Annotated in this window: 65 protein-coding genes, 1 tRNA gene and 1 pseudogene (2 of these 67 cut by a window edge); 14 read left to right on the top strand and 53 right to left on the bottom strand. The window is 56.8% G+C overall.

The window, feature by feature from the left end:
* From QQG91_RS01460 to QQG91_RS01440, 5 genes are all read left to right on the top strand, one after another.
* On the top strand, positions 1-624 hold the end of the coding sequence (locus tag QQG91_RS01460) for an FAD-linked oxidase C-terminal domain-containing protein (protein WP_285771211.1). Its footprint begins 816 nt before the window's first position; only the last 624 of its 1,440 coding nucleotides appear in the window; its start codon lies off the left edge, out of view; the stop codon is at positions 622-624.
* A gap of 7 nt (positions 625-631) precedes the next feature.
* Positions 632-1,759: an FAD-binding protein gene (locus tag QQG91_RS01455; RefSeq protein ID WP_285771210.1), complete on the top strand. Its 1,128-nt coding sequence runs from the start codon at positions 632-634 to the stop codon at positions 1,757-1,759.
* 3 nt (positions 1,760-1,762) lie between these two features.
* Positions 1,763-3,085 carry a glycolate oxidase subunit GlcF gene (glcF, locus tag QQG91_RS01450; RefSeq protein WP_285771209.1) on the top strand — a complete coding sequence of 441 codons (1,323 nt, stop codon included), beginning with the start codon at positions 1,763-1,765 and terminating at the stop codon, positions 3,083-3,085.
* A gap of 55 nt (positions 3,086-3,140) precedes the next feature.
* A complete protein-coding gene (locus tag QQG91_RS01445; protein ID WP_285771208.1) occupies positions 3,141-3,920 on the top strand; it encodes a trypsin-like serine peptidase in 780 nt (259 codons plus the stop codon).
* Between the two features lie 121 nt (positions 3,921-4,041).
* Entirely contained in the window at positions 4,042-4,503 is a 462-nt protein-coding gene (locus tag QQG91_RS01440) for an Hsp20 family protein (protein WP_285771207.1), read from the top strand.
* A 210-nt stretch (positions 4,504-4,713) separates the two neighbouring features.
* Here the strand turns inward: QQG91_RS01440 and polA are convergent, their stop codons facing one another.
* Both polA and QQG91_RS01430 read right to left on the bottom strand, forming a co-directional pair.
* On the bottom strand, positions 4,714-7,518 hold the full coding sequence (gene polA, locus QQG91_RS01435; protein ID WP_285771206.1) for a DNA polymerase I: 2,805 nt from the start codon (positions 7,516-7,518) through the stop codon (positions 4,714-4,716).
* Positions 7,519-7,661: 143 nt separating this feature from the next.
* Positions 7,662-7,841, bottom strand: a complete 180-nt coding sequence (locus QQG91_RS01430) for a zinc-finger domain-containing protein (RefSeq protein WP_285771205.1) — start codon at positions 7,839-7,841, stop codon at positions 7,662-7,664.
* A 97-nt stretch (positions 7,842-7,938) separates the two neighbouring features.
* Here QQG91_RS01430 and QQG91_RS01425 point away from each other — a divergent pair, with 97 nt between their 5' ends.
* On the top strand, positions 7,939-8,871 hold the full coding sequence (locus QQG91_RS01425; RefSeq protein ID WP_285771204.1) for an ABC transporter ATP-binding protein: 933 nt from the start codon (positions 7,939-7,941) through the stop codon (positions 8,869-8,871).
* Here the strand turns inward: QQG91_RS01425 and QQG91_RS01420 are convergent.
* The 3 genes from QQG91_RS01420 to QQG91_RS01410 are packed head-to-tail and all read right to left on the bottom strand — an operon-like array spanning position 8,868 to position 10,766.
* The gene (locus QQG91_RS01420; RefSeq protein ID WP_285771203.1) at positions 8,868-9,347 is read right to left on the bottom strand and encodes a DUF2948 family protein; all 480 of its coding nucleotides are present in this window, start codon (positions 9,345-9,347) and stop codon (positions 8,868-8,870) included. The two genes, QQG91_RS01425 and QQG91_RS01420, sit on opposite strands and share 4 nt — an antisense overlap.
* Positions 9,344-10,612, bottom strand: coding sequence for a UDP-N-acetylglucosamine 1-carboxyvinyltransferase (murA, locus tag QQG91_RS01415; RefSeq protein WP_285771202.1), 1,269 nt, complete (start codon positions 10,610-10,612; stop codon positions 9,344-9,346). Before murA ends, QQG91_RS01420 begins: the two co-directional genes overlap by 4 nt.
* Positions 10,613-10,622: 10 nt before the next feature.
* Entirely contained in the window at positions 10,623-10,766 is a 144-nt protein-coding gene (locus tag QQG91_RS01410; protein ID WP_285771201.1) for a hypothetical protein, read from the bottom strand.
* 85 nt (positions 10,767-10,851) lie between these two features.
* Here QQG91_RS01410 and QQG91_RS01405 point away from each other — a divergent pair.
* The 5 genes from QQG91_RS01405 (at position 10,852) to QQG91_RS01385 (ending at position 15,468) form a co-directional block, all read left to right on the top strand.
* A tRNA-Thr gene (locus QQG91_RS01405) sits at positions 10,852-10,926 on the top strand.
* 142 nt (positions 10,927-11,068) lie between these two features.
* Positions 11,069-13,096, top strand: a complete 2,028-nt coding sequence (locus QQG91_RS01400; RefSeq protein ID WP_285771200.1) for a methyl-accepting chemotaxis protein — start codon at positions 11,069-11,071, stop codon at positions 13,094-13,096.
* Positions 13,097-13,166: 70 nt separating this feature from the next.
* Positions 13,167-13,634, top strand: coding sequence for an NUDIX hydrolase (locus QQG91_RS01395; RefSeq protein ID WP_285771199.1), 468 nt, complete (start codon positions 13,167-13,169; stop codon positions 13,632-13,634).
* Between the two features lie 65 nt (positions 13,635-13,699).
* A complete protein-coding gene (locus tag QQG91_RS01390) occupies positions 13,700-14,113 on the top strand; it encodes a DUF1178 family protein (protein WP_285771198.1) in 414 nt (137 codons plus the stop codon).
* 98 nt (positions 14,114-14,211) lie between these two features.
* Complete coding sequence (locus tag QQG91_RS01385) at positions 14,212-15,468, top strand: aspartate kinase (protein WP_285771197.1); 1,257 nt, start codon at positions 14,212-14,214, stop codon at positions 15,466-15,468.
* Positions 15,469-15,516: 48 nt separating this feature from the next.
* Here the strand turns inward: QQG91_RS01385 and QQG91_RS01380 are convergent, their stop codons facing one another.
* Positions 15,517-15,894, bottom strand: coding sequence for a DUF4260 domain-containing protein (locus QQG91_RS01380; protein WP_285771196.1), 378 nt, complete (start codon positions 15,892-15,894; stop codon positions 15,517-15,519).
* Between the two features lie 163 nt (positions 15,895-16,057).
* Here QQG91_RS01380 and ptsP point away from each other — a divergent pair, with 163 nt between their 5' ends.
* On the top strand, positions 16,058-18,298 hold the full coding sequence (gene ptsP, locus QQG91_RS01375; protein WP_285771195.1) for a phosphoenolpyruvate--protein phosphotransferase: 2,241 nt from the start codon (positions 16,058-16,060) through the stop codon (positions 18,296-18,298).
* 1 nt (position 18,299) lies between these two features.
* On the opposite strand, the gene QQG91_RS01370 is transcribed toward ptsP, so the two are convergent.
* Entirely contained in the window at positions 18,300-19,079 is a 780-nt protein-coding gene (locus QQG91_RS01370; protein WP_285771194.1) for an EcsC family protein, read from the bottom strand.
* Positions 19,080-19,102: 23 nt separating this feature from the next.
* A complete protein-coding gene (locus tag QQG91_RS01365; protein WP_285771193.1) occupies positions 19,103-19,618 on the bottom strand; it encodes a GNAT family N-acetyltransferase in 516 nt (171 codons plus the stop codon).
* Between the two features lie 81 nt (positions 19,619-19,699).
* Here QQG91_RS01365 and QQG91_RS01360 point away from each other — a divergent pair, with 81 nt between their 5' ends.
* Positions 19,700-20,308 carry a flavin reductase family protein gene (locus tag QQG91_RS01360; RefSeq protein ID WP_285771192.1) on the top strand — a complete coding sequence of 203 codons (609 nt, stop codon included), beginning with the start codon at positions 19,700-19,702 and terminating at the stop codon, positions 20,306-20,308.
* Here the strand turns inward: QQG91_RS01360 and QQG91_RS01355 are convergent.
* The 30 genes and pseudogenes from QQG91_RS01355 to rpmC all read right to left on the bottom strand — a co-directional run bounded on the left by QQG91_RS01355 (position 20,286) and on the right by rpmC (position 43,052).
* Positions 20,286-21,440, bottom strand: coding sequence for a CaiB/BaiF CoA transferase family protein (locus QQG91_RS01355; protein ID WP_285771191.1), 1,155 nt, complete (start codon positions 21,438-21,440; stop codon positions 20,286-20,288). The genes QQG91_RS01360 and QQG91_RS01355 overlap by 23 nt on opposite strands.
* Positions 21,441-21,443: 3 nt before the next feature.
* On the bottom strand, positions 21,444-22,643 hold the full coding sequence (locus QQG91_RS01350) for an acyl-CoA dehydrogenase (protein WP_285771190.1): 1,200 nt from the start codon (positions 22,641-22,643) through the stop codon (positions 21,444-21,446).
* 140 nt (positions 22,644-22,783) lie between these two features.
* Complete coding sequence (locus QQG91_RS01345; protein ID WP_285771189.1) at positions 22,784-23,575, bottom strand: amino acid ABC transporter ATP-binding protein; 792 nt, start codon at positions 23,573-23,575, stop codon at positions 22,784-22,786.
* A gap of 11 nt (positions 23,576-23,586) precedes the next feature.
* Positions 23,587-24,243: pseudogene (locus QQG91_RS15595) on the bottom strand (amino acid ABC transporter permease); the annotation flags it as partial.
* Between the two features lie 1,186 nt (positions 24,244-25,429).
* Positions 25,430-26,674 (bottom strand): amino acid ABC transporter permease, encoded by a 1,245-nt coding sequence (locus QQG91_RS01335; protein ID WP_285771187.1) that lies wholly within the window; start codon positions 26,672-26,674, stop codon positions 25,430-25,432.
* A 142-nt stretch (positions 26,675-26,816) separates the two neighbouring features.
* The gene (locus tag QQG91_RS01330; RefSeq protein ID WP_285771186.1) at positions 26,817-27,836 is read right to left on the bottom strand and encodes an amino acid ABC transporter substrate-binding protein; all 1,020 of its coding nucleotides are present in this window, start codon (positions 27,834-27,836) and stop codon (positions 26,817-26,819) included.
* Positions 27,837-28,076: 240 nt separating this feature from the next.
* The gene (locus QQG91_RS01325) at positions 28,077-28,793 is read right to left on the bottom strand and encodes an ATP12 family chaperone protein (protein ID WP_285771185.1); all 717 of its coding nucleotides are present in this window, start codon (positions 28,791-28,793) and stop codon (positions 28,077-28,079) included.
* Positions 28,794-28,796: 3 nt separating this feature from the next.
* Positions 28,797-29,402, bottom strand: coding sequence for an HAD-IA family hydrolase (locus tag QQG91_RS01320; protein WP_502881583.1), 606 nt, complete (start codon positions 29,400-29,402; stop codon positions 28,797-28,799).
* A 52-nt stretch (positions 29,403-29,454) separates the two neighbouring features.
* Positions 29,455-30,507 carry an RluA family pseudouridine synthase gene (locus tag QQG91_RS01315; protein WP_285771183.1) on the bottom strand — a complete coding sequence of 351 codons (1,053 nt, stop codon included), beginning with the start codon at positions 30,505-30,507 and terminating at the stop codon, positions 29,455-29,457.
* Positions 30,504-30,881 carry a fluoride efflux transporter CrcB gene (gene crcB / locus QQG91_RS01310; protein ID WP_285771182.1) on the bottom strand — a complete coding sequence of 126 codons (378 nt, stop codon included), beginning with the start codon at positions 30,879-30,881 and terminating at the stop codon, positions 30,504-30,506. The genes QQG91_RS01315 and crcB overlap by 4 nt, the downstream gene beginning before the upstream one ends.
* A 31-nt stretch (positions 30,882-30,912) precedes the next feature.
* Positions 30,913-32,232 (bottom strand): replication-associated recombination protein A, encoded by a 1,320-nt coding sequence (locus tag QQG91_RS01305; RefSeq protein WP_285771181.1) that lies wholly within the window; start codon positions 32,230-32,232, stop codon positions 30,913-30,915.
* Positions 32,233-32,270: 38 nt separating this feature from the next.
* On the bottom strand, positions 32,271-32,861 hold the full coding sequence (locus tag QQG91_RS01300; protein WP_285771180.1) for an acyl-homoserine-lactone synthase: 591 nt from the start codon (positions 32,859-32,861) through the stop codon (positions 32,271-32,273).
* A gap of 554 nt (positions 32,862-33,415) precedes the next feature.
* Entirely contained in the window at positions 33,416-33,838 is a 423-nt protein-coding gene (gene rplQ / locus QQG91_RS01295) for a 50S ribosomal protein L17 (protein ID WP_285771179.1), read from the bottom strand.
* Between the two features lie 123 nt (positions 33,839-33,961).
* Entirely contained in the window at positions 33,962-34,978 is a 1,017-nt protein-coding gene (locus QQG91_RS01290) for a DNA-directed RNA polymerase subunit alpha (protein ID WP_285771178.1), read from the bottom strand.
* A 112-nt stretch (positions 34,979-35,090) separates the two neighbouring features.
* Positions 35,091-35,483, bottom strand: a complete 393-nt coding sequence (gene rpsK, locus QQG91_RS01285; RefSeq protein ID WP_085786913.1) for a 30S ribosomal protein S11 — start codon at positions 35,481-35,483, stop codon at positions 35,091-35,093.
* Between the two features lie 15 nt (positions 35,484-35,498).
* Positions 35,499-35,867, bottom strand: coding sequence for a 30S ribosomal protein S13 (gene rpsM, locus QQG91_RS01280; protein WP_285771177.1), 369 nt, complete (start codon positions 35,865-35,867; stop codon positions 35,499-35,501).
* A gap of 306 nt (positions 35,868-36,173) precedes the next feature.
* A complete protein-coding gene (locus QQG91_RS01275) occupies positions 36,174-36,749 on the bottom strand; it encodes an adenylate kinase (protein WP_285771176.1) in 576 nt (191 codons plus the stop codon).
* A complete protein-coding gene (gene secY, locus QQG91_RS01270; protein WP_285771175.1) occupies positions 36,746-38,107 on the bottom strand; it encodes a preprotein translocase subunit SecY in 1,362 nt (453 codons plus the stop codon). The genes QQG91_RS01275 and secY overlap by 4 nt, the downstream gene beginning before the upstream one ends.
* 102 nt (positions 38,108-38,209) lie before the next feature.
* The gene (gene rplO, locus QQG91_RS01265) at positions 38,210-38,686 is read right to left on the bottom strand and encodes a 50S ribosomal protein L15 (protein ID WP_285771174.1); all 477 of its coding nucleotides are present in this window, start codon (positions 38,684-38,686) and stop codon (positions 38,210-38,212) included.
* Between the two features lie 196 nt (positions 38,687-38,882).
* Positions 38,883-39,071 carry a 50S ribosomal protein L30 gene (rpmD, locus tag QQG91_RS01260; protein WP_285771173.1) on the bottom strand — a complete coding sequence of 63 codons (189 nt, stop codon included), beginning with the start codon at positions 39,069-39,071 and terminating at the stop codon, positions 38,883-38,885.
* 12 nt (positions 39,072-39,083) lie between these two features.
* Entirely contained in the window at positions 39,084-39,647 is a 564-nt protein-coding gene (gene rpsE / locus QQG91_RS01255) for a 30S ribosomal protein S5 (RefSeq protein ID WP_285771172.1), read from the bottom strand.
* Positions 39,648-39,659: 12 nt separating this feature from the next.
* Positions 39,660-40,019: a 50S ribosomal protein L18 gene (rplR, locus tag QQG91_RS01250; RefSeq protein ID WP_285771171.1), complete on the bottom strand. Its 360-nt coding sequence runs from the start codon at positions 40,017-40,019 to the stop codon at positions 39,660-39,662.
* Between the two features lie 11 nt (positions 40,020-40,030).
* Positions 40,031-40,564 (bottom strand): 50S ribosomal protein L6, encoded by a 534-nt coding sequence (gene rplF / locus QQG91_RS01245; RefSeq protein ID WP_285771170.1) that lies wholly within the window; start codon positions 40,562-40,564, stop codon positions 40,031-40,033.
* 10 nt (positions 40,565-40,574) lie between these two features.
* Positions 40,575-40,967, bottom strand: coding sequence for a 30S ribosomal protein S8 (rpsH, locus tag QQG91_RS01240; RefSeq protein WP_285771169.1), 393 nt, complete (start codon positions 40,965-40,967; stop codon positions 40,575-40,577).
* A gap of 13 nt (positions 40,968-40,980) precedes the next feature.
* A complete protein-coding gene (rpsN, locus tag QQG91_RS01235; RefSeq protein WP_285771168.1) occupies positions 40,981-41,286 on the bottom strand; it encodes a 30S ribosomal protein S14 in 306 nt (101 codons plus the stop codon).
* A gap of 19 nt (positions 41,287-41,305) precedes the next feature.
* Positions 41,306-41,869 (bottom strand): 50S ribosomal protein L5, encoded by a 564-nt coding sequence (rplE, locus tag QQG91_RS01230; protein ID WP_285771167.1) that lies wholly within the window; start codon positions 41,867-41,869, stop codon positions 41,306-41,308.
* The gene (gene rplX, locus QQG91_RS01225; protein WP_285771166.1) at positions 41,869-42,174 is read right to left on the bottom strand and encodes a 50S ribosomal protein L24; all 306 of its coding nucleotides are present in this window, start codon (positions 42,172-42,174) and stop codon (positions 41,869-41,871) included. The genes rplE and rplX overlap by 1 nt, the downstream gene beginning before the upstream one ends.
* Entirely contained in the window at positions 42,174-42,542 is a 369-nt protein-coding gene (gene rplN / locus QQG91_RS01220; RefSeq protein WP_067550492.1) for a 50S ribosomal protein L14, read from the bottom strand. Before rplN ends, rplX begins: the two co-directional genes overlap by 1 nt.
* Positions 42,543-42,620: 78 nt before the next feature.
* Positions 42,621-42,851: a 30S ribosomal protein S17 gene (gene rpsQ, locus QQG91_RS01215; protein WP_285771165.1), complete on the bottom strand. Its 231-nt coding sequence runs from the start codon at positions 42,849-42,851 to the stop codon at positions 42,621-42,623.
* 3 nt (positions 42,852-42,854) lie between these two features.
* Entirely contained in the window at positions 42,855-43,052 is a 198-nt protein-coding gene (gene rpmC / locus QQG91_RS01210; protein WP_285771164.1) for a 50S ribosomal protein L29, read from the bottom strand.
* Between the two features lie 260 nt (positions 43,053-43,312).
* Between rpmC and QQG91_RS01205 the strand changes: the two genes are divergently transcribed.
* Positions 43,313-43,933, top strand: a complete 621-nt coding sequence (locus tag QQG91_RS01205) for a TIGR02466 family protein (protein WP_285771163.1) — start codon at positions 43,313-43,315, stop codon at positions 43,931-43,933.
* Positions 43,934-44,030: 97 nt separating this feature from the next.
* Here QQG91_RS01205 and rplP read toward each other — a convergent pair whose 3' ends face one another.
* The 15 genes from rplP to QQG91_RS01130 form a co-directional block, all read right to left on the bottom strand.
* Complete coding sequence (rplP, locus tag QQG91_RS01200) at positions 44,031-44,444, bottom strand: 50S ribosomal protein L16 (RefSeq protein ID WP_285771162.1); 414 nt, start codon at positions 44,442-44,444, stop codon at positions 44,031-44,033.
* A gap of 11 nt (positions 44,445-44,455) precedes the next feature.
* Complete coding sequence (gene rpsC / locus QQG91_RS01195) at positions 44,456-45,157, bottom strand: 30S ribosomal protein S3 (protein ID WP_285771161.1); 702 nt, start codon at positions 45,155-45,157, stop codon at positions 44,456-44,458.
* Positions 45,157-45,537: a 50S ribosomal protein L22 gene (gene rplV, locus QQG91_RS01190; protein WP_285771160.1), complete on the bottom strand. Its 381-nt coding sequence runs from the start codon at positions 45,535-45,537 to the stop codon at positions 45,157-45,159. The genes rpsC and rplV overlap by 1 nt, the downstream gene beginning before the upstream one ends.
* Positions 45,538-45,540: 3 nt before the next feature.
* Positions 45,541-45,819, bottom strand: a complete 279-nt coding sequence (gene rpsS / locus QQG91_RS01185; RefSeq protein WP_285771159.1) for a 30S ribosomal protein S19 — start codon at positions 45,817-45,819, stop codon at positions 45,541-45,543.
* A gap of 3 nt (positions 45,820-45,822) precedes the next feature.
* A complete protein-coding gene (gene rplB / locus QQG91_RS01180; protein WP_285771158.1) occupies positions 45,823-46,662 on the bottom strand; it encodes a 50S ribosomal protein L2 in 840 nt (279 codons plus the stop codon).
* A 213-nt stretch (positions 46,663-46,875) separates the two neighbouring features.
* Positions 46,876-47,226 (bottom strand): DUF2200 domain-containing protein, encoded by a 351-nt coding sequence (locus tag QQG91_RS01175; RefSeq protein WP_285771157.1) that lies wholly within the window; start codon positions 47,224-47,226, stop codon positions 46,876-46,878.
* Positions 47,227-47,330: 104 nt separating this feature from the next.
* Entirely contained in the window at positions 47,331-47,627 is a 297-nt protein-coding gene (locus tag QQG91_RS01170; RefSeq protein WP_285771156.1) for a 50S ribosomal protein L23, read from the bottom strand.
* The gene (gene rplD / locus QQG91_RS01165; protein WP_285771155.1) at positions 47,624-48,244 is read right to left on the bottom strand and encodes a 50S ribosomal protein L4; all 621 of its coding nucleotides are present in this window, start codon (positions 48,242-48,244) and stop codon (positions 47,624-47,626) included. Before rplD ends, QQG91_RS01170 begins: the two co-directional genes overlap by 4 nt.
* Positions 48,234-48,968 (bottom strand): 50S ribosomal protein L3, encoded by a 735-nt coding sequence (gene rplC / locus QQG91_RS01160; protein ID WP_285771154.1) that lies wholly within the window; start codon positions 48,966-48,968, stop codon positions 48,234-48,236. Before rplC ends, rplD begins: the two co-directional genes overlap by 11 nt.
* Before the next feature lie 11 nt (positions 48,969-48,979).
* Positions 48,980-49,291, bottom strand: coding sequence for a 30S ribosomal protein S10 (gene rpsJ, locus QQG91_RS01155; protein WP_285771153.1), 312 nt, complete (start codon positions 49,289-49,291; stop codon positions 48,980-48,982).
* Positions 49,292-49,598: 307 nt separating this feature from the next.
* Positions 49,599-50,774, bottom strand: coding sequence for an elongation factor Tu (tuf, locus tag QQG91_RS01150; RefSeq protein ID WP_285771142.1), 1,176 nt, complete (start codon positions 50,772-50,774; stop codon positions 49,599-49,601).
* Between the two features lie 92 nt (positions 50,775-50,866).
* Positions 50,867-52,990 carry an elongation factor G gene (fusA, locus tag QQG91_RS01145; RefSeq protein WP_285771152.1) on the bottom strand — a complete coding sequence of 708 codons (2,124 nt, stop codon included), beginning with the start codon at positions 52,988-52,990 and terminating at the stop codon, positions 50,867-50,869.
* 12 nt (positions 52,991-53,002) lie between these two features.
* Positions 53,003-53,473, bottom strand: a complete 471-nt coding sequence (gene rpsG / locus QQG91_RS01140; RefSeq protein ID WP_285771151.1) for a 30S ribosomal protein S7 — start codon at positions 53,471-53,473, stop codon at positions 53,003-53,005.
* Positions 53,474-53,485: 12 nt separating this feature from the next.
* Positions 53,486-53,857 (bottom strand): 30S ribosomal protein S12, encoded by a 372-nt coding sequence (gene rpsL / locus QQG91_RS01135; RefSeq protein WP_285771150.1) that lies wholly within the window; start codon positions 53,855-53,857, stop codon positions 53,486-53,488.
* A gap of 268 nt (positions 53,858-54,125) precedes the next feature.
* Positions 54,126-54,513 carry the 3' end of a DMT family transporter gene (locus QQG91_RS01130; RefSeq protein ID WP_285772298.1) on the bottom strand. 491 nt of this gene lie beyond the right edge of the window, so the window shows 388 of its 879 coding nt (coding positions 492-879); its start codon lies beyond the right edge, outside the window; it ends in the stop codon at positions 54,126-54,128.

Genomic DNA, 54,513 nt, shown 5'->3' with positions numbered 1-54,513 from the left:
GCCTTTGCCAAAGCAGGCTATCCGATGTGCGAAGCGCTTCTTATCATCGAGGTCGAGGGCAGCCCTGCAGAAATCCGCGAGCAACTCGACAAGATCAAAGCGATTGCGCTGCGCCACAACCCAGTGGAATTCCGCGAGGCACGCGATGCCGATCAGGCCGCGCGGATCTGGCTGGGACGCAAATCGGCCTTTGGCGCGATGGGGCAGATCAACGACTATATGTGTCTCGATGGGACAATTCCGGTTTCCGAGCTTCCTTACGTGCTCCGCAGGATCGGCGAGATGAGCAAGGAATACGGGCTTGGCGTCGGCAATGTGTTCCACGCAGGCGACGGGAACATGCATCCGCTCATTCTGTATAATGCAAACAAACCCGGCGATCTCGAGAAATGCGAGGCCTTCGGTGCCGATATCCTTCGGCTTTGCGTCGAAGTCGGGGGCTGTCTGACGGGCGAACATGGGGTCGGCATCGAAAAGCGTGACCTCATGACAGCACAGTTCGCCGAGGCCGATCTCGAAGCACAAATGGCCGTAAAGGATGTCTTTGATCCGCGCTGGCTGTTGAACCCTGCCAAAGTCTTTCCTTTGGCATCGTCAGAACAGCACCGCATCGCGGCAGAATAGGATCACCATGACCCCCTTAACCGAACAAGACCTCGCCGAGGCGATTGCGACTTCCTCTGGCCCTCTTTCGATCCAGGGTGGAGGCACACGGCCAATCGGCAAACCCGTGACAGGCACGCTTCTCGAGACCAAGGGGCTCGACGGGATCACGCTTTATGAACCGGGTTCGCTGACACTGGTGGTGCAATCGGGCACGCCCGTAACAAAGGTCGAAGAAGTTCTTGCCGCAGAAGGACAACGCCTTGCCTTCGAACCGATGGATCACCGCGTTCTTCTGGGCACCACAGGCGAGCCAACGATGGGCGGAATTGCCGCCGCCAACGTATCGGGACCCCGCCGCATTCAGGTCGGCGCGGCGCGGGATTTCATGCTCGGCGTCCGCTTCGTGGATGGCATGGGTAACATCGTCAAGAACGGTGGGCGTGTCATGAAGAATGTCACCGGCTACGATCTCGTCAAACTCATGGCGGGAAGCTATGGCACACTCGGCGTTCTGAGCGAAATTTCGTTCAAGGTCCTTCCCGTCGCCGAACGCCAGCTTACGCTGACCCTTCACGGCCAGACCACAAAAGAAGCCGTCGCGAGCATTTCGAAAGCAATGGGCTCGCCGTTCGAGGTCACAGGTGCAGCCCATCTTGGTGGCACAACACACTTGCGTATCGAAGGCACCGAGGCCTCGACCACTTATCGCTGCGAACGTCTCGTTGCACTCTTGGGCGGCGAGATCGTGGTCAATCAGGACCAGAGCGCTCAGACCGAACTTTGGCGCGGGATCAGAAACGTCCATCCTCTTGCGGGTTTCGACACGGTTTGGCGCGTTTCGATGACCCCGAGCAAAGCACCTGATTTTCTGGAAATGCTACAGCGTGAACATGAGATCGAGGTCCTGATGGACTGGGCGGGCGGTCTTTTGTGGATCGGCTCAAAGGCTGACCCGCAGTCGCTCCATGAAAAGCTTCAGCGCGAGATTTATAACTATGGCGGCGGGCATGCGACACTTGTCAAAGCGGCGCTGAACGATCGGACACGGCTTTCGGTATTCCAACCGGAACCGCGCGCCATCGCCGCGCTTACAAATGGGCTTCGCGCACGTTTCGACCCCAAAGGCATTCTTAACCCCGGACTTATGAGCTGACCTATGCAGACATTCTTTACCCCAGAACAGCTCCAGGATCCCGGGATTGAACGCGCGAACCAGATCCTGCGCTCTTGTGTGCATTGCGGGTTCTGCACCGCGACCTGCCCGACCTATCAAGTGCTCGGCGACGAGCTCGATAGCCCGCGAGGCAGGATTTACCTCATCAAGGATATGCTCGAAAACGAACGCGTCCCCGATGCGCAAATGGTCAAACATATCGACCGCTGTCTGTCGTGCCTTGCTTGTATGACCACCTGTCCTTCGGGTGTGCATTATATGCACCTCATCGATCATGCTCGTGCCTACATCGAAAAGAACTATGATCGACCTTGGTCCGACCGTGCGCTGCGCTGGATACTTGCGCAAATTCTGCCTTATCCGACGCGCTTCAGACTTGCCTTGCTCGCTGCCAAAATCGGCCGTCCTTTCCGCAAGCTGATCCCCGATGCGCGTCTGAGGGCAATGCTTGAAATGGCACCGAAGCAGATCCCGCCCGTCAGCCGAAACGACGACCCACAGACCTTTGCCCCCAAAGGCACCAAGAAAAAGCGCGTGGCGTTGATGACCGGCTGCGCCCAAAAAGCGCTGAATACCGATATCAACGACGCCACCATCAGACTTCTGACCCGTTTGGGCTGTGAAGTTGTAGTCGCGGACGGTGCGGGCTGCTGCGGGGCGCTGACGCATCACATGGGCAAAGAAGACGACAGTCACCGCGCCGCCAAGGCCAATATCCAAGCATGGAGCCGCGAGATCGAGAGCGACAAAGGGCTCGATGCCATCGTGATCAACACCTCGGGCTGTGGGACAACGATCAAAGATTATGGGCATATGTTCCGCAATGATCCGCTTGCCCAAGAGGCCGCCCGTGTCTCGGGGCTTGCGATGGATATCACCGAGTTTTTGCAGACGCTCGATCTTCCGGACCTCCCCCAGCGCGGCGAACGTGTCGCCTATCACGCAGCGTGTTCGCTCCAACACGGGCAAAAGATCAAAGCGGCCCCGAAAGATCTCCTTCGCAAGGCGGGATTCACCGTGCTTGAACCTGCCGATCCGCATCTGTGCTGCGGCTCCGCAGGGACATACAACCTGATGCAACCCGAAATCTCGGGACAACTCAAAACACGCAAAGTCCGCAGTTTGGAGGCGCTCAAACCCGATATCATCTCGGCGGGCAATATCGGCTGTATGATGCAAATCGGTTCAGGCACCGAAGTGCCGATCGTTCACACGGTCGAGTTGCTGGATTGGGCAACGGGTGGCCCCGAGCCACGCGCCCTATCCCAAAGCATCATAACGCAAGCGGTTCCCAAGTTACGATAACCGCCTTAATCTTGCCCGAAGCATCGCCTAGGAAAAAGCGATGAGGGCAGGATTTATGAAGACAACAGCTATCGCAGCCGCACTCTGGCTTTTGGCAACTGGTGCGAACGCTCAGGATGCATCGCTTCAAGCGATGCAATCCTTGAACGACAGCCGTGGCTGGGATGCCGTCGGTCGGCTCGACATCGGGGGCGAGGGCTTTTGCACGGCGGCCCTTATCCGCGATGATCTCGTTCTGACCGCAGCACATTGCGTCTATGGTGATGACGGAGTGCTTCTTTCTCCGAATACTTTCGAGTTCAATGCCGGTTTGCGAAACGGCCGCGCCGAGGCCTATCGGTCGGTCCGCCGTATCCTAGCCCATCCCGAATATCACCATCGCGCCAGTGCCGATCTGGCCGAAGTGCCATATGATCTTGCGGTTCTCGAATTGGCCCAACCGATCCGCACATCGCGGATCGTGCCGTTCGAGATTGCCGCAACACCGCGGTCGGGACAGGAAATCGGGGTGGTAAGCTATGCGCAAGACCGCGCCGAAGCACCGTCACTTCAAGAGGTTTGCAGTGTCATCGGAACACAAGACGGGTTTCTGGTGATGAGCTGCGACATCAATTTCGGCTCGTCGGGTGCGCCTGTCTTCACTCTGGAAAACGGGGCGCCAAGGATCGTTTCGGTCATATCGGTCATGGCACATGTCGGCGAGAGAAAGGTCTCTCTCGGGACGGCGCTCGGAAGCGAATTGGCCGAGCTGGTTTCCTCTTTCGACACCCCCAAAATCGAAACGAATAGACTGGGAAACCGGAATTCCACGGGCGCGAAATTCGTTCGCCCCTAGGGTCTTGAAAGCGCCGAACACTCTCCCCAAATCAACATCGTGGGACGCCGCAACGGGTCCCGTCACCGCCTGTCCAATCGGAAGGCATTGATATTGTTGTCGCTCAAAGGAGGATAACCCTATGCGCAATTTTGACTTTGCACCGCTGTACCGCGCCACCGTCGGTTTCGACCAAATCGCAGACCTGATGGATCGTGTTCTGACCAACGACACGAGCGCCCAGAATTACCCCCCCTACAACATCGAGAAAACCGCTGAAGATGCATGGCGCATCTCGATCGCCGTTGCGGGCTTTACCGAGGATGATCTTTCGGTTGAAGTGCGCGAAAATTCAGTGCTCATTTCGGGCGCGCGGCCCGAAGAAAAAGAGGACAAGGTGTTCCTCCACCGTGGGATCGCCCAACGCGCCTTCGAGCGCCGCTTCCATCTCGCCGATCACGTGAGGGTCACGGGCGCGGTCCATGAAAACGGGATGCTGCACGTCGATCTTGCGCGGGAAGTGCCTGAAGCGCTCAAGCCGCGGCTGATCCAGATCACCACAAACGCGCGCGGCTCGGTCATCGAGAACAAAGCCGTGAATTGAGGGAAGCGAGGGGGCTTTCCGCCCCCTCTTTGCCCTTTCGGGCAAATTCACCCCCGAGGATATTTAGGGCACAAAGGCAAAACCGTATTTTGTTAACCCCAAGGGGGTATTTTGCTCGATACGGAACAGGCGGGGACGCCGATGGCCGTGCACGAAGGCGAGAGCCGGCCCGGTGGTGATCCACCGGGCTTTTCTTTGTTTCCAAAGGCGTCAGTGCGCCTCTGCCCAATTCGCGCCAATCCCTGCCTCGACCTCGAGGGTGACATCGAGTTTTACAGCCGGATCGGAGGCATTCTCCATCACATCTTTGGCGATTTCGATAAGCTCTTTTTCCGCGCCCTTCTCCACTTCGAACAAAAGTTCGTCGTGCACCTGTAGCAGCATCCGAGCGGGAACATCGGCGATGGCGCTTTCCATGCGGATCATGGCGCGGCGAATGATATCTGCTGCGGTGCCCTGAATCGGTGCGTTGATTGCCGCGCGGCGGGCAAAACCTGCGGTCGGTCCTTTTGCGTTGATCTCGGGCGTATGGATTTTGCGCCCGAAGAGAGTCTCGACGAACTCGTTCTTTTTCGCAAATTCGATCGTGTCGTCCATATAGCTTCGAATACCCGGGAAACGTTCGAAGTAGCGATCAATGAAGCCCTGCGCTTCGGCGCGGGGGATGCGTAGATTGCGCGCCAGTCCGAAGCCCGAGATGCCATAGATCACGCCGAAGTTGATCGCTTTAGCCTGCCGACGGATGTCGGACGTCATTTGGTCGAGCGGGACATCGAACATTTCCGAGGCGGTCATCGCATGGATGTCGTGCCCGTCGCGGAAGGCTTGCTTGAGTGCGTCGATGCCTGCCACATGCGCCAGAATCCGCAATTCGATCTGGCTGTAGTCCAAGCTGACCAGCACTTTGCCTTCTTGTGCGACGAAGGCTTCGCGGATGCGGCGGCCGTCTTCGGTGCGCACGGGGATGTTCTGGAGGTTCGGATCGGTCGATGCCAATCGTCCTGTGTTCGCACCTGCGATGGAATAGCTTGTGTGGACGCGCCCCGTTTCGGGATTGATATGATCCTGAAGCGCATCGGTGTAGGTCGATTTGAGTTTAGAAAGTTGACGCCAATCGAGCACGAGTCCCGGAAGTTTGTGCTCGGTGGCGAGGTCTTCGAGAATATCTGCGCCCGTGGCATAGGCCCCCGTCTTGCCCTTCTTGCCGCCCGGCAGCGCCATTTCGTCAAAGAGGATCTCGCCGAGTTGTTTGGGGGAACCGACGTTGAACGGACGACCCGCGAGGTCCTGAATTTCCGCTTCTAGGGCCGCCATTTTCTGGGCAAAGGCGTTCGACATGCGCGAAAGTGTGTCGCGATCGACTTTGATCCCGGCCATTTCCATCCGCGAGAGGACCGGGATCAAAGGACGTTCAAGGGTCTCGTACACGGTCGTAACCTTGGCCTGATGCAGGCGCGGTTTGAACTTTTGCCAAAGGCGAAGCGTCACATCGGCGTCTTCGGCGGCGTATTTTACGGCCTCTTCCACAGGGACTTTGTCGAATGTGACGGCAGATTTCCCGGTGCCGATGAGGGATTTGATCTCGATCGGCGCATGGCCCAGATAGCGCTCGGACAGTTGGTCCATCCCGTGGTTATGAAGTCCTGCATGCATCGCATAGGACATGAGCATTGTATCATCGACAGGGGCAACCTGAATGCCGTAGCGCGCGAAAATCTTGGCGTCGTATTTCATGTTCTGACCGATTTTCAGAACACTGTCGTCCTCGAGAACGGGCTTGAGCAGCGCGAGGGCGTCATTCAGGTCCATCTGTCCTTCGGCCTTGGCGTCCGAGGCGAAGAGATCGTCGCCCGCGTCGGCGCGATGGGCAAGCGGAATGTAACAGGCTTGGCCTGCCTCGACGCAGAGCGAGATACCGACGAGATCGGCCGTCATTTCGTTGAGGCCTGTCGTTTCGGTGTCGACGGCAACATAGCCGCGCTCGCGGATTGCTGTGATCCAGCTTTGAAGCGCCGCGCGGTCTTTGATCCATTCGTATTTGCCGTGATCAAAGGGGAGTTCGCGGGTCTCTTCCGATGTGGCGGTGGATTCTGCGGGTGTCGGCTCTTTGATGACAGGCGCTTCAACGCCGAGATGTTCGGATACGCGTTTGACGATCGTCCGAAACTCCATTTCCGTCAGGAACGCGAGAAGGTCCTCGGCGACGGGCGCACGCAGTTCGAGATCATCCAGAGTGAAATCAAGCTCCATGTTACAGTCGAGCGAGACCAGTTTTTTGGACAGTCGGATCTGGTCCGCGAATTCGATCAGAGACTCGCGGCGTTTGGGTTGCTTGATCTCGCCAGCGCGGGCGAGCAGCGTTTCCAGATCCCCGAATTCATTGATCAGAAGTGCGGCGGTCTTGATCCCGATCCCCGGAGCGCCGGGCACATTGTCGACCGAGTCACCTGCGAGTGATTGCACATCGACGACGCGCTCGGGACCGACGCCGAATTTCTCGATCACACCATCACGGTCGATACGGCGGTTTTTCATCGGATCGAGCATTTCGACCCCGTCACCGACAAGCTGCATAAGATCCTTGTCCGAAGACACGATGGTCACGCGGCCGCCTGCCTCGCGGGCACGGCAAGAGAGAGTGGCGATGATGTCGTCCGCCTCGAAACCCTCTTGCTCTTTGCAGGCGATGTTGAAGGCAATCGTCGCACGGCGGGTCAAAGGCATTTGCGGGCGCAAGTCCTCGGGCATCGCCTCGCGGTTGGCTTTGTAAAGATCGTAAAGATCATTGCGGAAGGTGTGGCTTCCTTTGTCGAAGATCACCGCCACATGTGTTGCAGCATCAGGGCCGTTGTTACCCTCGATATAGCGTTGGAGCATGTTCACAAAGCCGCTGACTGCCCCGACAGGGAGACCGTCGGATTTGCGCGTCAAAGGCGGCAAAGCGTGATAAGCACGAAAGATAAAGGCCGAGCCGTCGATCAGGTGCAGGTGGCAGCCTTTTCCGAATTTCGTCATATCAATCCCTCCGCGCAGTCATGGTCAGGAAGGTTTTGACATGTTCAGCCGCCTGCCGCCAGCAGTTTGCCCCCAAGAACAAACGAAAAGCGGCCCGATTTGAGATCGGGCCGCTCTGGTCATTCCAAAACCGCTGTTCGGTCTTATTTGGCGTCGGCAAAGCTCTTGTGGATAAAGAGCGCATCGCAATAGGGGCACTCGACTTTGCCGCTCTCGTGCGGGAGCGAAAGATAGACTCGGGGATGGCCAAGAGCACCCTCACCACCGTCGCAAGCGACGCGCCACTGATCAACAATCTTGGTCTCGGGTGCAGGAATGCTCATTGCTTTGCCTTCATCTGTTGCCGCGGGAGCTTTCCCGCCTTAAATCGGATGGCATAATAGAACACCACGCGCCACGAGCAAGACGGGAAACAACGCTTTGACCGAGAACGCCATTGAAATCAGCGGACTTCGCAAGACTTACAAAGCGTCTGGCCGTAGTCCCGGCAAAGAAGCACTCAAGGGGATCGATCTCGACATCCCGCGCGGTTCCATATTCGGTCTGCTCGGGCCGAATGGTGCGGGCAAATCCACCTTGATCAACATCCTTGCGGGGCTCGTGCTCAAGACCGAAGGCACCGTCAAAATCTGGGGATTCGATCAGGACAAAAACCCGCGCCAGTCACGTGCCGCGATCGGGATCATGCCACAAGAGCCGAACCTTGATCCGTTCTTTACCCCAGGCGGCAGTCTCGAAGTCCAAGCGGGGCTTTACGGGGTGCCCAAGGCCCAGCGCAAAACCGATGAAATTCTCGAGTTGATCGGTCTGACCGACAAAAAGAATGCCTATGCACGGTCACTCTCCGGCGGGATGCGTCGGCGACTTTTGCTCGGCAAAGCCTTGGTCCACGATCCGCATATCCTTGTTCTTGACGAGCCGACCGCAGGTGTCGACATCGAGCTTCGAAATATGCTGTGGAACAACGTGCGCCGGCTCAATGAAGAACGCGGGATGACGATCATCCTGACAACGCATTACCTCGAAGAAGCCGAAGCGATGTGTGACGAAATCGCGATCATCAACCACGGCTCTCTTATCACGCGTGACACGACAGCGAACCTTCTCGGGCGCATCGACAAAAAGACGATGATCGTTGTTCCCGATGCAGAAGCCGAGCTTCCGCAGCTTCCGCCCGAGATCTTGGGTCAGAAGCGCCCCGATGGGTCGCTTGCCTTTACCTACAAGCAAAAAGAAACCCGCGCCGAAACGATCCTTTCGGCGCTTCGCGACGCGGGCATTTCGATCAAAGACGTCAAAACGACCGAAGCGGATCTAGAGGATGTATTCCTCGAATTGACCGCTTCGCGTTAATCTTTGTGGGTGGGAACGGTGCGTGACGGGGCCACATAAGGCCGCGTCACATCCTTGACGATCACTTCAAGTGCTTCGACTTCCAGTTTGATCTGGCCGCCTCCCGCAAATGTCAAAAGAACATGACCCGTGCCGTCCTCGCCTGCCTCGAAGCCGACCGAGAGCAATGACAGCACGATCTCGCCGTCCGACTTGTTCACGCCTTGGGACTGGACCGAGACGACATCCTCGATGACGAGAACGGATTGAACACGCTCGACGGGGCGGCGGCGCAGCTCGGCAGACGTGACGTCCTCCCAGCGGAAACGGTTCAACAGGATCGCAAAGCGGCGTTCTTTCTGCTTCCACACCATTTCCTTGGCAGGAAAGACCGAATCTTGCACGAGTGCGGACAAAACCGTGAGGTCGTCCGCATCCAGAGCCTTGAGGCGCAGGGGCGTTTCGCCCCCATCTTCGAAACGTGCGTCTTCGGTCACTCGCCCTTGATCCTTTCGATCTTGGCGCCCACGGCCCCAAGTTTTTCTTCGACACGCTCATACCCGCGATCAAGGTGATAGACGCGGTTCACAAGCGTTTCACCTTCGGCTGCAAGACCCGCCAGAATAAGCGAGACGGACGCCCGCAGGTCGGTCGCCATGACTGGGGCACCCTTGAGCGTTTCGACACCCGTGACAGTCGCGGTGCCGCCATGCACATCGATCTTTGCACCCATACGCATCAGTTCGGGCGCGTGCATAAAGCGGTTCTCGAAAATCTTCTCTTCCAGAACGCTGGTGCCATCCGCAAAGCAGAGCATCGCCATCATTTGCGCCTGAAGATCAGTCGGGAATCCGGGGAACACTTCGGTGACAACGTCGACGGCTTTGGGTCGGTCTCCGTTCAGCTTGACCTTGAGGCCGCGCGCGGTTTCTTCGACCGAAACACCGGACGCATCCAGTTTTTCGACAAAAGACTGAACGAGTTCGAGCTTACCTCCAAGACATTCGACCTCGCCGCCTGCGATGACGGGGGCGAGCATATAGGTGCCAAGCTCGATACGGTCCGTGACAACGCGGTGCGTTGCGCCATGAAGTCGGTCAACACCCTGAATTTCGATACGGCTGGTGCCTTCACCTTCGATCTGGGCACCCATCGCCTTGAGGCAGCGGGCCAGATCGACGATTTCGGGTTCGCGCGCCGCGTTTTCGATAACCGTCGTGCCCTTGGCCAATGTAGCGGCCATCAGGACGTTTTCGGTCGCACCCACAGACGCGAATCGCAACGGCACAAGATTGCCCTTGAGACCGCCGTTCGTCTTGGCATGCAAATAGCCATCCTTGAGCTCGATCTCGGCACCCATCGCCTCGAGTGCTGTAATATGGATGTCCATCGGGCGCGCACCGATTGCACACCCACCAGGCAACGACACCGTTGCATGGCCTTCCCGCGCAAGCAGTGGCCCAAGAACAAGGTTCGAGGCGCGCATCTTGCGGACGATTTCATAATCCGCATGGGTGCTGTTCAAACCATGTGACGACAGCACGATGGTTTTGCCGTCCTGCATCGACGACACCTCGGTCCCGAGAGACTTCAGCAAGGCACTCATCGTCTTGATGTCCGAAAGACGCGGCGAGTTTGTGAGCGTCAGAGGCTCATCACTCAGAAGAGTCACGGGCATGAGGGTCAGTGCAGCGTTCTTTGCGCCGGCGATCTCGATTTCGCCGCTCAGGGCAGAACCGCCCTTTACCAAAATGGAATCCATGCTCTTTTACCTACTCTTCTTGGTCTTCTGACGCTGCACGCGCTTTTGCCTGTGCCTTGCGCTTTGCCATATTTGCTTTGAGCGCAGCCTTTAAGCGGGCTTCTCGCTCCGCTTCGGATTTGGACTGCGTTTTGTGATTTGTTTTTTGATCCATGTGCACGTTGTTAGCCTTAGATGAAAAAACCGTCCAGAGAGGGCTTGCGCAGAGTTTCGATTACGGCTAATTCCCCGCCACCGACGCTGCAGTAGCTCAGTGGTAGAGCACTCCCTTGGTAAGGGAGAGGTCGGGAGTTCAATCCTCCCCTGCAGCACCATTTCCCCAAAAAATTGTCAGTTCTGCATAACTCATTGCGCTGCTTGATGCGGGTGAGGAATTCGGCTTTCCTATCCCTAAAACTATCCAGTTTCAGGACGTTGCACCTTGGTAGCCTATCACGCGGCGAAAAGGACCCACGCATGAACTTGCCACTCAACATTAAGCTTCCACTCTACTTTTCAACCATGGTTGCTATTGCTGCGGCGGCGGTCGGCCTCATCAGCTTTCTGACTGTCAACGAAAGCCTATTGAACAAGGCCTACAATGAACTTGCGGCAGAGGGGGTGCGCTCTTCGGTCCGAATCAAGGAAAGTCTCGAACTCGACCACCGAATGGCCATCACACTTGCGTATGATTCGGAACTCCAGACTCTTTTCGAGGACTTTAGCCAAGCTTTTGAAGCCACCGTGCAAAATGGGGGCGACGCCGCAGACTTCAGCGCGACACCTGAATTCATGGCGATAAAGAACGCGAACTTCGCCTATATTTCGGGGGTGAAACGCGCGCTGTCCTTCTCGTCCTATTATTTGGTCAACCTCGATGGCACCGTTGTTTTTGCAGAGGACCCGTCCTCTGCGCAGAAAAACAACATCGGTGCGAACCTCCTTTCGGGGGAATTCGCGAACACCGAAGTCGCCCAAGTCTTGCAAGCGGTTCTTCCCTCTCGCGACGGCACGGCATCCGGCGCAGAATTTGCCGAAACACCGTATATCACCTCGGATTTGACGCCTGATCCGATCAAGACCCTTTATGCTCTTCCGCTCAAGAACCGCGCGGGCACCCAAATCGGTGCGATTCTTTTCGCCAAGAACGGCAATGATGCAAGCCGCGCGATGATCAAGGATTTGAACGGCACCACTTCGGACCGCTTTCTGCTGAACGCCGACGGAGAGCTTTTGCTCGCTACGAAACCGCGCGCGCGGGCTGAAACGATACTCGCGTCTTTCGCAAACCTTGACGAGGAAGTTCTCAGCGCGGTGATCGAGGACACTCAAGAAATCGCCGGTGCAATCGTCGACTTTTCGGTTGGGGATCAGAGTTACAAGCTTCTCACCGTAGCCGATACGAGCGCGATTCGGAGTGAAAGTAACCATCTGGGGCTACTCTTGCTTATAGATACACTCGTCATCACTGCGCTCGCCATTGCGATCAGCATTTTCGTGACACGCAGGAATATTGCGCCTATCCGCGAAATGCGCGGACATTTCCATCGGATCGCCGATACACTCGATCTGAGTTATCGGGTGAATTCGAAAAAGCGCGACGAAGTCGGGAGCGCGGTTCGTGCCCTCGATCGGATCATGATAGTTTTCGAACAGGCGTTTGACCGGATCGGCGAGGAATCCAAAACAGTCGAAGCTGTTATTTCCAGCCTTGGTGAAAGCGTCCAAAGTCTCGCCTATAACGCCGAAGTCCAAAGCACGGCGATTGATGAACTTTCGAGTTCTGTCGAAGAAACCTCGAGTCAGGTGCGAAGCAACGCCCAATCCGCCCAGCGCGCCTATGATAGTGCCGCACGGATGAACACCACCGTATTCAACGGAAAGGCGCGCATGGACGAAATGGTCGATGCGATGAACGACATCCGCGTCTCCTCCGTCGAAATTTCGCGTATCATCAAAGTAATCGACGATATCGCGTTTCAGACCAATCTTCTTGCCTTGAACGCCGCTGTCGAAGCAGCACGCGCGGGGTCCCAAGGCCGTGGTTTTGCTGTCGTGGCTTCCGAAGTCCGCAACCTTGCGGCCCGTTCGACCGTTGCCGCTCGGGAAACTCAAGAGCTTATCGAACAAGCCTCTAACCGTGTGTCGGTGGGCGTTGAAATATCGAGCACGACCAAAGCCGCCTTTGACCAAATCGCGAACGACATCGAGTATGTCTCTTCGCTGATGGCGGATATCTCCCGCGCCAGTGAAGAACAGGCGCATGGAGTCGAAAGTGTGAACCTCGCGATCAACGAGATTGCGAGATATGCTTCGAATTCAACGGCCGAAGCCGAGAAAATCGCCAACACCTCCGAAAAACTCATTCGTGCGAACGAAGAGTTGCGCAAAGAAATCGGGCGTTTCGGCACAGGATCACAATCTTCGGACCTGATCACAATCGAAGCCACTACGTTCGAAAACGGGCAGTCCGCTGGTGAAGTTGCACCGAAAGTGGCTGCTTGAAGACTTTGACCTTGGCGACACATGGGAAGGTGCTAGGTTGAAGTAAGGCACCTTTCCTGATCCCGAGCCGATGCTGAACATTCCTCAAAAACCACTCCGATTACGCAAGAGCGGGAAAACCGAAACGCGGACGCAGTTCGCGGCCCTGTGTTATCGGATCAAGAATGATAAGGTTCAGGTCTGTTTGATTACCAGCAGAGGCACAGGCCGATGGGTTCTTCCCAAAGGTTGGCCCATGGATAAAAAGACACCTGCCGAGGCGGCTGCTATCGAAGCCTGGGAAGAAGCGGGGCTCACGGGGCATGCCCATTCTCAATGCATCGGTGTCTATTCCTATATTAAGCCTCTCTCCAAAACGCCGGTTCCGATTGTCGCGATGGTCTATCCTGTACACGTTCAGGCAGTTCATACGACTTGGCCCGAACGGCACGAACGCAAGCGCAAGTGGTTCGGACGAAAGAAAGCGGCAAGCAAGGTCGCCGAGCCCGCGCTTCGAGATCTGATCCTGAATTTTGACCCCAAACATTTGATCGGATAGGCTCTTCCAAGCCTTGGCCGAGGCGCTATATGACAGTCCGACACCTCTGACCGGCCCCGTGACGCATGATCCGATATTCACTCAAGTGTGACAAAGGTCACACCTTTGACAGTTGGTTTAAATCGGGTGAAGCCTTTGAAAAGCTCAAGGCTTCAAAGATGGTCGCATGTGCCGTTTGCGGTTCGGATGATGTGGCCAAGACATTGATGGCGCCGTCGGTTTCAACCGACAAAGAGCGCCCCCTGAGCGCTCCGCATTCCCCCGCAGAACAGGCCTTGGCCGAGCTACGCAAAGAGGTCGAAAGCAAAAGCGAATATGTCGGAACGAGATTCGCGAAAGAAGCCCGCGCCATGCATGACGGCAACGCGCCGATCCGCTCGATCTATGGCGAAGCAAAAGCCGACGAGGCAAAGGCTCTTATCGAAGAGGGCGTTCCGGTGATCCCCCTACCCTTTGGCCCCAAAAAGACACAAAACTGATACACAAACGGGCGCTGCGTCCCTTTTGCCATCATTGGACAATTGCCCTTGGCTCCAATGCCCATTATGAGGGCGGCGATATTTTGCAAGGGACAACCATGCCAACGCTCGTCATGAAATTCGGGGGGACTTCGGTCGCGAACCTCGACCGGATCCAGCGCGCCGCAAAGCGCGTCGCGCTTGAAGTTGCCAACGGTTACAACGTTATCGTTATTGTCTCGGCCATGTCGGGCAAAACGAACGAACTCGTCGGCTGGGTGAATGAAACCTCTCCGCTCTATGACGCGCGCGAATATGACGCCGTCGTCTCTTCGGGCGAGAACGTGACCGCAGGCCTTATGGCGCTGCGCTTGCAGGAAATGGAAATCCCCGCTCGCAGCTGGCAGGGCTGGCAGGTTCCGCTCATCACCAACGGTGCGCATGGCGCCGCGCGGATCGAGGAAATCCTCACCGAGAACGTCAACAAGAAATTCGACGAAGGCATGAAGGTTGCCGTGGTCGCCGGCTTCCAGGGGATCTCGCCCGAGGGTCGCATCACGACGCTTGGTCGCGGTGGTTCGGATACCACGGCGGTAGCTTTCGCCGCTGCATTCGATGCCGAGCGCTGCGATATCTATACGGACGTCGACGGGGTCTACACGACCGACCCGCGCATCACGTCCAAGGCACGCAAGCTCGAGAAAATCTCGTTTGAAGAAATGCTGGAACTGGCGTCGCTTGGTGCGAAAGTTCTGCAAACCCGTTCGGTCGAACTCGCAATGCGCTATAACGTCAAGCTGCGCGTGCTTAGCTCGTTCGAGGAACCGTCAGATGACGCAGGCACGCTGGTCTGCGCAGAGGAGCAAATCATGGAATCCAAAGCTGTTGCCGGTGTCGCCTATTCCCGCGAAGAGGCCAAACTGACCCTCGTCACCATCGAAGACAAGCCCGGCATCGCGGCTTCGATCTTTGGCCCGCTCGCCGAAGCAGGTGTCAACGTCGATATGATCGTTCAGAACATCTCGGAGCAAAACTATCAGGGTCACGCCGGCGGCGTCACCGATATGACCTTCTCTTGCCCGATCGATCAGCTCAAGCGCGCTGAGAAGGCGCTGACCGAGGCCAAAGAAAAAGGCCTCATCAAGTTCGATCGTATGGAAGCCGACACTGAAGTCGCCAAGGTGTCCGTCGTCGGCATCGGTATGCGCAGCCACGCAGGTGTCGCGGCCAAGATGTTCGAAGTGCTCTCGAAGGAAGGCATCAACATCAAGGTGATCGCAACGTCCGAGATCAAGATTTCGGTGCTGATCGACCGCAAATACATGGAGCTTGCAGTTCAAGCACTGCATGACGCGTTCGAGCTCGACAAAGGCTGATCGACGCGCTTCGCTAAACTGGAAAAGCCGCCCGAACGGGCGGCTTTTTTATTTGCCCAACCGTCCAAGATGGGTGTCGTGAAATCCGCTCGGCATTTTCAGTCCGTATCCAAGCATCCGATCAAATCCCGCATGCCCCATTATCAGCGCCCCGACGGTGAATTGCTCGTAAGAGTCACTTGATGCCCCAAGCACCAAGATCACCAACCCAAGCCCATAGCTGTGCATGAAATTATAGGTAAAAGAGCCGACTTTTTTGCCAACGAGATAGGCCAGAAAACTCAGATCAGGGGCAAAGAAGATCAACACCAATGCCCACCAAGGGTAAGCCAATTTATAACCAAGAAGAAAAGCCAAGAGCATCGCGCCAAAAACAAGCGCGCCTTCGACTCTCTGCCAGATGACAGTCGTCCGCTCAAATTGCATGAAATATCCAACCTAAACCCTAGTAAGAATATCCGCCCAGTTTTAAGGCAAATTGCCCTGTCGCCAAGCGGAAAGATGTAGAAACTTGTGCCTGAGCTTTTTGTCCACTCCCTTTCCGGACCAAGGTCGCCTATAGAGAGAGTCAAAGACTCCGGAAGGACCGATGGGACAAAAATTCGAAACCGATAGCCGTAGGTTGCTTGGCCGCCTGCGCGACACGATGGCCGAAGACGCAGCAGGGCAAGCGCGTCTCGACAAGATCGTGCATCTCATCGCTTCTTCAATGCAGACAGAAGTGTGCTCTATCTATCTCTTCCGTGACGAAGAAACTCTCGAACTTTGCGCAACCGAAGGACTTCAGGCCGAAGCGGTCCACAAAACACGCATGCGGCTTGGCGAGGGTCTCGTTGGTCGCACGGCCCGCACACGGCAGGTCGTCAACACGGCGGATGCGCCTGCGGAGAAGGGCTTCCGCTATATGCCCGAAACGGGCGAAGAACGGTATTCGTCGTTCTGCGGTGTCCCGATCCAGCGGCTCGGGAATGTGCTCGGTGTTCTGGTTGTTCAGTCCAAAGCATCGCGTCAGTTCACCGCCGACGAGGTCTATGCGCTTGAAGTCGTCGCAATGGTTCTTGCCGAAATGACCGAGCTCGGCGCTTTTATCGGCGAGGGTGCAGCGCTTTCTGCCCGCCATCAACAAGCGATGATGTTCCGCGGCACGACAGGACAAGAAGGGGCTGCAGAGGGGAACGTCTATCTGCACGAACCCCGTGTCGTGGTCACCAACCCCGTTGCCGACGACCCCGAAGCCGAGCTCTTGCGGCTTCGCGAGGCCGTGGACACCCTTCGAAACCAGATCGACCAGATGCTGGACCAAGCGGCGACAGTCAACGCAGATCAGGTCCAAGTGCTCGAGGCCTATCGGCTTTTTGCCAACTCCAAGAGTTGGATGCGCCGCATGGAGGACGATGTCGCGAACGGTCTTTCGGCTGAAGCTGCGGTCGAGAAAGAACAATCGCTGGCCCGTTCCCGCTTGCAAGGTTCGGGTGATGCCTACTTGCGCGAGCGCTTGCACGACCTTGATGACCTATCGAACCGGCTTCTTCGGATTTTGACGGGTCAAGGCGCGGATACAGGCGCGGAAATGCCCGAAAACCCCATTCTTGTGGCCCGCAATATCGGCCCGGGGGAATTGCTCGAATATGGCAAAACGCTCAAAGGGATCATCCTTGAAGAGGGGTCGGTCGGCTCGCATGCTGCCATTGTCGCACGCGCTTGGGCCATTCCGCTTGTCATCCATGCAAGGAACATAACGACCGAGGCCCTGAACGGGGATGCCGTAATCGTCGACGGGGACCAAGGCATCATACACCTGAGACCCGATGATGCGGTCAAAGCCGCGTTTCGCGACAAAATCGCGATGCAGGCGCGCGCGCAAGAACGCTATGCCTCGATCCGTCATCTTCCCGCTCAGGCGAAATGCGGCACTGTCATTTCGCTCAACATGAACGCAGGGCTGATGGCCGACCTGCCATCGCTTCCCTCTTCGGGTGCCGAAGGGGTGGGACTCTTCAGGACAGAGCTCCAGTTTCTGATCCGCAACCAAATGCCGAAGCGCGGTGAGCTTTCCGCACTTTACAGCCGCGTTATGGATGCGGCGGGTGGGCTTCCCGTGGCATTCCGCACGCTCGATATCGGATCGGACAAAGTGCTTCCCTATATGAAGCCTCAGGATGAACCCAATCCGGCGATGGGTTGGCGCGCGATCCGCGTCGGGCTCGATATGCCTGGCGTCTTGAGCATGCAGCTTCAGGCTTTGCTGCGCGGCGCCAATGGTCGCCCGCTGAAAGTCATGTTCCCCTTTATCACCCAGTTGTCCGAATTCCGTGAAGCACGCGCCAATCTGGACAAGGTGATCGAGCGCGAGCGAAAGCTCGGGCACACCCTTCCGTCGGCTCTGGAAGTCGGAGCGATGCTTGAAACGCCGAGCCTCGGATTCGCGCCCGATGCCTTCTTTGAAGAGGTCGATTTTATTTCGGTGGGCGGAAACGATCTCAAGCAGTTTTTCTTTGCCGCAGACCGCGAAAATGAACGCGTGCGCCGGAGATATGACACGCTCGACAGCAGCTTTATCGGATTTCTGGAAATGGTCGCCAAGCGTTGCACGGATGCAGGCAAAAAGCTTTCGTTCTGCGGCGAGGATGCAGGCAGACCCGTTGAAGCTGTCGCATTTGCGGCGATCGGGTTCCCGACGCTCTCTATGCGCCCTGCCTCCATCGGTCCGGTCAAACATCTTTTGCGCCGCGTGGATCTTCGCGAAGTGAAAGCCGTGATCGACGAAGCGCGCGCCAATGGCGAGCTCTCTGTGCGTCAAGCCGTCACCAGCTATCTCGCCAATCAATAAGTCAGGCGACCACGGGCGACTTCAATCGCGCAAGTTCCTCGTGAAAGGCATCGGCGACCTGATCGGCGTCATAGGTGCGCCCAGCCGCACGTAGCCCGAAGTGCACATGCGCCATTTCGGTGTAATAGCCGATAAATGCGTAATTGGTGCCCGCGCCCGCCGCCGCGCCGAGAATGGGCACCGCTTGAGACGCCAGTTTTTGCGAAAGAACCGTCGCAAATCGTGGGGCGACTTTGGCGATAAGCCCATGTACCGCCGCCCCAGACAAGCCGATGCGCGCTCCGATAAAGGTCGTGTCGATCCCGTCATCCTCGCCCATCGGCCCCCCAGCTCCGAACACCCTAAGACATTCCACGCGGGTTTCTTCTGTGCTCGGGTCTTCGCCATAGGTTTCGGCAACGGACTGGATCGAGCGGAAAATCACGGTCGTTGCGACGGGCAATTCAGCCAGAGCAGTCGGCAGCCCCCCAGCACCCCCCAAAGCGCCCGTCAAGGTTCCAAGCAGACGGTTCATCCGTTCGGTCGCAACTACGTTTTGAAGCGGTCCCTGACGGCTTTTGGCGGCAACGGAATAGCTTTTCTCAAGTGCTGATTTAGCGGCCTTTTCGATTTGCGCCCGCACCGGAGCAGGAAGAAGCTTCAAGCCATCCTCGACCTGACCACCGACATAGTTCATGGCCGTCATCAGGATGCCGTTAGCATCGCGTTGCCGACGCGCAAGCGCGCGCACCACCTCGCGGGCCTCCTCTGATAGCGGGTTTTCGGGGTTGATAACCTTCATCCATCTCTCCACGTCTCGACGGGTTAAAGATGGGCACTCTCTTCGGGATTGCAATCACCCGCGCGCTCGACATTGCCTTTGACCTGCGCCCAAGCACCTTCGACAAGTTCGATCCCCAAGACACGATCGGGGTTTGTCGGCGGCGGCATAATCACACCCTCGAGCTTTTCGAAACCGAAACGCTTGTAGTAGGGATAGTCGCCGACAAGCATGACACGCTCCCAACCAAGGTCGGTCGCCCTGTTCAGTGCCGCATGCATCAATATTCCGCCAAGCCCTTCCCCCTGACGCGTGGGGTGAACGGCCACAGGCCCGAGAAGAATCGCCAGATGCCCGTTTATGCAGACGGGCCAGTTTCGAATGACGCCGCCGATGATCCCCTGACCATCCCGTCCGACAAAGCATAACTCGCGGATCGGATCGACCCCTTCGCGCAGCCTGTAAGAGGAAAGAGCCGTTCGACCCGGTGCGAAACACAGGTCATAGAGGGCCTCGACGTCCCACCAATCTTCGGGTTTCTCGACGGTGAGTTCGAACATACGCCGGAAGGTCTCCCATTAGGTCTAGGCCTGAGTTAGCATGGCGCTAGCTGTGTCGCAAACGAGAGACAAGGACAACCGATGTTTTACGAACCAAAAGATGGACATGGGCTTCCGCATAACCCTTTCAATGCGATCATTTCGCCCCGTCCGATTGCTTGGGTTTCCACACGGTCCGCAAGCGGCACGGACAACATCGCGCCCTACTCTTTTTTCAACGCCGTCGCCTATGTGCCGCCGCAATTGATGTTTGCCTCGCAGGGACTCAAGGCGGGCCTGAACACGTCCAAGGATACCCTCGCCAATATCCGCGAGACCGGTGTATTTTGCGTCAACATCGTAGAATTCGCGATGCGGGATGCGATGAACCGATCCTCTGAAACGCTTGAATCCGACGTGGATGAATTCGATTTCGCACGGATCGACAAAGCAGAATGCACGACCATCGACTGTCCAAGAGCGGCCGATGTGCCAGCGTCGCTGGAATGCAAACTGACCGAGATCATGCCACTGGTCGGGGGTAAGAATTTCGTCGTCTTCGGAGAGGTCACGGGCGTTCATATGCGCGATGACTGTCTCGTTGACGGACGCTTCGACGTGACCGCGTTCAAACCTTTGGCAAGGCTCGGCTATCAGGATTACGCTGTGATCGAAGAGGTCTTCACCCTCACGCGTCCCGACGAGAGGTGAAGGTCCAAGCGCCGGAACCTAGGACAGGCGAGGCCTTTTCCGAAACCGCTTGGCTTCGGGACATCTTGATCGGGGTTGCGATGCCCGCAATCCCCTCGGGGTGAATGACAAGACCGCGCGCTTCGATTTGCGGGTCCGTCAACGCCTCTTGGACCGAATTGATCGGACCGCACGGAACGCCGACTTTTTCCAAAGCACTTATCAAATCGGCTTTGGTCCAGGTCGCGAGCGCGTTTTCCAGAGCAGTCGTCAAATCAGCCCGATGGGCAACACGTGCAGGATTGGTCGCGAACTTTTCCGACACCGCCAACTCGGCCCTCTCAAGCGCTCCGCAAAGCGCAACAAATTGCCGGTCGTTGCCACAGGCGATAATCACATGCCCATCCGCGCAAGGAAGCACCTGATACGGCACGATGTTCGGATGCGCATTCCCCAGACGCGAAGGCACAACACCGCCCAACAGGTAGTTCATCGCCTGATTGGCGAGCACACCGACACCTGTGTCGAAGAGAGCGATATCAAGATGCTGACCCAAACCGGACCGTGCGCGTTCCAGCAAAGCGGCCTCTATCGCGATTACGCCATAAAGCCCTGTAAAAATGTCTATCCAGGCAACACCGACCTTTTGCGGCTGACCGTCAGGCTCGCCCGTCAGGTCCATGATCCCGCTCATACCTTGGATCAGGAAATCATACCCCGGTTGCGCGGCCCTTGGCCCTGTTTGGCCGAAGCCCGTCACCGACGCATAGACAAGACGAGGATTGAGCGCGGAAAGACTTTCATAATCGAGCCCGTATTTCTTGAGCCCACCGACTTTGAAATTTTCGATCAAGACATCCGCATCGGCGATAAGAGCCTTGAGTTCCGCAAGATCATGAGGGTTCGAAAAATCGCAAGTGACCGAAGTCTTGCCCCTGTTTGCCGCATGGAAATAGGCTGCGACCTTTTCGGTGCCGCCTTTGCCGTCGTCACGCTCGATAAAGGGGGGACCCCATTTGCGGGTGTCATCCCCTTCGGGTGCTTCGACCTTGATCACCTCGGCACCAAGATCGGCGAGTGTTTGCCCCATCCACGGACCCGCAAGGATCCGTGCCAGTTCAACGACCTTGAGACCATTCAGCGCCGAAGTCATTGCTTAGAAGAACGCCTGAATGCCCGTTTGTGCACGACCAAGGATAAGGGCGTGCACGTCATGGGTGCCCTCATAGGTGTTCACCGTCTCGAGGTTCTGGGCGTGCCGCATGATGTGATAGCCGATCTGGATACCGTTCCCACCGTGCATATCACGTGCGTGACGTGCGATGTCGAGCGCCTTACCGCAGTTGTTGCGCTTGATAAGGCTGATCATCTCGGGCGCAAAACGACCCTCGTCCAAAAGCCGTCCAACACGAAGCGAAGCTTGAAGACCGAGCGTAATCTCGGTTTGCATGTCCGCAAGTTTCTTCTGATAGAGTTGGGTTCCGGCAAGAGGCTTGCCGAATTGCTTGCGATCAAGCCCGTAGCCGCGTGCGCGGTGCCAGCAATCCTCGGCTGCCCCCATCACGCCCCAGCTGATGCCGTAACGTGCACGGTTCAAACAGCCGAAGGGACCGCTCATGCCTTCGGTATCGGGAAGGAGGGCGTCTTCGCCGACCTCGACGTTCTCCATCACGATTTCACCCGTAATCGAAGCCCGAAGAGACAATTTGCCTTCAATCTTGGGGGCCGACAGCCCCTTCATTCCCTTTTCAAGGATAAAGCCGCGCACCTTGTTGCCGTGGGCTTCGGATTTGGCCCAGACGACGAAAACATCAGCGAGCGGCGCATTCGAAATCCACATCTTGGAACCATTGAGCACATAGCCGCCCTCGGTCTTGGTAGCACGCGTCTTCATGCCTGCAGGATCGGACCCTGCTTCGGGTTCGGTCAAACCAAAACACCCGATGAATTCGCCCGATGCAAGTTTGGGAAGATATTTCATCCGCTGTTCTTCGGAACCATAGGCGTAGATCGGGAACATCACGAGGCTCGATTGCACCGACATCATCGATCGATAGCCCGAGTCGATCCGTTCGACCTCTCTTGCGACAAGCCCATAGGACACATAAGACGCGCCGACCCCGCCGTATTGTTCGGGAACGGTCACACCCAAAAGTCCGGCTGCACCCATATCACGGAAAATTTCGGGGTCTGTATGCTCGTTCAGATAGGCGTTCTCGACCCGAGGCGCGAGGCTTTCCGCGGCAAAGGCTTTTGCGCTGTCTTCGATCATGCGCTCTTCTTCGGTCAGCTGATCGGCAAGAAGGAAAGGATCGGCCCAGTCAAACGCCTGACCTTTGTGGTTCACACCCGCCATATGACATCTCCTCGAATTGGTCGTTTCGCGCAGATACTGCACGATCCCACGGGGAAAGGGGAGATGTATTTTGATCAAATTTTTGACACGGCAAAAGAAAAGGCCGCAAGAGGGCGGCCTTTTCCGGTTATGGTGTGGGCTTAGTGACCCAAAATCTGGCTCAGGAACAGCTTTGTGCGTTCGGATTGCGGGTTGTTGAAGAACTCTTTCGGCTCGTTCTGTTCCACAATCTGGCCTTGGTCCATAAAAATCACGCGGTTTGCAACGGCTTGGGCAAAGCCCATCTCATGCGTAACGCAGAGCATGGTCATTCCCTCTTCGGCAAGCTCGATCATGGTATCGAGAACTTCCTTGATCATCTCGGGATCAAGAGCCGACGTCGGTTCATCAAAGAGCATGATGCGCGGCTTCATACAGAGCGAGCGCGCAATCGCCACTCGCTGTTGCTGACCGCCCGAAAGCTGGCCCGGATATTTGTGGGCCTGATCGGGGATCTTCACCTTTTCAAGGAAGTGCATCGCTGTTTCTTCGGCCTCTTTGCGCGGCACCTTGCGAACCCAGATCGGCGCAAGGGTGCAGTTCTCGAGGATCGTCAGGTGCGGGAAAAGGTTGAAGTGCTGGAAACACATCCCGACTTCGGAACGGATCTTGTCGATGTTCTTGAGATCAGACGACAGCTCGGTCCCATCCACGATGATCTGACCGGACTGGTGTTCTTCGAGACGGTTGATACAGCGGATCAGGGTCGATTTACCCGAACCCGAAGGGCCACAGATCACGATACGCTCACCGCGATTGACCGTCAGGTTGATGTCACGAAGCACATGGAACTGACCGTACCACTTGTTCATGCCGTTGATTTGGATTGCGACTTCATCCGACACTGTCATGCCGCTGCGGTCGATTTCTCGTTCGATTGAGAGTTCAGACATTTGTGGTCTCCTTAGCGGTGATCACGCTGGAGTTTTTTCTCCAGGTAAAGTGAATAGCGTCCCATGCTGAAGCAGAAGACAAAGAAGAGAAGGCCGATAAAGACGAACAATTCCCAATAGATGCCGTTCCAGTCGGAGGTGGCGCGGATAGAGTTCGACAGGCCGATCGGATCGAGAAGCCCGATAAACATCACGAGCGTGGTGTCTTTGAAAAGGCCGATAAAGGTGTTCACGATACCGGGGATCGAGATCTTGAGAGCCTGCGGCAACACGATAAGACGCATAGACTTCCAATAATCGAGACCCAGCGCATCGGCTGCTTCATATTGCCCCTTGGGAAGCGCAGCGAGACCACCGCGCACCACTTCGGCGATATAGGCGGACGAGAAGAACGTCACCATAATCACCACCCGAAGCATGAGGTCGAACTCGGTGCCCGGCGGGAGGAAGTAGTTGAGCAACAAAGAGGCCGTGAACAGCCACACGATCAAAGGAACACCACGAATGATCTCGATGAACGCAACAGAAATCGTGTGGATGATGAACAGGTTCGATTGACGGCCGAGGGCCAACATAATCCCGAGCCCCATGGAGAGCGAAATCCCCGCAAGGCCGATCACCAAAGCAAGCATGAAGCCGCCAAAGTCACGACTGTTGACAGGCTCAAGCCCGACGATCCCGATCTGGCCATAGATAGAGGCGATCGCAAGCTCTGCAGAGTCGAGGTTCGATTTTGCAGAGATTGCAGCGTTCAAGGCGTTCAGATCCTCGGCCGAAGTGCCGTCAGGCGCTTGGTTCGGGGTGCGCAAGCCGCGAAGAGCAGAAGGCAGCGCAGCCTCCAATTCCTTGTAGGTCGCACGCAACGTTGGAAGCTGTTCTTCCAGCGTCGGGAGCGTCGGAATGGACGACAGAAGAGCGCGGGCGTCGGACATCTCTTGCTGGATATTCACGATTTGCGCCGCAAATGCGAGGTCTTGGCGACGCAGCACCTGAAGCTCGTCCACTTTGGCAAGGAAGGCCGCTTTGGCGTTTTGGTCTTGTGAACCCTCGGCAGTTGCGGCTTCGAGCAAAGCTGCTTTTTCAGCATTTGCGGCCGCAATCAAAGGCTCGAGCTCTTTCTTGCGCGTTTCAAGCGCCGCCAGCTCAGGTGCGAGTTCGGCCCGAAGCGCCGTAGCCTCTTGCAGGATGCTTTCTGCACGCGCCTGTCCGACCATGTGGTGGAGCGATGCATTGATCGACGGAGCAGCGACGAGCCACCAGAAGATCGCGCCAAGGATTGCCGCAACCGTTGCGACGATCAAATTGATCCGCGATCCCGCGATGAAAAGGAGCGCCCCTACCACGAACCCTGCGATGACCAGCAGAGGCACCCAGAACGAGCCCCCCCACAGAAGCCAGGTCGCAAGAAAGGGGTAAAGTCCCGAGAACCAGAGCATCTTGGTCGGAACGCGCTCGGAATAAAGGATAGGAGCGAGCGCAGGCACCAAGAGCACGAAGGTCAGGATCGGACGCCAGTAGAAGGCCGAAGGATAAAAGCCGAACATCAACTGGAGCCAGCGGTCAGAGATGACCGCAAAACATGCACCTGTCGAAGCTCCTTCAACGGCCAGAACCTCGCGGCATTCCCCGAGTGACCCTGCGGTCCAGACCGAATTGGCGAACCATGGATAAAGGTGGGAAACGAGCGTGTAGACCACATAGATCGACAAAATCGTCAGGATCGCGTTCAGCCAAGAGCTGAACAGGTTCTCGCGCACCCATTTCACCGCGCCTTTTTGGGTGATGGGCGGCTCTTGCTGGGGGAGCATTGTGTCCCGCACGTAGAGGACGGATTGGGCGTGTGTCTCGCTCATATTACCGCTCCTTCAGCTTAACGCTGTTGTTGTAGAAGTTCATGCCCGACGAAATCAGCAGGCTGATCAGAAGATAGAACGATCCCAAAAGGAGCATCCCCTCCAGCTCGCGGCCCGTCTGGTTGATCGTGATCCCGCCAAGCGTTGCACGAACGTCCATGTAACCCACCGCAATGGCGAGCGAGGAGTTCTTGGTCAGGTTCAGGAATTGGGAAATCAGCGGCGGAATAATCACGCGAAGCGCCTGCGGCAGGATCACGAGGTTCATCGTTCGGTTCGGGCGCAAGCCAAGCGCAAAGGCCGCTTCGGTTTGGCCTTTGGAGACCGAAAGGATACCTGCGCGAACAATCTCTGCGATGAATGCGCCGGTATACAGCGAAAGCGCAAACCAGAGTGCGATGAGTGAATTCCGAAGCTGTAACCCGCCGGTGAAGTTGAATCCGCCAAGCTCGGGAGAGTTGAGCGTAATCGCGGGATTGAAAGACTGTTCGCCCGGCAACAAGAAGCCCTGAAGGACGAAAACTGCGGCAAGTCCAGCGACCAAAGAAGCCATAACGATCCACAGCGAAACAGGGGGTTCCCCCGTCAAGAGCTGCTTTTGGAGCGACTTCTTGCGATAAACATAAGCCGCAACAATGCCCAAAAGGGTTATAATACCAAAGAGTGTGGCCCCTGAATGGAACACAGGGCTCGGCACGAAAATGCCGCGGTTGGTGATCGCAACAGAGTCCCAAAGGATCATGGATGCAGATCCGCCTTCTCTGAAATCACGCGGCTGCGGCGTGGATTCCGTCATCAGGGCAAAGATCAGGATGATCCAGAGGAGCAAAGGAACGTTTCTGAATCCCTCTACGTAAACCGCCATAAGCCGTGCCACCACCCAGTTCTTGGAGAGGCGGAGCACACCGACAATCACGCCGATGATCGTGGCCATGATGCAGCCAAGGAATGCCACCAGAAGGGTGTTTGCGATCCCGACAAGCGCTGCGCGTCCGTGGGACATCGAATTATCATATTCGATCAGGGTCTGGTTGATGTCATAGCCTGCGCGGCTCGACAGGAAACCAAAGTCGAATTCCTTACCGAGTGCGGCAAGGTTCGCAATCGTATTTGCAATCAGCCAATAGATGATGCTCACGAGCAAAATGGTCGCGACCACCTGAATGGTGAGCGACCGATAACGTGTATCATAGATAAGCTGACTGAGCCGGAAGCCTTTTTCCGGCTGCTCCGTGAGGGTCGTCATATGTCTCTCCCCGGCTCCCAAATCCAAATCTTCGTGCCAGTTGGTCCGGCATCATAAGATCTCTGGAGGGTGTGCGCTGTTAGTCTTCTTTTTGAAAACGGTAAGGGGGCGTGCACGATGCACGCCCCCTCCCGATTTGATCTTAGCGAACGGGTGCCGAATAGATCAGGCCACCTTCGGTCCACTGCGCGTTCAGACCGCGAGCAAGGCCGATCGGGGTGTTCTCACCGATGTTGCGCTCGAAGATCTCGCCATAGTTGCCGCCAGCAGCAATCGCGTTGACAGCCCATTTGGCGTCGAGACCCATCATCGCACCAAGTTCACCTTCGGTGCCGAGAAGACGGTTCACTTCGGGGTTGGTGGTCGGAGCAGCAGCAAGCTCTGCAACGTTTGCAGAGGTTACACCGAGCTCTTCAGCCGAGATAAGTGCATTGAGGGTCCAGCGTGCGATATCCGCCCACTCGTTGTCGCCGTGACGAACAGCAGGTCCAAGCGGTTCTTTGGAAATGATTTCCGGAAGAAGCACGTGGTCCGCAGGCGCTTCAAAGGTTGCGCGGGTTGCGGCAAGGCCCGAAGCGTCGGTGGTGTAAACGTCACAAGCACCTGCGAGATACTGCTGCTGGGCTTCTGCGTTGGTTTCGATCGGAACGGGTTCGTAGCTGATGTTGTTCGCGCGGAAGAAGTCGGCGAGGTTCAGTTCGGTGGTGGTGCCGGTCTGGATACAGACGGTAGCGCCATCAAGATCCTTGGCCGAAGATACGCCGAGCGACTTGGGAACCATGAAGCCCTGACCATCGTAGTAGTTCACGCCGATGAAATCGAGCTTGAGGTCGGTGTCGCGCGAGTAGGTCCAGGTGGTGTTACGTGCAAGCACGTCGATTTCGCCGGACGAAAGCGCGGTGAAACGGGTCTGGGTGGTCAGCGGAACGAACTCTACAGCAGAGCCATCACCGAAGACGGCGCCGGCAAGTGCGCGGCAGAAATCTACGTCAAAACCCTGCCAGTTACCGTTGGCGTCGGGGTTCGAGAAACCCGGCAGACCGGTGGACACGCCACAGTTCAGTTTGCCACGTGCACGTACGTCGTCAAGCGTAGCAGCCGAAGCTGCGGTGGCTGCAAGACCAGCAACAGTCAGTGCGCCAAGCAGAACAGTTTTTTTCATTTTTACCTCTTCCTGAGTTTCCAGTTCTGGACTGGTTTTTGTGTCTGTCCGAAAAGAACAGAATAGTTCATCGCAGCACAACGTGCCGCAACTAGGGATCAGAGTGTGTGATTTTAGACCATTAGGTCAAGGCCTACGCGCCAAGTTCTGGGGGATTCAACACTCGCTTGCGCTAAAATTAAGGCTGTTTATCGGGCAAACGCCTTAATTTCAGCTAAAGAACGCTGAACTATCAGTTCATTAACTGACGTTACGGCACAAACCGAGAATACGCGCTGCCGTTGTAAACTCTTTGAATTTCTTCTCTGCAAGCTCTGTCGCTTCTTCGTCTTTGCCCCATTGTTCCTCTTGCCAGGTCTCGTCGATCCGCGACAAACGCCAGCCTTCGGCAACATCGACACGGCCTTCTGCGACAGCCAAAGCGATCACGAGCGAGCCCGACATGGCAACAAGATCATGAAAAGCTGCTATTTCGAAATTGTTGAACTTTTTAACGGCGGTATGGAGTGTTTCCTGCCCTGCTGCGTCCTGAGCCACGTGCATCACGCCCGATCCGACCGCAAGCCGGACATGGTGATTCGTCGCGAGCCAGTCGAGAAGCGGGTCCCACGCCTGTTGTTGGCGCTCCAGCAATTCGGCGGGCTCCGAAGCGCGATAGCAAAGCAGATCGGTTCCACCATAACTTGCCAACATCGCAACGACTTCGTCGCGCTGCGCAGCAACCTTGTCCAAAGCGGCATTTGCAGAACGCGTCACGGGCATCGTGGTCGGATCGACCTCGCCTTCTTGCGCGTCCCATTCTTGGGCAATGGCTTCGGCCAAAGCGCGTGTGGGCACGACCAAGAGTGTCTTGGCCGGTGTCTTGACCTGACGACCATCAAGCAGGACCTGAAAACCGCCGTCGGTCTCGGCAATAGAGGTTTCTTTCCAGAACCGTTTTGCTTTCCAACCGCTCATCTCTTACTTCTCCAATAGTCGTTCGATCGTTTGCGGGAGTGCCTCGAACCCGTCGATCACAGCATCAGCACCGAGCTGCGATGCATCGTGGTATCCCCAGCTAACCGCGATGCTCTTAACACTAGCAGAACGGGCCATATCAATATCAAAACTCGTATCCCCCACCATGACAGTGCGGGACTTATCAACTCCGGTCTCGCCAAGGGCGGCCTCTATCATCGACGGATGTGGCTTGGAGGGGTGGAAATCGGCGCATTGGAGGCTCGTGAAAACGCCCTCTAGTTCATGCCCCTTGATCAAAGCGTCAAGCCCACGCTTCGATTTACCCGTCGCAACCGCAAGCATCGTCCAAGGATCGGCAGCCAGTCTTTCCAGAACCTCGCGGACTTTGGGAAAAAGCGGGCTTGTCGCAGGTGTGCCGTCGCGCGAACGGGACTCGAAATAATGCGCGCGATAGGCAGCGAGCATTCCGGCATGATCCACGTCCGTTGGCGCAAGGCGTTCCAAAGCATGTTCGAGCGAAAGCCCGACGATCCCCAGAATTTCCTTCCGAGACGGGGCGTCCAATCCGACCGCGCCAAAGGCCGCATTCATCGATGCAACGATCAATCCCTGACTATCGACTAGGGTGCCATCAACGTCGAATATGACGAGCCTTAGCTCAGGCATCGGGCATGTTGAACGGATCAAGCGGCGCGTGGGTCACATCCCAACCGACATAGTCCCAAGTCGCCTGCATGTGCGAAGGCAAGGGTGCCTCGAGCGTCAGCATTTTTTTGGTGATCGGATGCTCGATAATCAAAGTGCGCGCATGCAGGTGAAGCTTGCGGCTGATCTCTCCGCCGATCCCTGCACCCCAACCGTCACCCATATTTTCCTGAGATGAACCGCCGTATTTGCCATCACCGAGGATCGGGTGTCCGATCTCGGCCATATGCGCACGAAGCTGGTGGGTACGGCCAGTGATCGGCACGAGCGCCATCCATGCAATACGGGACCCGAGAGACGAAAGAACGGCAAAGTCCGTATGTGCGCGTTTAGCACCTTCGGTTTCGGCAACCTCGCGCGGGTGGATGCAGCGCATCTTTTCCGCTTCTCCGCCATGTCCGCGGCCCGGAGCTTTCAAGAGACCGTATTTGATCGAACCAGCGCGGGGCGAAGGCACGCCGGCAACGGCAGCCCAGTAAATCTTGCGCACATTGCGGTGACGAAGCGCTTCGGAAAGCCCGCGGGCCACTCGGTCGGTGCGTGCAAGTAGCAAAAGTCCCGATGTGTCCTTGTCCAGACGGTGCACCAATTTGGGGCGGTCTTTATAGCCGAACTTGAGTGCCTCGGCGAGCCCGTCCACGTGGCGGTCGCCCTGCCCCGAGCCCCCCTGAGAAGGAAGTCCCGCAGGTTTATTCAGAACGATGATGTGCTCGTCCTTCCAGAGAACTGCATCCTGGATCATTTCCGCGTCCGAACGCGTGATCTTGCGGATTTGCTTGGGCGCAGGCTGGGCCGTATCTTCGCTCAGAGGCGGAATGCGGACTTTTTGCCCGTATTCCAGACGGGTCGCGGATTTCACACGTGCGCCGTCGACTCGCAGCTCGCCTTTGCGGCACATCTTTTCAATGCGGCCTTGGGTCAGATGCGGATAAAGACGACGCAGCCAACGGTCGATCCGCTGATCCGCGTCTTCTTGGGTGATGGTGACGGTCTGGACGCCGCTCATGATAGCACTCCTCGTGCGATGGCCATTCCGACGATCAAGGCAGCAATGCCGACCGCAACGGAGCCGAATACATATGTGGCGGCAAGCAGAATGTCGCCACGTTGATAAAGGTTCACCGCATCAAGCGAGAACGCAGAAAAGGTCGTAAAGCCGCCAAGAACGCCTGTCATTATCAACGGGGCGAACTGGTTCCCCCCCCGATGTGCAAAGGCGACCACGAGCACGCCCATAAGGAACGACCCGAGAATATTGACCACGACCGTGCCATAGGGAAAGCCACCCCCAAGGAGGCGCATCGCGCCCACATTGGTCAGGTAACGGCACGAAGCGCCAATGGCGCCGCCGAGAGCGACTTGGATCAAACTGGTCATCATCCGCCTCCCTTGGCCTTTCAGCCCACAAGAGTCAATTGTCGGCCTTGTTCCGCTTGGCTCGCAATCCTGCAAAATAGTCGACGCGCTTCTTCAGATCGCGTTCGAAACCGCGATCCACAGGCAGATAGTAGATCCCGCGTTTCATCCCGTCGGGGAAATAGTTCTGTCCGCTAAAGGCATCTTCGGCACTGTGGTCGTATTGGTACCCCGACCCATAGCCCTGTTCCTTCATTAGCCGCGTTGGAGCGTTCAGGATATGCTTGGGCGGAGGCTCGGACCCCGTTTGACGCGCGGCCGCACGTGCTGCTTTGTAGGCGGCATAGCCAGCGTTCGATTTTGGGGCGAGCGCAAGGTAGATCACGGCCTGTGCAAGCGCCAATTCGCCTTCGGGGCTTCCGATCCGCTCATAGGTTTCCCATGCATGGAGGCAGATCGTCTGGGCCTGAGGGTCTGCCAAAGCGATGTCTTCGACCGCCATCCGAACAAGCCGTCTTGCAAGATAGCGGGGGTCTTCGCCCCCTTCGAGCATACGCGCAAACCAGTAGAGCGCGGCATCGGGATCGGACCCGCGCACCGATTTGTGGAGAGCCGAGATAAGGTTATAATGCTCATCGCCGCTTTTGTCGTATTTGGCCGCCCGCTTCATCAGCCGCGTGGTGAGCGCATCGGTGCCGAGCTTGCCATCGATCTTCCAAGCCGCAACCTGCTCGATCAGATTGAGCAAAGCACGGCCGTCTCCATCGGCCATATCGAGCAAGGCTGCGCGCGCCGCCCCGTCGAGCGGCAACATACGGTTCAGCTCTTTTTCTGCGCGCTGCATCAAGCGTTCGAGATCCGCAGGCGAGAGACGGTTCAGCACCAGCACCTGTGCACGGCTCAGCACAGCGGCGTTGAGTTCGAACGAAGGGTTCTCTGTGGTCGCGCCGACCAAGAGGATCGTGCCATCCTCCATATGCGGCAAAAATCCATCCTGCTGCGCTTTGTTGAAACGATGGATCTCGTCCACAAACAAAAGCGTTCCCCGCCCTGTTTTGCGCCTGAGTTTCGCCGCTTCAAAGACCTTTCGAAGTTCGGGCACACCCGTAAAGATCGCGCTGATCTGTTCAAAATGGAGATCGGTTTCTCGCGCCAAGAGCCTTGCGATCGTGGTCTTGCCTACTCCGGGCGGACCCCAAAGGATCAGCGAGGACAACGACCCCGAAGCGAGCATAATCCCCAAGGGTGCATCGGGCCCAAGCACCTGCTCCTGACCTATGACTTCGCCAAGCGTCTTGGGCCGCAGACGATCCGCGAGCGGCCTTGGCGCGTTCCCTTGCGTTTCGGTTTCCGGGGTGTCGAACAGGTCTGCCATGCGGCCAACCTATGTCGCGCCCGAAGCTTTGAAAAGGCTCAGTGCAGATGTGCGGAAAAGTCGATCCAAACGGCCTGATAATCGATCCCGCCCATGTTCATATTGCGGCCCGCGGCATCCATCTGGAGATGACAGCGCGCAGCCCATCGGTGCCAATTCGAAGGCAGCAAGGCGATCATGCGCGTTATGCCCTCCTCGCGGCTGGCGCGGAGCATTTGACTTACCAACCTCAAACGCACCTTGCTCCGAAGTCCCGCAGGAAGGTCGTGCGCCACAAAGCCGCGCGTCACCTCCCATGTCCCCGCGTCTTGCGGAGCGGCATCATACAAAAGGTCGCTCGGAATAGAATCAAGCAGGCCGCGCTGCGCATCTCGGATCATATAGCTGTAAACGCCGCACCGTGCCGTTGTGGGAGTCAGGCGGACGCCGGCGAGGACAGCACCTGATTGGTCGTGCACCGCAACCCAGCGCGATTGGGGCGTATCATACTGGTCATATTCCATCCCCATCGTCTCGGGGAGTTCCCAACGGTTGCGCACAATAAAGCTTTCGCGGCGCGCGCGCAGGATATTGGCGAAAAGCTCGCCGTGTTGATGAAGATTTGCGAAAGAAAGGGTGGTGCTTTGCATCGATGCCTCCGGCATGAAAATGGGTTGGAAAACCCAGCCGAGACGCGGTGCGCGGTGAGATGACGAAGAAAACCATGTGGAAATTCGCATGGGGAGCAGACCCAGGCGAACTGCGATGATGACGACCGCGGTCACAGGCCATAGCCAAAGTGGTCCGCGCTTGTTGACGTTTCGACAGGGCGCAAATTGTCAGGTCCGGTTTGAACCTTTCGGGGGCTGTTTGAGCGCAGCGAACGAGCCTGTTTTGCCGCATCCGTCCCCCAACGGGCTGCGGCACCTGCTGCACAAGAACCTCCTTGTTAGTAAGCGAACGACGACCGCCGTTCAGAGCTGACTGGTGCCCCACTCCCGCACCCCGCGTTGCAAGTACAACGTGGCCCACCGTGCGTATTTCCAATGCTTCAAACGTAATTTGTGCGGTCATGGCGAAAGTCTTGCCAAGACCGTAAATAATTCGTCAACCTTAAATTGTATTTGATAAAATTTATTTCCTAAAAAGCGAAAAAGCCCCGCCGAAGGGGCGGGGCTTTAACGAAAGTTTAAGACTTTGGGTCTTACTCTTCGACTTCGACCTCAAGTGCTGCGAGGCGGGCTTTGTCAGCGGCGCCTTTTGCAGCCGGATCGCGGTCTACGAATTCGATGATCGCCATCGGAGCCATGTCGCCATAACGGAAACCGGCTTTCATGATGCGGATGTAGCCACCCTGACGGTCCTGGTAACGCGGGCCGAGCACTTCGAAAAGCTTGGCAACGTGACGGTCTTCCTTGAGGCGAGCAGCAGCCTGACGACGTGCATGAAGATCACCGCGCTTACCGAGCGTGATGAGCTTTTCTACGACGCGGCGCAGATCTTTGGCCTTGGGAAGGGTGGTTTTGATTTGTTCGTGCTCGATGAGGGCACCAGCCATGTTCGCAAACAGGGCTTTACGGTGTTCATGAGTACGGTTCAGGCGGCGGTAACCACGAGCGTGACGCATTTTCTAACTCCTAAGTAGCGTTTTGCTTTGTCCGATGGCCGATGCGTGTCAGCCATTCTCCTTGGGGCGGGATGCCCGGGTCGTGGAAATGGCGGGAAAGTCCCGCCATTCCTTACGAAAACCTTAGAACTGGTCTTCGAATTTCTTGGCGAGATCTTCGATGTTGTCCGGCGGCCAGTCCTCGACATCCATGCCGAGGTGGAGACCCATGCCAGAAAGCACTTCTTTGATCTCGTTGAGCGACTTACGGCCAAAGTTCGGGGTGCGGAGCATCTCGGCTTCGGTTTTCTGGATAAGATCGCCGATGTAAACGATGTTATCGTTCTTGAGGCAGTTTGCCGAACGAACGGAGAGTTCCAGCTCGTCAACCTTCTTGAGAAGGAGCGGGTTGAACTCGAGACCGTCATCGTCCGAACCAGCCGAAGCCGACTCGGGTTCGTCAAAGTTCACGAAGATCGAAAGCTGATCCTGAAGGATGCGAGCGGCGTAAGCAACTGCGTCATCAGGCGTGATCGAACCGTCGGTTTCGACTTTGAGGGTCAGCTTGTCATAGTCCAGAACCTGACCTTCACGGGTCGGCTGAACATCGTAAGAGACCTTCTTGACCGGCGAGTAGATGGCGTCGATGGCAATCATGCCGATCGGTGCATCTTCAGGCTTGTTCTTGTCGGCAGCGACGTAACCCTTACCGGTGTTAACGGTGAGCTCCATGTAGAGATCAGCGCCATCATCAAGGTGACAGATCACGTGGTCTTTGTTCAGAACTTCGATGCCGGCCGATTCGGAAATGTCGGCAGCGGTCACTGCGCCCGGGCCTTTGGCCTGAACGGTGAGACGCTTGGGGCCTTCGACTTCCATACGGATCGCGACGCCTTTGAGGTTCAGAACGATATCGGTGACATCTTCACGAACGCCGGCAACCGACGAAAACTCGTGCAGAACGTTGTCGATCTGAACGGCAGTGATGGCGGCGCCCTGAAGCGACGACATCAGGATGCGGCGCAGTGCGTTGCCGAGGGTAAGACCAAAGCCACGCTCAAGCGGTTCGGCAATTACAGTCGCCTGACGCTGCGGGTCATTCCCCGGCTTGACGTCAAGCTGGGTCGGCTTGATCAATTCGGCCCAATTCTTGTGGATCATGCGTCCCTCCATTCTTGTCTGCCTTCCATGTCCTAAAAGGCAAACGCCCGAGGTTTCAAAATGACGGACTGGGGCCGTGGAAAAACCACAGCCCCAGTTGGATATTCAGCGATTATACGCGACGACGCTTCGGCGGACGGCAGCCGTTGTGAGCGATCGGGGTCACGTCACGGATCGACGTGATGTTGAAGCCCACGGCAGCCAGAGCGCGCAGAGCCGATTCACGACCCGAACCGGGGCCCTGAACTTCGACTTCGAGCGTCTTCACGCCATGTTCCTGAGCCTTGCGGCCAGCGTCTTCTGCAGCCATCTGAGCGGCATAAGGGGTCGACTTACGCGAGCCCTTGAAGCCCATGGTGCCAGCGGACGACCACGAGATAGCATTGCCCTGAACGTCGGAGATCAGGATTTTGGTGTTGTTGAACGAAGAGTTCACATGAGCAACGCCAGCGGCGATGTTCTTGGAAACCTTTTTCTTGCCACCACGACGGGTATCACGAGCCATTGTCTATGCCCTCCCTTACTTCTTCTTACCAGCGATGGCCTTTGCGGGGCCTTTACGGGTGCGAGCGTTGGTGTGGGTACGCTGACCGCGAACCGGGAGGTTACGACGGTGACGAAGGCCACGGTAGCAACCGAGGTCCATCAGGCGCTTGATGTTCATCGTAACTTCACGACGAAGGTCACCTTCGACAGTGAGGTTGGCGTCGATGTATTCGCGGATCGCAAGAACTTCTGCGTCCGAGAGGTCGTTCACACGACGGCTCGACTCGATCTTAACAGCTTCGCAGATCTCTTTCGCGATCGCGGGGCCGATACCGGTGATGTAGGTGAGGGCGATGGGAACCCGCTTTCCAGTCGGGATGTTCACGCCGGCAATACGTGCCACGTTAGCTTTCCTTTCGTTGCGGTTCCGTATTTCCGGAACCTTTTTTCACAACGGAAGCCCGAAGGTTAACCAACGGGCCACAGTCATATGAGATAGTCGCGGCGATCGGGAGCGACCCGCTGCCGCCATGATTCCCCATTGGGGGATGCGGTGCTTTAGAAGGGATTGACTGCCTCGTCAAGCGCTTGCTGCCAATAAGCACCAAGGTGCGACACTCGGCCGATCTTGGCGCGAAGTGTATTGTTATAAAAAGAGCCCCGACGCCGATACGGCGCGGGGCTCATTTTCATGACAAATTTACAGCCTTCAGCCGAGGATATTGGCGATCTGCTCCGAAACTTCATCGATCGAAGCAAGGCCGTCCACGGTCTTGAGGTCGCCCTTGGCCCAGTAATAGCCGATCAGGGGCGATGTCTTCTTGTAGTATTCCATCAAGCGGATCTTGAGGCTTTCCTCGTTGTCATCCGCACGGGCAGGTTGGCCAGCTTTACGGGCCTCTTCTGCACGACCGACGATCCGACCGACGAGCACTTCGTCGTTGACCTGCATCTCGATAACGGCGTCGAGGGTTTCGCCCTGCTCTGCCAACAGCTGACCCAATGCGTCCGCCTGCGGGAGCGTGCGCGGGAAGCCATCGAAAATGAACCCGCCCTTTTTCTCGCCCTGAAGCTTTTCGCGGATCAGGCCGATCACGATCTCGTCTGTGACGAGCTCGCCCGCGTCCATGATCGCTGCGACTTTCTTACCCATCTCGGTGCCCGACGTTTTCGCAGCGCGCAGCATATCGCCGGTGGAGAGCTGGATCATGTCCCGCTCTTCAACGAGTTTTGCTGCCTGAGTGCCTTTGCCCGCTCCGGGCGGTCCGAGAAGGATAATATTCATCGACGAGAGGGTCCCTTGGTCCGTTTCTTAGCAGCACGCTTACCACGCAACTGCGATTTTTCAATTAGCCCTTCGTATTGATGGGCGAGCAGGTGCGATTGAATCTGCTGGATGGTGTCCATTCCAACCGAAACGATGATCAGCACCGAAGTGCCCCCGAAATAAAAGGGAATCGACAATTGTGAACGCAGAATCTCTGGCATGAGACAAACTAGCGCAAGGTAAGCCGAACCCAGAACGAGAACACGCGTGACCACATAGTCAAGATATTCGGCAGTTCTCTTGCCCGGACGGATACCGGGAACAAAGCCACCCTGGTTCTTGAGATTCTCTGCAACTTCGTCGGTCTTGAAGGCAACTTCACGGGTGTAGAAGTAGGTGAAGAACACGATCATCGCCGTGAAGAAGATCAGATAAAGCGGCTGACCAGGACCGAAGTAGGCAAGGATCGTCGACATAACGGGACCCGAAGAGCCGCCAGAGAAGGTCGAGAGCGTCGTCGGCAAAAGCAAAAGTGCCGAAGCGAAAATCGCGGGAATAACACCGGCGGGGTTGACCTTGATGGGAAGATGGCTCGAGCCGCCCTCATAGGTCTTCATACCACGCTGTTGGCGGGGATATTGAATGTGCACTTTACGAAGGCTCCGCTCCATAAAGACCACAAACATCAATACAGCCGCGAGCATGACGATGATACCGATCACCAGCATGGCATTGCGCGTTTCCTGAGCCGTCGTAAGGAACTGAGCGGCAGCAGCGGGAAGCTCGGCGACAATACCGACGAAGATGATGAGGGAAATGCCGTTACCGATGCCGCGCGCGGTGATCTGCTCGCCGACCCACATAAGGAACATGGTTCCACCGACAAGCGTCACGACACAAGCGGCGCGGAAATAGAGGCCGGGATCAGAGACAAGATCACCCGCCTCAAGGCTGACCGCGAGGCCGTAAGCCTGAAACGTTGCGAGAACGACAGTGCCGAAACGCGTATACTGGTTCAGCTTGCGACGACCGTTTTCGCCCTCTTTCTTCAGCTGCTTCCAAGGTTCATACATCGAACCGAGAAGCTGAACGATGATCGAGGCCGAAATATACGGCATGATCCCGAGTGCGAAGATGCCCATACGGCTCAATGCGCCGCCCGTGAACATCGATAGGATACCGCCGATACCCGAAGCCGCGCCTTCCATAAAGTTACGGAGCGCTGCACCGTCGATCCCCGGAACAGGAATATAGGTGCCAAGCCGGTAAACGATCAAAAGTCCGAGGGTAAACAGAATACGTTGCCGAAGCTCGGTCGCCTTGCCAAAGGAAGACCAGCTCAGGTTCGCTGCCATTTGTTCTGCTGCTGAAGCCATAAAGCGTCTCTTTTCATCAAAAACGCCGCAGGCCGGTTTTCCGGTCTGCGGCGTTGGGAAAACTGTCAGTGATGTAAGCGCCCGTCAAGGCGCTCACAACCCTTATTCCGCCGCAGCTGCGGGGGCGATGATGGTAACTTTACCACCAGCCTTCTCTACAGCTTCTACAGCGCCCTTCGAAGCGCCAGTTACCGAGAGGTTGGCCTTTGCGGTGAACTCACCCTTTGCAAGGACGCGAACGCCATCGAGCTTACGACGAACGAGACCCGAAGCGACGAGTGCGTCTTCAGTGATCTCTGCCTTGATGTCGATCTTGCCGGCGTCGATGAACTTCTGGACGAGGCCGAGGTTGATAACAGCGTATTTCTTGGCGTTGGGCTTGTTGAAGCCGCGCTTGGGCAGACGCTGGTAGAGGGGCATCTGGCCGCCTTCATAGGCGTTCAGAGCTACACCCGAACGGGATTTCTGACCTTTGATACCACGGCCACCGGTCTTACCTTTGCCGGAGCCCGGACCACGGCCAACGCGCTTGCGGGATTTCGTTGCGCCTTCGTTATCGCGAAGTTCGTGAAGTTTCATGTCGCTTCTCCTTGCCGGAACTGCCCTCCAGCGACGGAGTGGGCAAACACGGCGTTTGAATTTGATTCTTGGCCCTCAGTGAGCCACTCGGGGCGTATACGCACTCGAACCAAGGGTTTCAAGCGTGAACACGTGAATAAGCGAAAACGCCCCGAGGTTTCCCCCGAGGCGTTTTCAGTCTTGGTAACCGAAACGGTTAGCCGCGCTCTTCGATGATCTCGACGAGGTGCGGGATGCTGTTGACCATACCACGGACCGAAGGGGTATCTTCGAGCTCACGGGTCTTGTGCATCTTGTTCAGACCCAGACCGATCAGCGTACGACGCTGTTCGGCGGGGCGACGGATCGGCGAGCCGATCTGCTTAACAACGATGGTTTTTGCCATGTGTCAGTCTCCTTACGCGTCTGCGGCTTCAGCCGAAGCGTCTTCACGCTTGGGAAGAATGTCCGCAACCTTTTTGCCACGACGCTGTGCGACCGAACGGGGCGAAGCTTCTTGCTTCAGACCGTCGATGGTTGCACGGATCATGTTGTAGGGGTTCTGCGAACCGAGCGACTTGGACACAACGTCCTTGACGCCCAGCATTTCGAACACGGCACGCATCGGACCACCGGCGATGATACCGGTACCTTCCGGAGCGGTACGCATGACCACTTTACCGGCGCCATGACGGCCCTCGATATCGTGGTGCAGCGTACGGCCTTCGCGAAGAGCAACACGGATCATGTTGCGCTTGGCCTGTTCGGTTGCCTTACGGATGGCCTCGGGGACCTCCTTGGCTTTACCCTTACCAAAGCCGACGCGGCCTTTCTGATCGCCGACGACTACCAGAGCAGCGAAGCCAAAGCGCTTACCACCCTTGACGGTCTTCGACACACGGTTGATCGCCACGAGACGATCGGCGAATTCCGGGGCTTCTTCGCGTTCGCGACGGTCCCGGCGGTTCTCACGTTCTGCCATTATCTCGTCTCCTTAGATCTTCAGACCAGCTTCACGGGCGGCGTCGGCGAGAGCCTTCACTTTACCGTGGAACAGGAAGCCACCACGATCAAAGTAGGCTTCGGTTACGCCAGCGGCCTTAGCACGCTCTGCGATAACCGCACCAACCTTGGCCGCAGCTTCGAGGTTGTTTTTGCCAACGAAGCCGAGATCCTTTTCGAGGGTCGAGGCTGCGGCCAGGGTTACACCCTGAACGTCGTCGATCAGCTGAACGCTGATGTTCTTGGACGAACGGTGGACCGAAAGACGCACGCGTCCTGCGTTCACCGAGCGAAGCTTGTTCCGGACGCGCAGGCGGCGCTTGAGGAACAGTTCCCGTTTGCTTTTTGCCATTTTCGCTATCCTTACTTCTTCTTACCTTCCTTGCGGAAGATATATTCGCCCTTGTAACGGATACCTTTGCCCTTATAGGGCTCGGGCGCACGCCACTGACGGATGTTGGCGGCAACTTGACCTACGAGCTGTTGGTCGATGCCTTCAATGACGATTTCCGTCTGCTTGGGAGCAGTTACGGTCACGCCTGCGGGGACTTCGAAGTCGACGTCGTGCGAATAGCCGAGAGCCAGCTTCAGGGTGTTACCCTGCATGTTGGCGCGATAACCCACACCGGTGATCTCGAGCTCTTTCTTAAAGCCCTCGGTCACGCCGGTTACAAGGTTCTCAACCATCGAGCGGGTCATGCCCCACTGCTGACGAGCGCGCTTGGAGAGACCACGGGGGGTCACTTTTACAGCGTTATCTTCAACAGTGATGGTCACGTCGTCGGTCGCGGTGAAGCTACGGGTGCCCTTGGGACCCTTAACTTCGATGGACTGGCCCGACACAGTGGCGCTAACGCCGCTGGGAAGTCCGACCGGTTTTTTACCAATACGAGACATCAGACCCTCCTTAGAAGACGGTGCAAAGCACTTCGCCGCCAACATTGGCTGCACGTGCGTTTGCGTCCGACATCACACCCTTGGGTGTGGAGACAATCGACACACCAAGGCCCTGACGGACCGACGGGATGTCCTTGACGCTCATGTAAACGCGACGACCGGGCTTGGAGACCCGCTTGACTTCGCGAATAACAGGAGTGCCTTCGAAATACTTGAGTGCGATTTCAAGCGTCGGATGGCCGTTTACGTCTACGGACTTTTCGTAGCCGCGGATGTAGCCTTCGTCAGCAAGAACATCGAGAACCCAGGAGCGCAGCTTGGAAGCGGGGGTCGACACGGTCGACTTACCACGCAACTGAGCGTTGCGGATGCGGGTCAGCATATCACCGATAGGATCGTTCATTCTCTAACCCTCCTTACCAGCTGGACTTGACCAGGCCGGGAATTTCGCCGTTCGAGCCAAGCTCGCGCAGCATAATACGGCTGATCTTGAGCTTGCGGTAGTACGCGTGCGGACGACCGGTAAGCTGGCAACGGTTATGAAGACGGGTGGCAGAGCTGTTGCGCGGGAGTTCCGCGAGCTTCAGGCGGGCCTTGAAGCGCTCTTCCATCGACTTGGTTTCATCGTTCGCGATTTCTTTCAGCGCAGCACGCTTTTCAGCATACTGAGCGACGAGGCGCTGGCGCTTCTTCTCGCGTTCGACCATGGATTTTTTAGCCATATCTCTCTTCCTTCCGCGATCAGCTGTTGAAGGGCATGTTGAATTGCTTCAACAGCGCCTTAGCTTCCGCGTCGGTTTTCGCGGTGGTGCAGATAACGATGTCCATACCCCAGACTTCGTCAACTTTATCAAAGTTGATTTCCGGGAATACGATGTGTTCCTTGAGACCGGTAGCATAGTTGCCACGGCCGTCAAACGACTTGCCCGATACGCCGCGGAAGTCGCGGATACGCGGCATTGCCACGGTGATCAGACGGTCAAGGAATTCGTACATACGGTCACCGCGGAGAGTGACTTTGGCGCCGAGCGGCATGTCTTCACGGACGCGGAAGCCGGCGATCGACTTCTTGGCCTTGGTGGTAACAGCCTTCTGACCTGCGATTGCAGTCAGATCCTCGACAGCCGACTTTGCTTTCTTGCTGTCACGAACAGCTTCAGCACCACAGCCGATGTTCAGAACGATTTTTTCCAGACGCGGGATCTGCATATCGTTCTTGTAGCCGAACTCTTCCTTGAGAGCGGCACGGATGCGGTCTTTGTAGTCGACCTTGAGACGCGGGGTGTAGTTCGCAGTATCGAGCATTAGATCACGTCTCCCGTGGTCTTGGCGAAGCGAACCTTCTTGCCGTCTTCCATGCGGAAGCCGACGCGGGATGCTTTACCGTTGGCATCGACAATAGCCAAGTTCGAGAGCTGGATCGGCATCGCCTTCGGCGTGCGACCACCCTGCGAGGTCTGGCTTTGCTTCACGTGGCGGATAGCGACGTTAACGCCGTTAACAACAGCCTTGCCGGATTTGGGGTCGACCGAAGCGATTTCGCCGGTCTTGCCTTTGTCCTTGCCAGTCAGAACGACGACCTTGTCGCCTTTGCGGAGCTTAGCAGCCATTACAGCACCTCCGGAGCAAGCGAGATGATCTTCATGAAGTTCTTGGCGCGCAGTTCGCGAACAACCGGCCCGAAGATACGGGTACCAACGGGTTCACCGTTGTTGTTCAGGATAACAGCTGCGTTGCGGTCGAAACGGATGGCGGTGCCATCTTCACGACGTACTTCTTTGGCGGTGCGAACGACGACGGCCTTACGAACGTCACCCTTCTTTACACGGCCGCGCGGGATGGCTTCTTTCACCGAAACTACGATGATGTCACCAACCGACGCATAACGACGGTGCGAACCGCCGAGGACCTTGATGCACTGAACTCGGCGAGCGCCAGAGTTATCAGCAACATCCAGATTGGTCTGCATCTGGATCATTTGGTTTCTCCCGACCTTTGGGGGGGCTTGCAGTATGCCCTAGTCCCCAGGGTTTCGATTATGTTGAGATCGACGCAATTAAGCGTCGATGACTTCCCAACGTTTGGTCTTCGACTTCGGTGCACATTCCTGAATACGGACGGTGTCGCCGACGTTGAATTTGTTATGCTCGTCATGAGCACGGTACTTCTTGGACTTACGAACAGTCTTCTGAAGGAGCGGGTGCTTGAAGCGGCGCTCGACCAGAACGGTTACGGTCTGTTCGTTTTGGTTCGAGGTGACAACACCCTGAAGAATACGCTTGGGCATGTCTTAGGCCTCCGAAGCAGCTTTTTGGTTGAGAATAGTCAACACACGAGCAGCGTCACGACGAACGGTGCGCATACGTGCATTGTTTTCAAGCTGACCGGTCGCCTGCTGGAAGCGCAGATTGAACTGCTCTTTCTTGAGTGCGACGAGGTCCTCCCGGAGCTGCTCCGGTGTCTTCTCGCGAAGTTCTTTGGCGTTCATAGCCTTGTCCTTTTTCCTATCACCAGCGGGCTCTACGCTATTAACCGTAGGTCACCCGTTCTCTGGTGGGCGAATATCAAAACACACGAATCCCGTGATCGGGAATCGTGAGATGCCGCCGTATATGGGACGGCGCCCCCCGTGGCAAGGCAAACTTGAGTCAATTTCCCAATAATTCTTGGGGATCGAATGCACCCCTTCCCTCTCGCGTTTGAACGGGCTCCACGATAAGAAGAGCGCACTATTCAAAGGAGAGCCCCATGGCCGAGATCGAGACCCTTTTCGTCACCCGCTTCTACAAAGCCCGCCTGACCGAGTTCGGCCATGCCATCGACGAAGAAGAGCTGCATGACAGCTGTTACTCGATCATGGAAGACGATGATGCAGGCATGCAGTGGTGCGAGGAAAACGGGTATCCCGGCTATACGAGCTATGCATCGCTGACCGACCTTCCTTGGCGCTTTCCCATCTTCCAGGCCATCAAAGAGGCACTCGACAAGCACGTTCAGGAATTTGCAAAAGACCTCGAGTTCAATCTCGACGGTCGCAAACTGGTGCTTGAGGATCTCTGGATCAACATTCTCCCCGAGGGCGGCAACCACGGCTCTCACATCCATCCGCATTCGGTGATCTCGGGGACCACCTATGTGTCGATGCCCGAAGGGACCTCTGCGCTCAAGCTGGAAGACCCGCGCCACCCCTTCATGATGTCGGCCCCGCCCCGCATCAAAGGCGCCCGTCGCGAGCTACAGGCCTTTATCTATCAAAAGCCCGAAATCGGGGACGTCTACCTCTGGGAGAGCTGGCTCCGCCACGAAGTCCCCGCCAACACCTCCGAATTCGACCGCGTCAGCGTGAGCTTTAACTATAAGTGGGAGTGAGCCCCGAAAAATGGTCGTCGGCGCAATCAGGTTGACGGAAAAGCAAAAACCCCCGCCGATTTATCGACGGGGGTTTTTATTTAGCTCTTGGACCGGATTACCAGTCTTCGCGAACCACGGTGCGGGTCTTGATCGGGAGCTTCATCGCAGCCAGACGCAGCGCTTCGCGTGCGGTGGCTTCGTTGACGCCGTCGATCTCGAACATCACACGACCCGGCTTTACTTTACAGGTCCAACGGTCGACCGAACCCTTACCTTTACCCATACGAACTTCGATGGGCTTTGCGGTGACGGGCAGATCCGGGAAAATACGGATCCATACGCGGCCTTGACGCTTCATGTGACGCGTCATGGCACGACGTGCAGCTTCGATCTGACGTGCGGTTACACGCTCGGGCTCTACAGCCTTGAGGCCATAGGTTCCGAAGTTCAGGTCCGAACCGCCTTTTGCTTCGCCGTGGATACGGCCTTTGTGCATTTTGCGGAATTTAGTGCGCTTAGGTTGAAGCATTTACGTTCTCCTTAGCGACGGCCGCCGCGGGGTGCGGGACCATCCTGCATCTCGGCTGCCTTACGGTCGCGAGCCGACGGATCGTGCTCCATGATCTCGCCTTTGAAGATCCAGACCTTGATCCCGATGATACCATAGGGGGTCATTGCTTCGGAGAGAGCATAGTCGATGTCAGCGCGGAGCGTGTGAAGCGGAACGCGGCCTTCGCGGTACCATTCGGTACGAGCGATTTCAGCGCCGCCAAGACGGCCAGCGAGGTTGACGCGGATGCCAAGAGCACCCATGCGCATTGCGTTCTGAACCGAGCGCTTCATAGCGCGACGGAACGAAACACGGCGCTCGAGCTGCTGAGCGATGGACTCGCCAACAAGAGCGGCGTCGAGCTCGGGCTTGCGCACTTCAACGATGTTGAGGTGCAGTTCGCTCGAGGTCAGAGCAGCGAGCTTCTTGCGAAGGGTCTCGATGTCTGCGCCTTTCTTGCCGATGATCACACCGGGACGGGCAGCGTGGATCGTAACGCGGCACTTCTTGTGCGGACGCTCGATGATCACGCGGCTGATACCGGCCTGCTTAGCTTCTTTCTTGATGAAGTCCTTGATCTTGAGGTCTTCAAGAAGAAGGTCACCAAAGTCTTTGGTGTCGGCGTACCAACGGCTGTCCCAGGTGCGGTTGACCTGAAGACGCATACCGACGGGATTTACTTTGTTACCCATTAGGCTTGCTCCTCAATCTGACGCACCTTGATGGTGAGTTCCGAAAACGGCTTCATGATTTTGCCAAAACGGCCACGAGCACGCGGACGGCCACGCTTCATGACAAGGTTCTTGCCAACGAAAGCTTCGGCAACGATCAGCTCGTCGACGTCGAGATTGTGGTTGTTCTCGGCATTGGCGATAGCGGACTGAAGACATTTCTTCACATCTGCTGCGATACGCTTTTTCGAGAAGGTGAGGTCGGCCAGAGCCTTGTCGACCTTCTTGCCGCGGATCATCGCTGCGACGAGGTTCAGTTTCTGCGGGCTGGTGCGAAGCATACGGGTCTTAGCCATTGCTTCGTTGTCGGCCACGCGGCGGGGATTAGATGCCTTGCCCATGACTTACTTCCGCTTCGCTTTTTTGTCGGCAGCATGCCCGTAGTAGGTACGGGTCGGCGAATATTCACCGAATTTCTGACCGATCATATCTTCGGTAACGAGCACAGGGATGTGCTTCTGGCCGTTGTAGACGCCAAACGTCAGACCCACAAACTGCGGGAGGATCGTCGAGCGGCGCGACCAGATTTTGATAACTTCACTACGGCCGGATTCGCGAGCAGCTTCAGCTTTTTTAAGCACGTAAGCGTCGACGAACGGACCTTTCCAAACAGAGCGAGACATGTTTTAGCGCCCTTTCTTAGCGTGACGCGAGCGCAGGATGAGCTTGCTGGACGCTTTTTTCTTGTTACGGGTACGAGCACCTTTGGTCGGCTTGCCCCACGGAGTAACCGGGTGACGGCCACCAGAAGTACGACCTTCACCACCACCGTGCGGGTGGTCGATCGGGTTCATAGCCACACCGCGCACAGACGGACGGATGCCGTAGTGACGGTTACGACCAGCTTTACCCATGTTCTGGTTCGAGTTGTCCGGGTTGGAAACAGCGCCAACGGTGGCGATGCATTCCTGACGAACAAGACGAAGTTCACCGGACGACAGACGGATCTGAGCGTAGCCGCCATCACGACCTACGAACTGAGCGTAGGTGCCTGCAGCACGAGCGATCTGACCGCCCTTACCGGGCTTCATTTCGATGTTGTGAACGATGGTACCGATCGGCATGCCCGAGAAAGGCATTGCGTTACCCGGCTTGATGTCAGCCTTCGCCGAAGCGATGACTTTGTCGCCGATTGCCAGACGCTGGGGAGCGAGGATATAGGCCTGCTCACCGTCATCGTACTGGATCAGAGCGATGAATGCGGTCCGGTTCGGGTCATATTCGATGCGAACGACAGTTGCGCTAACGTCAAATTTGTTACGCTTGAAGTCCACGATGCGGTAGAGGCGCTTTGCACCACCACCACGACGACGCATGGTGATCCGTCCGGTGTTGTTCCGGCCGCCGTTCTTGGTCAAACCCTCGGTGAGGGCCTTGACCGGGCGACCTTTCCAAAGCTCCGAACGGTCGATCAGTACCAGCCCACGCTGGCCCGGCGTAGTCGGTTTATACGACTTAAGTGCCATGTTGATGTCTTCCGTTGCTTTGCGGGAGGTGAGTCCCGGCTGTTAAAGGGCCCCGAAGGTCCCCGACTTGATACGTTCCCGCAGATCCTGATGACATTTGCATGCACAACAAAAACAAAGCCCCGGACGAATCCGGGACTGAGGCGGATGCGGTCTCATAGGGGAGCGCCCAACCAAGGTCAAGCAAGGAAAGCCTTGGCCCGATAAATAAGGCTATGCGCGCAGGATTTTCTCCATCGCGCGACCTTTGGCAAGCTCGTCGACGAGCTTGTCGAGATAGCGGATTTCGCGCATCGTCTCTTCTTCTATCTCTTCGATTTGCACGCCGCAGATCTTGCCTTTGATCAAATGCCGCGCAGGATTGAGGGCGGGCGCTTTTGCGAAGAACCCCTCGACGTCGGTGCCATCGGCTCTGACAGCCGAAAGACCCGATGCATCATAGCCAGTCAACCACTCTATGACCTGATCAAGCTCTTGGACGGTGCGTCCCTTGCGCTCGACCTTGGTCACATAGACGGGATAAAGCCCGCCAAAGCTCATGCTATACACGCGATGTCTGGTCATAGTCGGCTCCTATAACCCCACCCTGCCCCAAAGTTCTTCGCCCGACAAACGAAAACGCCGGCGCAGTTTCCTGCGCCGGCGTTTCCAAGATCGAAATCGACAGATTAGAGACCGGTGGTCACGTCGATGGTGTTACCCTCAGCAAGGGTGACATAGGCCTTCTTGACGTCCTTGCGGGTACCGAGGGTACCGCGGAAACGCTTGACCTTGCCCTTGGTGACAACAGTGTTCACTGCCTTCACCTTAACACCAAAGAGAGCTTCAACAGCTTCTTTGATCTGCGGCTTGTTCGCATCGATTGCAACTTCGAAAACAACTGCACCGTTCTCGGATGCCATGGTTGCCTTCTCGGTGACGATCGGCTTGCGGATCACATCGTAGTGTTCTGCTTTAGCGCTCATTTCAGACGAGCCTCCAGTGCTTCGACACCAGCCTTGGTGAGCACGAGAGTGTCACTGCGGAGGATGTCATAGACGTTGGCGCCAACGGAGGGCAGAACGTCCAGGTTTTGCAGGTTGCGAGCAGCACGTGCGAAATCTTCGTTGACCGAAGCGCCGTCGATGATCAGAGCGCGCTTCCAACCGAGGTTGGCAACTTGCTTCGCCAGAACCGAAGTTTTGACTTCTTTGATCTCGGCTGCGTCGATAACGACGAGTTCACCGGCCTTGACCTTTGCCGAAAGAGCGTGGCGGAGGCCAAGCTTACGGAACTTCTTGGTCAGGTCGTGCTCGTGCGAACGCGGGGTCGGGCCTTTGTAGATACCACCGTGACGGAAGATCGGAGCCTTCTTGGAACCGTGACGTGCGCCACCGGTGCCCTTCTGGCGATAGATCTTCTTGGTCGAGTAGGACACTTCCGAACGACCGAGGGTCGAGTGGGTGCCCTGCTGGGCGCGAGCGCGCTGCCAGCGAACGACGCGGTGAAGAATGTCGGCGCGGGGCTCAAGACCGAAGATTTCGTCGTTCAGTTCGACGGAACCTGCAGCTTTGCCATCAAAGTTGATCGCATCAGCCTTCATTGTTTTCGCCTCCTTCAGCGGCTTCTACAGCCGGAGCCTCTTTCACAGCCGACTTGAGCGCAGCCGGGAACACAACGTTCTCGGAGAGCGGCTTCTTGACGGCATCCTTGATCGTGACCCAGCCACCTTTGGAGCCCGGAACAGCGCCCTTGACCATGATAAGACCACGGTCGGCGTCCGTTTTGACAACCTGAAGGTTTTGGGTGGTTACACGGGCAGCACCCATGTGACCGGCCATCTTCTTACCTTTGAAGATACGGCCCGGATCCTGACACTGACCGACCGAACCGTGCGAACGGTGCGATACGGACACACCGTGCGATGCACGCAGACCGCCGAAGTTGTGACGCTTCATAACACCGGCAAAACCTTTACCGATGGAAACGCCCGAAACGTCGACGAACTGACCGGTGAAGTAGTGATCAGCGATGATCTCTTCGCCAACGGCGATGAGGTTCTCGGGGGACACGCGGAATTCAGCAACTTTGCGCTTCGGTTCAACCTTAGCAGCAGCAAAGTGACCACGCATAGCCTGCGAGGTGCGCTTTGCCTTGGCAGTGCCAGCGCCGAGCTGAACAGCGGTGTAGCCGTCCTTCTCAACAGTGCGCTGAGCAACAACCTGAAGGTTGTCGAGCTGGAGAACGGTCACAGGAACCTGCTTGCCGTCTTCCATGAACAGGCGGGTCATGCCGATTTTTTTAGCGATTACGCCAGAACGCAGCATAGGAAGCCTCCTCAAACTTTGATCTCGACGTCCACACCAGCGGCGAGGTCGAGCTTCATGAGCGCGTCAACGGTCTGGGGGGTCGGATCAACGATATCAAGGAGACGCTTGTGCGTACGGATCTCGAACTGGTCGCGCGACTTCTTGTCGATGTGCGGACCACGGAGAACGGTGAATTTCTCGATCTTGTTCGGCAGCGGAATCGGACCACGCACAGAGGCGCCGGTACGCTTCGCGGTGCTTACGATCTCAGCGGTGGACGCATCCAGAACGCGGTAATCGAAAGCTTTCAGCCGAATGCGAATGTTTTGGCTTTGTGCCATATTCATTGCCTTTCGCGGCTTACGGTTGAGAGGTCGAGGCAGCACCATTGCGCCCCCACATCGAACCTCGAGCAGGAACGAATCCCTACTCAGGTGTTCGCAATAGAACGAACCCGCGCGACATACAGGCCGAAACCCTGTGTGGCAAGGGTGAATCGCACCTATTTTCAACGACCGTCCAGGCCCTTGAAAACATGCATGATTCCAACTGTTCCAAAGCTATCTAAAAGAGAGGTTTGAGCCTCTTCTATTAAAAGCAAAAGGGCCGCCTATTGGCGACCCTTTCGATTTGGCGTGAAGGTGTCGATTACTCGACGATCTTCGATACGACGCCTGCGCCTACGGTGCGGCCGCCTTCGCGGATAGCGAAGCGAAGACCGTCTTCCATAGCGATCGGTGCGATCAGCTCAACGTTGAACTTGAGGTTGTCGCCCGGCATCACCATCTCGGTGCCTTCCGGCAGGATTACCGTGCCGGTGACGTCGGTGGTGCGGAAGTAGAACTGCGGACGGTAGTTCGCGAAGAACGGGGTGTGACGACCGCCTTCTTCCTTGGTGAGGATGTAGGCCTCAGCTTCGAACTTGGTGTGCGGCTTGACCGAACCGGGCTTGCAGAGAACCTGGCCACGCTCAACGCCGTCACGGTCAACACCGCGAAGCAGCGCGCCGATGTTGTCGCCGGCTTCACCGCGGTCAAGCAGCTTGCGGAACATTTCAACGCCGGTACAGGTCGTGGTCTTGGTGTCGCGGATACCAACGATTTCGATCGAGTCGCCAACGTTGATCACGCCGCGCTCAACACGACCGGTCACAACAGTACCACGGCCCGAGATCGAGAACACGTCTTCGATCGGCATCAGGAACGGCAGGTCAACTGCACGTGCCGGGGTCGGGATGTAGCTGTCGACAGCTTCCATCAGAGCGCGGATCGAGCTCTCGCCGATCTCGGGATCACGGCCTTCCATAGCGGCAAGTGCCGAACCCTTGACGATCGGAATATCGTCACCGGGGTAGTCGTAGGACGACAGAAGTTCACGGATTTCCATTTCGACGAGCTCGAGGAGTTCCTCGTCGTCAACCTGGTCAACCTTGTTCATGTAAACGACCATGTAGGGGATGCCTACCTGACGGCCGAGAAGGATGTGCTCGCGGGTCTGCGGCATCGGGCCGTCAGCTGCGTTCACAACGAGGATCGCGCCGTCCATCTGCGCAGCACCCGTGATCATGTTCTTAACATAGTCAGCGTGGCCGGGGCAGTCGACGTGGGCGTAGTGACGGCCTTCGGTCTCGTACTCGACGTGTGCGGTCGAAATCGTGATGCCGCGAGCTTTCTCTTCCGGTGCGCCGTCGATCTGGTCGTATGCGCGGAAGTCACCAAAGTACTTGGTGATTGCAGCGGTCAGAGTGGTCTTGCCGTGGTCAACGTGGCCAATCGTGCCGATGTTGACGTGCGGTTTGGAACGTTCAAACTTTTCCTTAGCCATTGGAGGCTCCTTTTCTTTCATTCAACGGTGTGCCCGAGACACACCCTACGGTTAGTGTGTAGGGTGCGCGGTCACCCGCGCACCGCTGGGAATTAGGCGTATTTCTTCTGAATTTCTTCAGAGAGGTTCTGCGGCACAGCATCGTAGTGGTCGAAGACCATCGAGAAGACTGCACGACCCGACGACATCGAACGAAGAGTGTTGATGTAGCCGAACATGTTCGCGAGCGGAACCATTGCCGAGATGACGTTGGCGTTACCACGGCTGTCCTGACCCTGAACCATACCACGACGGGAGGTAAGGTCGCCGATGATGCCACCGGTGTACTCTTCCGGCGTTACGACTTCGACTTTCATCACGGGCTCGAGCAGCTTTGCGCCGGCCTTCTTGAGGCCTTCACGCATTGCAGCACGGGTCGCGATTTCGAAGGCGAGAACCGAGGAGTCGACGTCGTGGAATGCACCGTCAATGAGGGCAACTTTGAAGTCGATAACCGGGAAGCCAGCGAGCGGGCCCGAGTCCATAACGGACTTGATGCCTTTTTCGACGCCGGGAACGTATTCCTTGGGAACAGCACCACCAACGATGCGGCTCTCGAAGGAGTAACCTTCGCCCGGTTGGGTCGGCTGGATCTCGAGCTTCACACGAGCGAACTGTCCGGTACCACCGGACTGCTTCTTGTGGGTATAGTCGATTTCTGCCGGCTTCGAGATGGTTTCACGGTAAGCCACCTGCGGAGCACCGATGTTCGCTTCAACCTTGAATTCGCGCTTCATACGATCAACGAGAATGTCGAGGTGAAGTTCGCCCATGCCCTTCATGATGGTCTGGCCGGATTCGAAGTTGGTTTCGACGCGGAACGACGGGTCTTCTGCTGCCAGACGAGCGAGCGCGAGGCCCATCTTTTCCTGGTCGGCTTTGGACTTGGGTTCTACGGCGATTTCGATAACCGGTTCCGGGAAGGTCATGGTTTCGAGAACAACCTGCTTGTTCGGATCGCAAAGAGTATCACCGGTGGTGGTCTCTTTGAGGCCTGCAAGCGCGATGATGTCGCCAGCAAATGCTTCTTCGATTTCCTCACGGTTGTTCGAATGCATCATCATCATACGACCGACGCGCTCACGCTTGCCTTTGGTCGAGTTGACGATTGCATCACCCTTTTTGAGAACGCCCGAGTAGATACGGGTGAAGGTGAGCGAACCGACGAAGGGGTCGTTCATGATCTTGAACGCGAGCGACGAGAACGGATCTTCGTCAGAAGCGTTACGCGGGAGGTTACGCTCTTCGGTTTCGTCATCCGGCGAGAAGCCCATCAACGTCGGAACGTCGATCGGAGCAGGCAGGAAGTCGATAACAGCGTTGAGTAGCGGCTGAACGCCTTTGTTCTTGAATGCCGAGCCAGCGAGGACCGGGAAGAACGAAAGCGACAGGGTGCCCTTACGGATCAGCTTGCGAAGCGTTGCTTCATCCGGCTCGTTGCCTTCGAGGTAGGCTTCCATAGCATCATCGTCTTGCTCGACGGCAAGCTCGATCATGTTGGCGCGCCACTCGTCGGCGAGATCGGCGAGATCGGCACGGATCGGTTGACGAACCCAGCTTGCGCCGAGGTCTTCACCCTTCCAAACCCACTCTTCCATCTTGATGAGGTCGATGATGCCTTCGAGCTTGTCTTCTGCGCCGATCGGAAGAGCGATCGGGCAAGGGAGGCCGCCGGTACGATCTTTGATCATCTTGACGCAGTTGAAGTAGTCGGCGCCGATCTTGTCCATCTTGTTGACGAACACGATACGGGGAACCTTGTAACGGTCGGCCTGGCGCCAAACGGTTTCGGTCTGGGGCTCTACGCCGGCGTTGGCGTCGAGAAGACAGACAGCACCGTCGAGAACTGCGAGCGAACGTTCAACTTCGATGGTGAAGTCAACGTGGCCGGGAGTGTCGATGATGTTGAAACGGTATTTGGTGTCCGAGGTGCCTTCTTCGGTCGGATCTTCCTGACGCTGCCAGAACGTGGTCGTAGCAGCCGAAGTGATCGTGATACCGCGTTCCTGCTCCTGCTCCATCCAGTCCATGGTAGCGGCGCCGTCGTGGACTTCGCCGATCTTGTGGGACTTGCCGGTGTAGTAGAGGATACGCTCGGTCGTGGTGGTCTTGCCGGCATCGATGTGGGCCATGATGCCGAAGTTACGATATCGCGTAAGCGGATATTCGCGTGCCATGTGTAAGACTCCTTACCAGCGATAGTGGCTGAACGCTTTGTTCGCGTCGGCCATCTTGTGGGTGTCTTCACGCTTCTTAACTGCAGTGCCGCGGCCGTTTACCGCGTCAAGGAGTTCGCCAGCAAGACGCTCTTCCATGGTGTTTTCGTTGCGGTTCTTCGCAGCAGCGATAACCCAGCGGATAGCAAGGGCTTCACGGCGCTCGGGACGCACTTCAACCGGAACCTGGTAGGTTGCACCACCAACGCGGCGCGAACGAACTTCGACGGAGGGCTTCACGTTGTCGAGTGCTTCGTGGAACACTTCAACAGGTGCGCGCTTGAGCTTGCCTTCAACGCGATCAAATGCGTTGTAGACGATTTTTTCTGCGACCGATTTTTTACCATCGACCATCAGGTTGTTCATGAATTTGGAAACTACGCGATCGCCATACTTGGCGTCAGGTAGAATTTCACGTTTTTCAGCGGCGTGACGACGCGACATTGCGGTCTCTCCTTACTTCGGACGCTTGGCGCCGTACTTCGAACGACGCTGCTTACGGTTCTTGACACCCTGGGTATCGAGCACACCACGCAGGATGTGGTAGCGAACGCCCGGAAGGTCTTTTACACGGCCGCCACGGATCAGAACCACAGAGTGTTCCTGAAGGTTATGGCTTTCACCGGGGATGTAAGAGATGACTTCGAAACCGTTGGTCAGGCGCACCTTGGCAACCTTACGCATAGCGGAGTTCGGCTTCTTGGGGGTGGTGGTGTATACGCGGGTGCAAACACCACGCTTCTGCGGGCACTGTTCAAGGTGCTGCGACTTGGACTTGGTGACTTTGGGCTGCCGCGGTTTGCGGATCAGCTGCTGGATCGTTGGCATTGGGCTTTGTTCCCTATCCTACACTAGTGTAGCGGCCCCGTAGGTCCGCGGTTATCGACACATGCTGAAAGCGCGTCCGCAAACAGCACAAAAATTCCGCAGTCAAACCCTTACCGGAGGTTTGGTGCGGTGCGTTTCCAGAGGAACAAGGCAATAGTAGCCCGGTTCATGTCCACTTCAGCTCTGATATGCGGGTAAAGGCGGACTACGCCCGACCCGGATGAGTGGGCCTATAGGGGGAGTCGGAGGGCCTGTCAACAGCCAGTGGTCAATGCGGCAGAGTCTTTGCCGCAATACGCTGGCGCAATTTGTGTTCGCGATAGAGCGTAAAGAGCCCTGTCGCAACCACAACGCCCGCACCGCATAGAGCAAGCCCGTTCGGAATCCGTCCAAAGACCAGAACCCCGACGATCAGAGCTGCAATCAAGGACACATATCTGAAGGGTGCGACAATCGCGATTTCACCCATTCTCATAGCGCTGACGGCCAGAACATATCCGACGATGACCGATCCGCATGACGTTGCCAGAAGAAATACGTCTGTTAGCGAAAGCGCCTTGATCTCGTAGAACGGGAGCATGATCAGACCGAACACCGCAACAGCCGCGGCTCCGGCCGTCGCCGCAAGAAGCGAAGGCGTCGAGCGATCCAACTGG

The organism is Marivivens sp. LCG002 (genome assembly GCF_030264275.1).
Taxonomy (GTDB): Bacteria; Pseudomonadota; Alphaproteobacteria; order Rhodobacterales; family Rhodobacteraceae; genus Marivivens.
The sequence above is the reverse complement of the archived record's forward strand: the minus strand, read 5'-3'. Positions and strand labels throughout refer to the sequence as shown.

What these genes read in the sequence shown, in the direction of transcription:
- rplB (WP_285771158.1), bottom strand. Translation starts at nt 46,662, where the DNA reads ATGGCACTTAAGTCGTATAAACCGACTACGCCGGGCCAGCGTGGGCTG.
- ptsP (WP_285771195.1), top strand. Translation starts at nt 16,058, where the DNA reads ATGGGACAAAAATTCGAAACCGATAGCCGTAGGTTGCTTGGCCGCCTG.
- QQG91_RS01300 (WP_285771180.1), bottom strand. Translation starts at nt 32,861, where the DNA reads ATGCAAAGCACCACCCTTTCTTTCGCAAATCTTCATCAACACGGCGAG.
- QQG91_RS01355 (WP_285771191.1), bottom strand. Translation starts at nt 21,440, where the DNA reads ATGACTTCGGCGCTGAATGGTCTCAAGGTCGTTGAACTGGCACGGATC.
- rpsG (WP_285771151.1), bottom strand. Translation starts at nt 53,473, where the DNA reads ATGTCGCGTCGTCACGCCGCTGAAAAACGTGAAATTCTACCTGACGCC.
- QQG91_RS01345 (WP_285771189.1), bottom strand. Translation starts at nt 23,575, where the DNA reads ATGTCTGAACTCTCAATCGAACGAGAAATCGACCGCAGCGGCATGACA.
- rplX (WP_285771166.1), bottom strand. Translation starts at nt 42,174, where the DNA reads ATGGCTGCTAAGCTCCGCAAAGGCGACAAGGTCGTCGTTCTGACTGGC.
- QQG91_RS01305 (WP_285771181.1), bottom strand. Translation starts at nt 32,232, where the DNA reads ATGGCAGACCTGTTCGACACCCCGGAAACCGAAACGCAAGGGAACGCG.
- glcF (WP_285771209.1), top strand. Translation starts at nt 1,763, where the DNA reads ATGCAGACATTCTTTACCCCAGAACAGCTCCAGGATCCCGGGATTGAA.
- rpsK (WP_085786913.1), bottom strand. Translation starts at nt 35,483, where the DNA reads ATGGCTCGTGATACCCGTCGTGGTGGCAAGAAAAAGGTTTCCAAGAAC.
- rpsH (WP_285771169.1), bottom strand. Translation starts at nt 40,967, where the DNA reads ATGAACGATCCTATCGGTGATATGCTGACCCGCATCCGCAACGCTCAG.
- rpsE (WP_285771172.1), bottom strand. Translation starts at nt 39,647, where the DNA reads ATGGCAGAACGTGAGAACCGCCGGGACCGTCGCGAACGCGAAGAAGCC.
- crcB (WP_285771182.1), bottom strand. Translation starts at nt 30,881, where the DNA reads ATGATGACCAGTTTGATCCAAGTCGCTCTCGGCGGCGCCATTGGCGCT.
- rplR (WP_285771171.1), bottom strand. Translation starts at nt 40,019, where the DNA reads ATGGCAAAAAGCAAACGGGAACTGTTCCTCAAGCGCCGCCTGCGCGTC.
- QQG91_RS01335 (WP_285771187.1), bottom strand. Translation starts at nt 26,674, where the DNA reads ATGACGACCCTCACGGAGCAGCCGGAAAAAGGCTTCCGGCTCAGTCAG.
- rpsN (WP_285771168.1), bottom strand. Translation starts at nt 41,286, where the DNA reads ATGGCTAAAAAATCCATGGTCGAACGCGAGAAGAAGCGCCAGCGCCTC.
- fusA (WP_285771152.1), bottom strand. Translation starts at nt 52,990, where the DNA reads ATGGCACGCGAATATCCGCTTACGCGATATCGTAACTTCGGCATCATG.
- rplP (WP_285771162.1), bottom strand. Translation starts at nt 44,444, where the DNA reads ATGCTTCAACCTAAGCGCACTAAATTCCGCAAAATGCACAAAGGCCGT.
- QQG91_RS01350 (WP_285771190.1), bottom strand. Translation starts at nt 22,643, where the DNA reads ATGGCGGGTGTGAACCACAAAGGTCAGGCGTTTGACTGGGCCGATCCT.
- rplC (WP_285771154.1), bottom strand. Translation starts at nt 48,968, where the DNA reads ATGCTGCGTTCTGGCGTAATCGCTAAAAAAATCGGCATGACCCGCCTG.
- QQG91_RS01400 (WP_285771200.1), top strand. Translation starts at nt 11,069, where the DNA reads ATGAACTTGCCACTCAACATTAAGCTTCCACTCTACTTTTCAACCATG.
- rplE (WP_285771167.1), bottom strand. Translation starts at nt 41,869, where the DNA reads ATGCTCGATACTGCGAACTACACCCCGCGTCTCAAGGTCGACTACAAA.
- QQG91_RS01455 (WP_285771210.1), top strand. Translation starts at nt 632, where the DNA reads ATGACCCCCTTAACCGAACAAGACCTCGCCGAGGCGATTGCGACTTCC.
- QQG91_RS01325 (WP_285771185.1), bottom strand. Translation starts at nt 28,793, where the DNA reads ATGAGCGGTTGGAAAGCAAAACGGTTCTGGAAAGAAACCTCTATTGCC.
- polA (WP_285771206.1), bottom strand. Translation starts at nt 7,518, where the DNA reads ATGACGAAATTCGGAAAAGGCTGCCACCTGCACCTGATCGACGGCTCG.
- tuf (WP_285771142.1), bottom strand. Translation starts at nt 50,774, where the DNA reads ATGGCTAAGGAAAAGTTTGAACGTTCCAAACCGCACGTCAACATCGGC.
- QQG91_RS01395 (WP_285771199.1), top strand. Translation starts at nt 13,167, where the DNA reads ATGCTGAACATTCCTCAAAAACCACTCCGATTACGCAAGAGCGGGAAA.
- rplQ (WP_285771179.1), bottom strand. Translation starts at nt 33,838, where the DNA reads ATGCGTCACGCTCGTGGTTACCGCCGCCTGAACCGTACTCATGAACAC.
- QQG91_RS01440 (WP_285771207.1), top strand. Translation starts at nt 4,042, where the DNA reads ATGCGCAATTTTGACTTTGCACCGCTGTACCGCGCCACCGTCGGTTTC.
- rpmC (WP_285771164.1), bottom strand. Translation starts at nt 43,052, where the DNA reads ATGAACGCCAAAGAACTTCGCGAGAAGACACCGGAGCAGCTCCGGGAG.
- QQG91_RS01385 (WP_285771197.1), top strand. Translation starts at nt 14,212, where the DNA reads ATGCCAACGCTCGTCATGAAATTCGGGGGGACTTCGGTCGCGAACCTC.
- QQG91_RS01390 (WP_285771198.1), top strand. Translation starts at nt 13,700, where the DNA reads ATGATCCGATATTCACTCAAGTGTGACAAAGGTCACACCTTTGACAGT.
- QQG91_RS01370 (WP_285771194.1), bottom strand. Translation starts at nt 19,079, where the DNA reads ATGAAGGTTATCAACCCCGAAAACCCGCTATCAGAGGAGGCCCGCGAG.
- QQG91_RS01360 (WP_285771192.1), top strand. Translation starts at nt 19,700, where the DNA reads ATGTTTTACGAACCAAAAGATGGACATGGGCTTCCGCATAACCCTTTC.
- QQG91_RS01290 (WP_285771178.1), bottom strand. Translation starts at nt 34,978, where the DNA reads ATGATCCACAAGAATTGGGCCGAATTGATCAAGCCGACCCAGCTTGAC.
- rpmD (WP_285771173.1), bottom strand. Translation starts at nt 39,071, where the DNA reads ATGGCAAAAACCATCGTTGTTAAGCAGATCGGCTCGCCGATCCGTCGC.
- rpsS (WP_285771159.1), bottom strand. Translation starts at nt 45,819, where the DNA reads ATGTCTCGCTCTGTTTGGAAAGGTCCGTTCGTCGACGCTTACGTGCTT.
- secY (WP_285771175.1), bottom strand. Translation starts at nt 38,107, where the DNA reads ATGGCTTCAGCAGCAGAACAAATGGCAGCGAACCTGAGCTGGTCTTCC.
- QQG91_RS01430 (WP_285771205.1), bottom strand. Translation starts at nt 7,841, where the DNA reads ATGAGCATTCCTGCACCCGAGACCAAGATTGTTGATCAGTGGCGCGTC.
- QQG91_RS01175 (WP_285771157.1), bottom strand. Translation starts at nt 47,226, where the DNA reads ATGACCAGACATCGCGTGTATAGCATGAGCTTTGGCGGGCTTTATCCC.
- QQG91_RS01330 (WP_285771186.1), bottom strand. Translation starts at nt 27,836, where the DNA reads ATGAAAAAAACTGTTCTGCTTGGCGCACTGACTGTTGCTGGTCTTGCA.
- QQG91_RS01315 (WP_285771183.1), bottom strand. Translation starts at nt 30,507, where the DNA reads ATGAGCGGCGTCCAGACCGTCACCATCACCCAAGAAGACGCGGATCAG.
- QQG91_RS01380 (WP_285771196.1), bottom strand. Translation starts at nt 15,894, where the DNA reads ATGCAATTTGAGCGGACGACTGTCATCTGGCAGAGAGTCGAAGGCGCG.
- rpsL (WP_285771150.1), bottom strand. Translation starts at nt 53,857, where the DNA reads ATGCCAACGATCCAGCAGCTGATCCGCAAACCGCGGCAGCCCAAAGTC.
- QQG91_RS01445 (WP_285771208.1), top strand. Translation starts at nt 3,141, where the DNA reads ATGAAGACAACAGCTATCGCAGCCGCACTCTGGCTTTTGGCAACTGGT.
- rpsJ (WP_285771153.1), bottom strand. Translation starts at nt 49,291, where the DNA reads ATGGCACAAAGCCAAAACATTCGCATTCGGCTGAAAGCTTTCGATTAC.
- rplV (WP_285771160.1), bottom strand. Translation starts at nt 45,537, where the DNA reads ATGGGCAAGGCATCTAATCCCCGCCGCGTGGCCGACAACGAAGCAATG.
- rplO (WP_285771174.1), bottom strand. Translation starts at nt 38,686, where the DNA reads ATGAAACTTCACGAACTTCGCGATAACGAAGGCGCAACGAAATCCCGC.
- rpsQ (WP_285771165.1), bottom strand. Translation starts at nt 42,851, where the DNA reads ATGCCCAAGCGTATTCTTCAGGGTGTTGTCACCTCGAACCAAAACGAA.
- QQG91_RS01365 (WP_285771193.1), bottom strand. Translation starts at nt 19,618, where the DNA reads ATGTTCGAACTCACCGTCGAGAAACCCGAAGATTGGTGGGACGTCGAG.
- QQG91_RS01275 (WP_285771176.1), bottom strand. Translation starts at nt 36,749, where the DNA reads ATGAATATTATCCTTCTCGGACCGCCCGGAGCGGGCAAAGGCACTCAG.
- rplF (WP_285771170.1), bottom strand. Translation starts at nt 40,564, where the DNA reads ATGTCTCGTATTGGTAAAAAACCGGTCGGACTTCCCAGCGGCGTTAGC.
- rplD (WP_285771155.1), bottom strand. Translation starts at nt 48,244, where the DNA reads ATGAAGGCTGATGCGATCAACTTTGATGGCAAAGCTGCAGGTTCCGTC.
- rpsC (WP_285771161.1), bottom strand. Translation starts at nt 45,157, where the DNA reads ATGGGTAACAAAGTAAATCCCGTCGGTATGCGTCTTCAGGTCAACCGC.
- murA (WP_285771202.1), bottom strand. Translation starts at nt 10,612, where the DNA reads ATGGATTCCATTTTGGTAAAGGGCGGTTCTGCCCTGAGCGGCGAAATC.
- QQG91_RS01170 (WP_285771156.1), bottom strand. Translation starts at nt 47,627, where the DNA reads ATGAGCGCTAAAGCAGAACACTACGATGTGATCCGCAAGCCGATCGTC.
- rplN (WP_067550492.1), bottom strand. Translation starts at nt 42,542, where the DNA reads ATGATCCAGATGCAGACCAATCTGGATGTTGCTGATAACTCTGGCGCT.
- QQG91_RS01205 (WP_285771163.1), top strand. Translation starts at nt 43,313, where the DNA reads ATGGCCGAGATCGAGACCCTTTTCGTCACCCGCTTCTACAAAGCCCGC.
- QQG91_RS01410 (WP_285771201.1), bottom strand. Translation starts at nt 10,766, where the DNA reads ATGGATCAAAAAACAAATCACAAAACGCAGTCCAAATCCGAAGCGGAG.